General features: G+C 64.4%; 49 protein-coding genes and 1 pseudogene (1 of these 50 running past the window's edge). 24 read left to right on the forward strand and 26 right to left on the reverse strand.

Features of this window, described 5'->3' with window-relative positions:
• Positions 1–8 precede the first annotated feature (8 nt).
• The 5 genes from apbC to AC1ECK_RS17425 all read left to right on the forward strand — a co-directional run bounded on the left by apbC (position 9) and on the right by AC1ECK_RS17425 (position 5734).
• Entirely contained in the window at positions 9–1097 is a 1089-nt protein-coding gene (gene apbC / locus AC1ECK_RS17405) for an iron-sulfur cluster carrier protein ApbC (RefSeq protein WP_480321203.1), read from the forward strand.
• Between the two features lie 130 nt (positions 1098–1227).
• Entirely contained in the window at positions 1228–1761 is a 534-nt protein-coding gene (locus AC1ECK_RS17410; protein WP_480321204.1) for a superoxide dismutase family protein, read from the forward strand.
• A 312-nt stretch (positions 1762–2073) separates the two neighbouring features.
• Positions 2074–2643, forward strand: a complete 570-nt coding sequence (dcd, locus tag AC1ECK_RS17415; protein WP_480321205.1) for a dCTP deaminase — start codon at positions 2074–2076, stop codon at positions 2641–2643.
• Between the two features lie 86 nt (positions 2644–2729).
• Entirely contained in the window at positions 2730–5015 is a 2286-nt protein-coding gene (locus AC1ECK_RS17420) for an Orn/Lys/Arg family decarboxylase (protein WP_480321206.1), read from the forward strand.
• A 2-nt stretch (positions 5016–5017) separates the two neighbouring features.
• Positions 5018–5734, forward strand: a complete 717-nt coding sequence (locus AC1ECK_RS17425; protein WP_480321207.1) for a lysozyme inhibitor LprI family protein — start codon at positions 5018–5020, stop codon at positions 5732–5734.
• A 95-nt stretch (positions 5735–5829) separates the two neighbouring features.
• Here AC1ECK_RS17425 and AC1ECK_RS17430 read toward each other — a convergent pair whose 3' ends face one another.
• From AC1ECK_RS17430 to AC1ECK_RS17440, 3 genes are all read right to left on the reverse strand, one after another.
• On the reverse strand, positions 5830–6753 hold the full coding sequence (locus tag AC1ECK_RS17430; RefSeq protein WP_480321208.1) for a bestrophin family protein: 924 nt from the start codon (positions 6751–6753) through the stop codon (positions 5830–5832).
• A gap of 821 nt (positions 6754–7574) precedes the next feature.
• Positions 7575–8981: an argininosuccinate lyase gene (gene argH, locus AC1ECK_RS17435; protein WP_480321209.1), complete on the reverse strand. Its 1407-nt coding sequence runs from the start codon at positions 8979–8981 to the stop codon at positions 7575–7577.
• A gap of 323 nt (positions 8982–9304) precedes the next feature.
• Positions 9305–10120 (reverse strand): helix-turn-helix transcriptional regulator, encoded by an 816-nt coding sequence (locus AC1ECK_RS17440; protein WP_480321210.1) that lies wholly within the window; start codon positions 10118–10120, stop codon positions 9305–9307.
• A 158-nt stretch (positions 10121–10278) separates the two neighbouring features.
• On the opposite strand from AC1ECK_RS17440, the gene AC1ECK_RS17445 reads away from it, so the two are divergent.
• Complete coding sequence (locus AC1ECK_RS17445; protein WP_480321211.1) at positions 10279–11031, forward strand: class I SAM-dependent methyltransferase; 753 nt, start codon at positions 10279–10281, stop codon at positions 11029–11031.
• Positions 11032–11197: 166 nt separating this feature from the next.
• On the opposite strand, the gene ppc is transcribed toward AC1ECK_RS17445, so the two are convergent.
• Complete coding sequence (gene ppc / locus AC1ECK_RS17450; RefSeq protein ID WP_480321212.1) at positions 11198–14344, reverse strand: phosphoenolpyruvate carboxylase; 3147 nt, start codon at positions 14342–14344, stop codon at positions 11198–11200.
• Positions 14345–14739: 395 nt separating this feature from the next.
• Here ppc and hemC point away from each other — a divergent pair, with 395 nt between their 5' ends.
• The 3 genes from hemC to AC1ECK_RS17465 are packed head-to-tail and all read left to right on the forward strand — an operon-like array spanning position 14740 to position 18931.
• Positions 14740–15729 (forward strand): hydroxymethylbilane synthase, encoded by a 990-nt coding sequence (hemC, locus tag AC1ECK_RS17455; RefSeq protein ID WP_480321213.1) that lies wholly within the window; start codon positions 14740–14742, stop codon positions 15727–15729.
• The gene (hemDX, locus tag AC1ECK_RS17460) at positions 15729–17738 is read left to right on the forward strand and encodes a fused uroporphyrinogen-III synthase HemD/membrane protein HemX (protein ID WP_480321315.1); all 2010 of its coding nucleotides are present in this window, start codon (positions 15729–15731) and stop codon (positions 17736–17738) included. Before hemC ends, hemDX begins: the two co-directional genes overlap by 1 nt.
• 2 nt (positions 17739–17740) lie before the next feature.
• Positions 17741–18931 carry a heme biosynthesis HemY N-terminal domain-containing protein gene (locus AC1ECK_RS17465; RefSeq protein ID WP_480321214.1) on the forward strand — a complete coding sequence of 397 codons (1191 nt, stop codon included), beginning with the start codon at positions 17741–17743 and terminating at the stop codon, positions 18929–18931.
• 11 nt (positions 18932–18942) lie between these two features.
• Here the strand turns inward: AC1ECK_RS17465 and AC1ECK_RS17470 are convergent, their stop codons facing one another.
• From AC1ECK_RS17470 to AC1ECK_RS17480, 3 genes are all read right to left on the reverse strand, one after another.
• The gene (locus AC1ECK_RS17470; RefSeq protein WP_480321215.1) at positions 18943–20262 is read right to left on the reverse strand and encodes an MFS transporter; all 1320 of its coding nucleotides are present in this window, start codon (positions 20260–20262) and stop codon (positions 18943–18945) included.
• 68 nt (positions 20263–20330) lie between these two features.
• On the reverse strand, positions 20331–21089 hold the full coding sequence (locus AC1ECK_RS17475) for an SDR family oxidoreductase (protein ID WP_480321216.1): 759 nt from the start codon (positions 21087–21089) through the stop codon (positions 20331–20333).
• Positions 21090–21118: 29 nt separating this feature from the next.
• Positions 21119–22558 (reverse strand): aldehyde dehydrogenase family protein, encoded by a 1440-nt coding sequence (locus AC1ECK_RS17480; protein WP_480321217.1) that lies wholly within the window; start codon positions 22556–22558, stop codon positions 21119–21121.
• A gap of 251 nt (positions 22559–22809) precedes the next feature.
• Between AC1ECK_RS17480 and ppa the strand changes: the two genes are divergently transcribed.
• Positions 22810–23337 carry an inorganic diphosphatase gene (gene ppa, locus AC1ECK_RS17485; protein ID WP_480321218.1) on the forward strand — a complete coding sequence of 176 codons (528 nt, stop codon included), beginning with the start codon at positions 22810–22812 and terminating at the stop codon, positions 23335–23337.
• Positions 23338–23596: 259 nt separating this feature from the next.
• Here the strand turns inward: ppa and AC1ECK_RS17490 are convergent, their stop codons facing one another.
• The 3 genes from AC1ECK_RS17490 to AC1ECK_RS17500 all read right to left on the reverse strand — a co-directional run bounded on the left by AC1ECK_RS17490 (position 23597) and on the right by AC1ECK_RS17500 (position 25806).
• The gene (locus AC1ECK_RS17490; RefSeq protein ID WP_480321219.1) at positions 23597–23926 is read right to left on the reverse strand and encodes an H-NS family nucleoid-associated regulatory protein; all 330 of its coding nucleotides are present in this window, start codon (positions 23924–23926) and stop codon (positions 23597–23599) included.
• Positions 23927–24115: 189 nt separating this feature from the next.
• A complete protein-coding gene (locus AC1ECK_RS17495) occupies positions 24116–24460 on the reverse strand; it encodes a GIY-YIG nuclease family protein (RefSeq protein WP_480321220.1) in 345 nt (114 codons plus the stop codon).
• A 176-nt stretch (positions 24461–24636) separates the two neighbouring features.
• Complete coding sequence (locus tag AC1ECK_RS17500; RefSeq protein ID WP_480321221.1) at positions 24637–25806, reverse strand: GNAT family N-acetyltransferase; 1170 nt, start codon at positions 25804–25806, stop codon at positions 24637–24639.
• A 165-nt stretch (positions 25807–25971) separates the two neighbouring features.
• Between AC1ECK_RS17500 and AC1ECK_RS17505 the strand changes: the two genes are divergently transcribed.
• A complete protein-coding gene (locus AC1ECK_RS17505; protein ID WP_480321222.1) occupies positions 25972–27660 on the forward strand; it encodes an NAD+ synthase in 1689 nt (562 codons plus the stop codon).
• Positions 27661–27804: 144 nt separating this feature from the next.
• Positions 27805–28143: a P-II family nitrogen regulator gene (glnK, locus tag AC1ECK_RS17510; protein WP_007587958.1), complete on the forward strand. Its 339-nt coding sequence runs from the start codon at positions 27805–27807 to the stop codon at positions 28141–28143.
• Between the two features lie 226 nt (positions 28144–28369).
• Here glnK and AC1ECK_RS17515 read toward each other — a convergent pair whose 3' ends face one another.
• The 4 genes from AC1ECK_RS17515 to AC1ECK_RS17530 form a co-directional block, all read right to left on the reverse strand.
• Positions 28370–29515: a porin gene (locus tag AC1ECK_RS17515; protein WP_480321223.1), complete on the reverse strand. Its 1146-nt coding sequence runs from the start codon at positions 29513–29515 to the stop codon at positions 28370–28372.
• A 578-nt stretch (positions 29516–30093) separates the two neighbouring features.
• Positions 30094–30873 carry an ABC transporter ATP-binding protein gene (locus AC1ECK_RS17520; protein WP_480321224.1) on the reverse strand — a complete coding sequence of 260 codons (780 nt, stop codon included), beginning with the start codon at positions 30871–30873 and terminating at the stop codon, positions 30094–30096.
• 20 nt (positions 30874–30893) lie between these two features.
• Complete coding sequence (locus AC1ECK_RS17525) at positions 30894–31607, reverse strand: ABC transporter permease (protein ID WP_480321225.1); 714 nt, start codon at positions 31605–31607, stop codon at positions 30894–30896.
• Entirely contained in the window at positions 31604–32293 is a 690-nt protein-coding gene (locus AC1ECK_RS17530; RefSeq protein ID WP_480321226.1) for an ABC transporter permease, read from the reverse strand. Before AC1ECK_RS17530 ends, AC1ECK_RS17525 begins: the two co-directional genes overlap by 4 nt.
• A gap of 402 nt (positions 32294–32695) precedes the next feature.
• On the opposite strand from AC1ECK_RS17530, the gene AC1ECK_RS17535 reads away from it, so the two are divergent.
• A complete protein-coding gene (locus AC1ECK_RS17535; protein WP_480321227.1) occupies positions 32696–33406 on the forward strand; it encodes a pirin family protein in 711 nt (236 codons plus the stop codon).
• Positions 33407–33612: 206 nt separating this feature from the next.
• Here the strand turns inward: AC1ECK_RS17535 and AC1ECK_RS17540 are convergent, their stop codons facing one another.
• Positions 33613–34131: a Spy/CpxP family protein refolding chaperone gene (locus tag AC1ECK_RS17540; protein ID WP_480321228.1), complete on the reverse strand. Its 519-nt coding sequence runs from the start codon at positions 34129–34131 to the stop codon at positions 33613–33615.
• Positions 34132–34353: 222 nt separating this feature from the next.
• Between AC1ECK_RS17540 and AC1ECK_RS17545 the strand changes: the two genes are divergently transcribed.
• Both AC1ECK_RS17545 and AC1ECK_RS17550 read left to right on the forward strand, forming a co-directional pair.
• Positions 34354–35079 (forward strand): response regulator, encoded by a 726-nt coding sequence (locus tag AC1ECK_RS17545; protein ID WP_090686826.1) that lies wholly within the window; start codon positions 34354–34356, stop codon positions 35077–35079.
• A complete protein-coding gene (locus AC1ECK_RS17550) occupies positions 35063–36379 on the forward strand; it encodes an ATP-binding protein (RefSeq protein WP_480321229.1) in 1317 nt (438 codons plus the stop codon). Before AC1ECK_RS17545 ends, AC1ECK_RS17550 begins: the two co-directional genes overlap by 17 nt.
• A 117-nt stretch (positions 36380–36496) precedes the next feature.
• Here the strand turns inward: AC1ECK_RS17550 and AC1ECK_RS17555 are convergent, their stop codons facing one another.
• Together AC1ECK_RS17555 and AC1ECK_RS17560 are read right to left on the reverse strand one after the other, a co-directional pair.
• Positions 36497–36763, reverse strand: a complete 267-nt coding sequence (locus AC1ECK_RS17555; RefSeq protein WP_480321230.1) for a double-stranded DNA-specific endonuclease — start codon at positions 36761–36763, stop codon at positions 36497–36499.
• Between the two features lie 95 nt (positions 36764–36858).
• Entirely contained in the window at positions 36859–38535 is a 1677-nt protein-coding gene (locus AC1ECK_RS17560; protein ID WP_480321231.1) for a sensor domain-containing diguanylate cyclase, read from the reverse strand.
• Between the two features lie 645 nt (positions 38536–39180).
• Between AC1ECK_RS17560 and AC1ECK_RS17565 the strand changes: the two genes are divergently transcribed.
• The gene (locus AC1ECK_RS17565; RefSeq protein WP_480321232.1) at positions 39181–40932 is read left to right on the forward strand and encodes an ABC transporter permease; all 1752 of its coding nucleotides are present in this window, start codon (positions 39181–39183) and stop codon (positions 40930–40932) included.
• A gap of 23 nt (positions 40933–40955) precedes the next feature.
• Positions 40956–42302: an ABC transporter ATP-binding protein gene (locus AC1ECK_RS17570; RefSeq protein WP_480321233.1), complete on the forward strand. Its 1347-nt coding sequence runs from the start codon at positions 40956–40958 to the stop codon at positions 42300–42302.
• Between the two features lie 59 nt (positions 42303–42361).
• On the opposite strand, the gene AC1ECK_RS17575 is transcribed toward AC1ECK_RS17570, so the two are convergent.
• From AC1ECK_RS17575 to AC1ECK_RS17585, 3 genes are all read right to left on the reverse strand, one after another.
• The gene (locus AC1ECK_RS17575; RefSeq protein ID WP_480321234.1) at positions 42362–42895 is read right to left on the reverse strand and encodes a hypothetical protein; all 534 of its coding nucleotides are present in this window, start codon (positions 42893–42895) and stop codon (positions 42362–42364) included.
• Positions 42892–43473 (reverse strand): hypothetical protein, encoded by a 582-nt coding sequence (locus tag AC1ECK_RS17580; protein WP_480321235.1) that lies wholly within the window; start codon positions 43471–43473, stop codon positions 42892–42894. Before AC1ECK_RS17580 ends, AC1ECK_RS17575 begins: the two co-directional genes overlap by 4 nt.
• A 194-nt stretch (positions 43474–43667) precedes the next feature.
• The gene (locus AC1ECK_RS17585; RefSeq protein WP_480321236.1) at positions 43668–44723 is read right to left on the reverse strand and encodes a sigma-54 interaction domain-containing protein; all 1056 of its coding nucleotides are present in this window, start codon (positions 44721–44723) and stop codon (positions 43668–43670) included.
• A gap of 318 nt (positions 44724–45041) precedes the next feature.
• Here AC1ECK_RS17585 and AC1ECK_RS17590 point away from each other — a divergent pair, with 318 nt between their 5' ends.
• The 5 genes from AC1ECK_RS17590 to otsA all read left to right on the forward strand — a co-directional run bounded on the left by AC1ECK_RS17590 (position 45042) and on the right by otsA (position 49478).
• Positions 45042–45311 carry a hypothetical protein gene (locus tag AC1ECK_RS17590; protein ID WP_480321237.1) on the forward strand — a complete coding sequence of 90 codons (270 nt, stop codon included), beginning with the start codon at positions 45042–45044 and terminating at the stop codon, positions 45309–45311.
• 349 nt (positions 45312–45660) lie between these two features.
• On the forward strand, positions 45661–47067 hold the full coding sequence (locus AC1ECK_RS17595) for a sigma-54-dependent transcriptional regulator (RefSeq protein WP_480321238.1): 1407 nt from the start codon (positions 45661–45663) through the stop codon (positions 47065–47067).
• Between the two features lie 71 nt (positions 47068–47138).
• Positions 47139–47342, forward strand: coding sequence for a hypothetical protein (locus tag AC1ECK_RS17600; protein WP_480321239.1), 204 nt, complete (start codon positions 47139–47141; stop codon positions 47340–47342).
• 308 nt (positions 47343–47650) lie between these two features.
• Complete coding sequence (locus AC1ECK_RS17605) at positions 47651–47878, forward strand: hypothetical protein (protein WP_480321240.1); 228 nt, start codon at positions 47651–47653, stop codon at positions 47876–47878.
• 175 nt (positions 47879–48053) lie between these two features.
• On the forward strand, positions 48054–49478 hold the full coding sequence (gene otsA / locus AC1ECK_RS17610; RefSeq protein ID WP_480321241.1) for an alpha,alpha-trehalose-phosphate synthase (UDP-forming): 1425 nt from the start codon (positions 48054–48056) through the stop codon (positions 49476–49478).
• A gap of 228 nt (positions 49479–49706) precedes the next feature.
• Here otsA and AC1ECK_RS17615 read toward each other — a convergent pair whose 3' ends face one another.
• The 6 genes and pseudogenes from AC1ECK_RS17615 to AC1ECK_RS17640 all read right to left on the reverse strand — a co-directional run bounded on the left by AC1ECK_RS17615 (position 49707) and on the right by AC1ECK_RS17640 (position 55431).
• The gene (locus AC1ECK_RS17615; RefSeq protein ID WP_480321242.1) at positions 49707–50285 is read right to left on the reverse strand and encodes a hypothetical protein; all 579 of its coding nucleotides are present in this window, start codon (positions 50283–50285) and stop codon (positions 49707–49709) included.
• 165 nt (positions 50286–50450) lie between these two features.
• Positions 50451–51890 (reverse strand): MFS transporter, encoded by a 1440-nt coding sequence (locus AC1ECK_RS17620; RefSeq protein WP_480321316.1) that lies wholly within the window; start codon positions 51888–51890, stop codon positions 50451–50453.
• Positions 51891–52027: 137 nt separating this feature from the next.
• Entirely contained in the window at positions 52028–52531 is a 504-nt protein-coding gene (locus AC1ECK_RS17625; RefSeq protein ID WP_480321243.1) for a YbhB/YbcL family Raf kinase inhibitor-like protein, read from the reverse strand.
• A 141-nt stretch (positions 52532–52672) separates the two neighbouring features.
• A complete protein-coding gene (locus AC1ECK_RS17630) occupies positions 52673–53119 on the reverse strand; it encodes a very short patch repair endonuclease (protein WP_480321244.1) in 447 nt (148 codons plus the stop codon).
• Between the two features lie 239 nt (positions 53120–53358).
• Positions 53359–54612, reverse strand: a pseudogene (gene dcm / locus AC1ECK_RS17635) (DNA (cytosine-5-)-methyltransferase); the annotation flags it as partial.
• Positions 54613–55113: 501 nt separating this feature from the next.
• A complete protein-coding gene (locus AC1ECK_RS17640) occupies positions 55114–55431 on the reverse strand; it encodes a hypothetical protein (RefSeq protein WP_480321245.1) in 318 nt (105 codons plus the stop codon).
• A 192-nt stretch (positions 55432–55623) separates the two neighbouring features.
• Here AC1ECK_RS17640 and AC1ECK_RS17645 point away from each other — a divergent pair, with 192 nt between their 5' ends.
• Both AC1ECK_RS17645 and AC1ECK_RS17650 read left to right on the forward strand, forming a co-directional pair.
• On the forward strand, positions 55624–55845 hold the full coding sequence (locus tag AC1ECK_RS17645; protein ID WP_480321246.1) for a hypothetical protein: 222 nt from the start codon (positions 55624–55626) through the stop codon (positions 55843–55845).
• Positions 55846–56054: 209 nt separating this feature from the next.
• A protein-coding gene (locus AC1ECK_RS17650; protein WP_480321247.1) for a glutathione binding-like protein crosses the window boundary here: on the forward strand, positions 56055–56514 show its 5' portion. Its footprint extends 245 nt past the window's final position; the window shows 460 of its 705 coding nt (coding positions 1–460); the start codon lies at positions 56055–56057; its stop codon lies off the right edge, out of view.

The raw sequence follows: 56514 nt of genomic DNA on the forward strand, positions 1-56514 counted from the left end.
GAGTTTCAATGAGCATTGATCGGGCTTTGGTCGACGCCGCCCTTGCGTCCGTCGCTGACCCTAACACGGGGCGCCCGTTCGCGGCGGCCAAGAACTTCCGGAACGTCGTTGTCGATGGTGCCACGGTTAGCGTCGAGGTGGTACTCGGCTATCCGGCCAAACGCCAGTTTGAAGCGATCCGCACGCTGGTCGGCGACGCGCTGCGCGCGGTGCCGGGCGTGGCCGAGGCGCACGTGCAGGTGTCGCAGCAGGTGGCGGCGCATACCGTGCAGCGCGGCGTCAAGCTGCTGCCGAACGTGAAGAACATCATCGCAGTGGCTTCGGGCAAAGGCGGGGTCGGCAAGAGCACCACCGCCGTGAACCTGGCGCTGGCGCTGGCCAGCGAAGGCGCCTCGGTCGGGATTCTGGACGCCGATATCTACGGTCCGTCATTGCCGATGATGCTGGGCATCGTCGGGCGTCCCGAGTCGGTGGACGGCCAGTCGATGAATCCGATGCGCGGCCACGGCATGCAGGCCAATTCGATCGGCTTTCTGATCGAGCAGGACAACCCGATGGTCTGGCGCGGCCCGATGGCGACTTCCGCGCTCGAACAACTGCTGCGCCAGACCAACTGGGAAGACCTCGATTACCTGATCGTCGACATGCCGCCGGGCACCGGCGACATCCAGCTCACGTTGTCGCAACGTGTGCCGGTGACGGGCGCGGTGATCGTGACGACGCCGCAGGACATCGCGTTGCTCGACGCGAAGAAGGGTCTCAAGATGTTCGAGAAGGTCGGTATTCCGATCCTCGGGATCGTCGAGAACATGGGCATCCATATCTGCTCGAACTGCGGCCACGAAGAGCATATTTTCGGCGCCGGCGGCGGCGAGCGGATGGCTAGCGAATACGGCGTCGAAGTGCTCGGCAGCCTGCCGCTCGACATCGCCATTCGCGAGCAGGCCGACTCCGGCCGGCCTACCGTGGTGGCCGATCCGGATAGCCGGATTGCAGAGATTTATCGCTCGATCGCACGCAAGGTGGCGATCCATATCGCCGAGCGGGCCCGCGACATGACCTCGAAGTTTCCCAATATCGTCGTGCAGAACACCTGAGCCTTCCTGCACAAGGCTGCTGACGGGCGGCGGAAGGCGTCGGAGGGGCCTCCGCTCGCGGTATCATGTCGACTTCATCAGGTTCGGCTCGGCGACCGCAGGGGCGGCCGGCGGTCGACAAGAGGATCGCATGGGAAAACGAATTGACGGACAGGCGGTGCATGCGTTCATCGTCCTGGCTGCCAGCAGCGTGCTGTTATGCGGCTGCACTGCATTCCTGAGACCACAGGAAAAACGCGCCGATGCACAACTACTGCCCACAGTAGGGAATCAGGCGCGGGGTCTGGTCACGTTCATCGAGCGCTCGGACGGCGTGCAGGTGAGCTACAACCTGACCGGCTTGCCGCCCGATAGCGACCATGCACTGCAAGTGCACGAGCGCGGCGACTGCAATGCGGCGGACGGCTCCAGCGCCGGTCCGGTGTTCGCGCCGGCGGCTGAGCGGTTGAAGATGGGCACGCGGGTCGAGGGCGACCTCGGCAATATTCATGCGGATTCGACCGGCGTTGCCACCGGTTTCATCGTGGCCCCGGACGTCTCGCTCGACGGCATCCGCTCGGTGCTGCAGCGCGCAGTCGTGCTGCATCGCGACGCCTCCGATCCTTACGCCTGGCCGCAGCACGGCGCAGGCGCGCCGCTCGCATGCGGTGTGATTCGCCAGTAATGCCGCTTGCTGCTTTGATGTCGGTCCACGCGGCCGCGGCGGCCGCCGTCGTGACGATTCGCAGCGCATGCGGCGCAAGCCGCGCCGCAGTAAGGTGCGGTGACTTCCCGCCGAACCTCCGTTCCAGACTGGTTGCACGGTTTCCGGCAACATGCCGGACGCATCGCAACCGCACCCTGTCAGCCCTTATTTGCCGCAGTTGCGGCAGCGGCGCGCTGATCGCGTAAAATAAGCGCCTTTCTTCCGGCAGCACGGCCCCACGGGCCCTGGCTGGTCTTCACTCCGACTTGACGCGGCGAGCAACGTACACATATGACCATCAAATCCGACAAGTGGATCCGGCGCATGGCCGAATCGCATCAGATGATCGAGCCGTTCGTGCCCGATCAGGTGCGTCTTTCCGAGGACGGCCGGAAGATCGTCAGCTATGGCACGTCGAGCTACGGCTACGACATCCGCTGCGCCGACGAATTCAAGATCTTCACGAACATCAATTCGACGATTGTCGATCCCAAGAACTTTGACGAGAAGTCGTTTGTCGATTTCAAGGGCGATGTCTGCATCATCCCGCCGAACTCGTTCGCTTTGGCCCGTACGGTGGAGTATTTCCGCATCCCGCGCAGCGTCCTGACGGTGTGCCTCGGCAAGTCCACCTATGCCCGTTGCGGGATTATCGTCAACGTCACCCCGTTCGAACCGGAATGGGAAGGGCACGTGACGCTCGAATTCTCAAATACGACACCTTTGCCTGCGAAAATCTACGCGAACGAAGGCGTCGCCCAGGTGCTGTTTTTCGAAAGCGACGAAATTTGTGAAACGTCGTACGCGGATCGCGGCGGCAAATATCAAGGTCAGCATGGCGTGACGTTGCCCAAAACGTAACGCCGGCAGCGCACCGACCCACCAGCTATACGGGTGACCGCTGCTCTTTACAGAAGACAGCGGTCGTTCTTTTTGGAGAATCGCCCATGAAGTTTCGTTTCCCCGTCGTCATCATCGACGAAGATTTCCGTTCCGAGAATATCTCGGGTTCCGGCATCCGGGCGCTCGCCGAAGCAATCGAGAAAGAAGGCGCGGAAGTGCTCGGGCTGACGAGCTATGGCGACCTGACCTCCTTCGCGCAGCAGTCGAGCCGTGCGTCGTGCTTCATCCTGTCGATCGACGACGATGAACTGCTGCCGTACGTCGACAATGTCGTGGTCGAGGGCGACACGCCCGAGCTGGCCGCCGCGATCGTCGCACTGCGCGCGTTCGTCACCGAAGTGCGCCGCCGCAACGCCGACATTCCGATCTTCCTGTACGGCGAGACGCGCACCTCGCGTCACCTGCCCAACGACATCCTGCGCGAACTGCACGGCTTCATCCACATGTTCGAGGACACGCCGGAGTTCGTCGCGCGCCATATCATCCGCGAGACCAAGGTTTACCTCGATTCGCTCGCGCCGCCGTTCTTCAAGGAGCTGGTGCAGTACGCGGACGAAGGCTCCTATTCATGGCACTGCCCGGGGCACTCGGGCGGCGTGGCGTTCCTGAAGAGCCCGCTTGGCCAGATGTTCCATCAGTTCTTCGGCGAGAACATGTTGCGTGCCGACGTCTGTAACGCCGTCGACGAACTCGGCCAACTGCTCGACCACACCGGTCCGGTGGCCGCCTCCGAGCGCAACGCCGCGCGCATTTTCAGTGCCGACCATGTGTTCTTCGTGACCAACGGCACCTCGACCTCGAACAAGATCGTCTGGCACGGCACCGTCGCGCCGGGCGACATCGTGCTGGTGGACCGCAATTGCCACAAGTCGATCCTGCACGCCATCACGATGACCGGCGCGATCCCGGTGTTCCTCACGCCGACGCGCAACAACTTCGGCATCATCGGCCCGATTCCGCGCAGCGAGTTCGAGCCGGAGAACATCCGCAAGAAGATCGAGGCGAATCCGTTTGCCCGTGAAGCCTTGGCGAAGAACCCGAACCTCAAGCCGCGCATCCTGACCATCACGCAGAGCACCTACGACGGCGTGATCTACAACGTCGAGATGATCAAGGATATGCTCGGCGACTGGCTCGATACGCTGCACTTCGACGAAGCCTGGCTGCCGCACGCCGAGTTCCACGAGTTCTATCAGGACATGCACGCGATCGGCGCGGGCCGTCCGCGCATCGGCGCGCTGGTGTTCGCCACGCATTCGACGCACAAGCTGCTGGCCGGCATCTCGCAGGCTTCGCAGATCGTCGTGCAGGATTCGAAAAACAGCCGCTTCGACAAGCACCGCTTCAATGAAGCGTATCTGATGCACACCTCGACGAGCCCGCAGTACGCGATCATCGCCTCGTGCGACGTGGCTGCGGCGATGATGGAAGCGCCGGGCGGCACCGCGCTGGTGGAGGAGTCGATCGCCGAGGCGCTCGATTTCCGCCGCGCGATGCGCAAGGTCGACGACGAATACGGCGACGACTGGTTCTTCAAGGTGTGGGGTCCGGAGGAGTTCGCGGAAGAGGGCATCGGCTCGCGCGAAGACTGGATGCTGCGTCCGAACGACGCGTGGCACGGCTTCGGCCCGCTTGCCGACGGTTTCAACATGCTGGACCCGATCAAGGCGACCATCGTCACGCCGGGTCTCGACATGGACGGCGGCTTCGGCGAGTCCGGCATTCCGGCGGCGATCGTCACGAAGTACCTGGCCGAGCACGGCATCATCGTCGAGAAGACCGGTCTGTATTCGTTCTTCATCATGTTCACGATCGGCATCACCAAGGGTCGCTGGAACTCGATGGTGACCGAGCTGCAGCAGTTCAAGGACGACTACGACAACAACCAGCCGCTGTGGCGCGTGCTGCCGGAGTTTGTTTCGCATCATCCGATGTACGAGCGCGTCGGCCTGCGCGACCTGTGCGAGCAGATCCACAGCGTCTACCGTGCCAACGATATTGCACGGCTGACCACCGAGATGTACCTGTCGAGCATGGAGCCGGCGATGAAGCCGTCCGACGCGTTTGCCAAGCTGGCGCACCGCGAGATCGACCGGGTGCCGATCGACGAACTCGAAGGCCGCGTCACGTCGATTCTGCTCACACCGTATCCGCCGGGCATTCCGCTGCTGATCCCGGGCGAGCGCTTCAACAAGACGATCGTCAACTACCTGCGCTTTGCGCGCGAGTTCAACGAGCGCTTCCCGGGCTTTTACACCGACATCCACGGTCTGGTGGGCGAGACGATCAACGGCCGCATCGAGTACTTCGTCGATTGCGTGCGCGGCTGAAGATGGGGCGATTGCAAGGGCTTCCCGGCGCAGTCAGGACGCTGAGCGCGGCGGCGCTGCTGGCGCTGGCGTTGACGTTGACGAGCGGCGCCCACGCCGAAGTGGCCGCGGCGGATCCGATCGACGCGGCGATGCGCGCGTGTCTTGCGCGCAGCGACATGTCGTCGACGGCGGGCCAGTTGCAGTGCATGGAGACGGCCCGCTTCGGCTGGCAGGCCGCCGTGAACACCGCGTGGCAGCAGCTTCTGGCGAAGCTGCCGCCCTCGCGGCGCAAGGCGTGGGAAGAGAGCCAGACACGCTGGCAGGCGTCGCGCGATGCGCAGGCGCCGCTGCTCGACGCGGTCTTCGCGACGACGCACGGCGCCATGTACCAGATGGCCGAAGCGGACATGCAACTGCAGCCGGTGCGTGATCGCGCGCTGGCTTTGCGCAGCGCGGCCGCCGCGGCATCCACGGGCGCAGCCGGACTGGTTCGCCCGCGTGCGTGTTCGGCAGATGCGCTGTGCGAGCACGCGACCTTCGACATGAACCGTTATTACCACCGGCTGCAGACGAAGATGCCGGCGCGGGCCCGCCCGACGCTGGTGCAGGCGCAGCGGGCGTGGAACGCCTATCTGGCGGCGGCGATGCCGGTCACCGACGAGCGCGGCAGGGTGGACATCATCGGCGCGCGGGTGGCGACGCTCAAGCGCTTGTCGGAGACGGTCGGCAACGATTGAACGGAGCCGCGCGCAACGGCGCTTGCAAGCGCCGCCGTGCGGTTTAACCCGGATTTGCTTAGGGCTCCTTTTGGGTTCACCGCGCGGCGCGGGTATCAGTTGACCATGAACTGCTCTTGTTCCGGGCCGGGGATAGCGAGGGCGGGTTCGCCGAGCAGGTCGCGCACGGCGTCCTCGATATAGACGGACATCATGGTGAGGGCGAGGTCGTTGTCGTCGGTGCCGAACGGATCTTCGAGCTGCGAGGCGATGGCCTCGTGGGCCATGAAGGCGTACGCGACGAAGACGGCGAAGACGGGCGTAAAGATGCCGATACTCTCGACGAGCCCGAACGGCAGCGCCGCGCAGAAGAAATAGACGGTGCGGTGAATCATCACCGAGTAGGCAAACGGCAGCGGCGTGGAACCGATACGCTCGCATCCGCCGATCACATCCGACAATGAATCCAGGTTGCGATCGAAGGCCAGCACGGCCATCGGGTCGAGTGCGCCTGCGCGCGCCTGGCGCTGCACCCATTCGCCGAGCGCGAGCATGAGGGTGGTGGGGCGATAGCGCGACGCCATGACACGCTCGAACAGCGGCGCAGGCAGACGGGCGGCCAGGTCTTCGCGGGGATCGGTTTTGCGGAGTTGATGGCGCAGCGCATGGGGGAGGGCGCTGAGCAACTGCACGAATTCTTTGACTTCGCCGGTGCTCAGGGACTCGCGGGGCAGGGTGAGGGCCTGACGGGTCATGGAGCGAGCGTCGTTGAGGAGTTGCCCCCAGAGTTTGCGGGCTTCCCACCAGCGATCGTAGCTGGCGTTGTTGCGAAAGCCTAGGAAGACGGCGAGCGCGATACCGACCAGGGAGAAGGGGGTGGTGCTCAGGCTGATGGTGATCTTGAGGACGTGCTCGTGGATGGCCACGGCGACAATCGAGATGCAGAAGATCAGGAACAGGCGCGGCAGCAGCCGCGGAAGGACCGAGCCGCGCCAGGCTAGCAGCATGCGGAACCAGTGGAGGTGGGGGCGGATGATCATTGCTAGGGGGTTTGTTTTGACCTTCGGTCGGTGGCGGTATTATCGCTCCTGGTGTTGGGGTTTTGCCTGTGGTGCTTTGTGGGCTTGTTTGCCTACGGCGTTGGCCTTTCCTTGTTTTCTTATCGGTCTATTTGCGTCGCCCCTGTGCGGGGCGGCACTTACTTTCTTTGCCGCCGCAAAGAAAGTAAGCAAAGAAAGCGGGCTGACAACCGCTAGCCTGTAGGTGTCCACCACTCAGACCACCGCGAAGTGGTCCGCACGAGGAGCTGCTCTCGCGCCGCCCGCGTTAGTGACAAAGCGCTCATCCGTTCCAGCGTCGCGCTGCGCGCCCCGCCGTCGGGCATAACGCCTTCTGCAAATTCTGTAGATATTCTAACTATTTTGGCTTGCCAGCTTTCTATAATCTGATGCCGCCTGCCATTCAAGCACCCTCGGTGTTGCACATGACCGAACTCATTGTTGCGAACCTAGGAAAACCGGCTTTCCCAAGCATACGTATCTGCGACGACGTTTGGAGAAGGAGTTCCGCCCCTCGGCGGTGCGCGCAGCGCGACGCTGGAACGGATGACGGCCTTGTCACTAACGGGGGAGATGCGAGGGCAGGTCCTCGTGCGGACCATTCCGTGGTGGCCTGAGTGGTGGACACCTATAGGCTAGCGGTTGTCAGCCCGCTTTCTTTTGCCTACTTTTCTTTGCGGCGGCAAAGAAAAGTAGGTGCCGCCCCGCACAGGGGCAACGCCAATAGACCGATAACAAAGCAAGGAAAGGCCAACGCCATAAGAACACCACCAAACAACAAGCCGCCGCAGGCAAAAAAACCGTTACTCCAAAGCCAGCCGCGCAGCGGCCACAGCATCCCGTACTTGCTCCGGCGCAGTCCCCCCCGGATGATTCCGGCTAGCCACAGACCCTTCGAGCGTCAAATACTCAAACACATCGTCCCCAATCAGATGCGCCACATTAGGCAACTCCCCACGCATCTCATCGAGAGAAAGATCAGCCAGATCGCAATTGCGATCAACACAAACCCGCACAGCATGTGCCACCGCCTCATGCGCATCGCGGAACGGCAAACCGCGCTTGACCAGATAATCCGCTAGGTCCGTCGCAGTCGAAAACCCCTGCAACGCCGCAGCCCGCATAGCCTGCGGCTTAACCGTAATCCCCGCCACCATCTCGGCAAAAATCCGCAGCGTATCCGCCACCGTATCCACGGTGTCGAACAGCGGTTCCTTGTCTTCCTGGTTGTCCTTGTTATACGCCAGCGGCTGACCCTTCATCAACGTCAACAATGCCATCAAGTGGCCATTCACGCGCCCTGTCTTGCCGCGCGCCAGTTCCGGCACGTCCGGGTTCTTCTTCTGCGGCATGATCGACGAGCCCGTGCAGAAGCGGTCCGCCAGATCGATAAAGCCCACTCGCGGGCTCATCCACAGCACCAGCTCTTCCGAGAAACGCGACACGTGCGTCATCACCAATGCCGACGCCGCCGTAAACTCAATCGCGAAGTCGCGATCCGACACGGCGTCCAGCGAGTTCGCGCAAATCCCGTCGAAGCCCAGCGTCTTCGCCACCGCATGACGGTCGATCGGGTAGCTCGTGCCGGCCAACGCCGCCGCGCCCAGCGGCAGGCGGTTCACGCGCGTGCGGCAGTCGCGCATGCGCTCGGTGTCGCGTGTGAACATCTCCACGTAGGCAAGCAGGTGGTGGCCGAATGTCACCGGCTGCGCGACCTGCAAATGCGTGAAGCCAGGCATGATCGTTTCAGCGTTCTGCTCCGCCAGGTCGATGAGCGCAGTGCGCAAATCCTTCAGCAAACCGCCGATCCGGTCGATTTCGCCGCGCAGCCACAAGCGGATATCCGTCGCGACCTGATCGTTGCGCGAGCGGCCGGTGTGCAGGCGCTTGCCCGCGTCGCCGATCAGCGCCGTCAGGCGTGCTTCGATGTTCAGGTGCACGTCTTCCAGATCGAGCTGCCATTCGAACTCGCCTTGCTCGATCTCGCCCTTGATCTGCGCCATGCCGCGCTGGATGGCCGCCAGGTCGTCGGCGCCGATGATCTTCTGCGCGGCCAGCATGGCGGCGTGCGCCAGCGAACCCTCGATATCGACGAGCGCCAGTCGCTTGTCGAAGAAAACCGACGACGTGTAGCGTTTGACGAGCTCCGACATCGGCTCCGAGAAGCGAGCCGACCAGGCTTCGCCTTTTTTGTGCAGTTGGGACGTCATGGTGTTGGGCAGTTGAGCAGTGAGGAGGCTGAATGCATTCGCCAGCGGTGCCGCGGGCGCCGCCGAAGCGTGCAAAGAACAAGATTTTAACACCGGCTGGAGGCGTTAAAGACGCGGCTAGCCAAGCGCTGGACATGCGCAGGCACTTCGGAAGATGGGTTGGGCTAGCAGCCATCACTCGCGTTGCTGCCGGCGGCTCCCGATTCTCGCGTGCTGCGTCTGCCTGAAGCGCCATGGATGCTTCGGGGCGCCTCAATTGCCCGCGAAGGCTTATTGGCAGAAGGGGCCGAAGGAGCCGCATGCGCGCGTTCTGCCAGCGGCGCTCACTCCCGCACCAGCACCACCAGTTTCAGATCTTCGCGATGCGCCGGTTTGAACGTGATCTGGTCGTAAACCACCCGGCCATCGCGCGGATGGTTGAATTCACGGCGGCCGCCTTCGCGTTCGCCCACGTCCTGCGACGCCCAGAAGCGTGCAAAGGCGTCGCTCGTGCTCGTCAGCGTATCGATCAGGCCGCGCGTCGGTGCGTCGCTCAGGTGCCGGATCGAGTCCGCGCGAAACTCGGCGGCGAGCCGTCGCGCCCGGGTCTCCCAGTCCACGATCAGTTCGCGCGCCGATGGCTCGGTGAACGTGAAGCGCAGCAGATTGCGGTCGTGCGTGCCGTCCAGCCAGCCCACAAACAGGTCGGCCGCGCGCGCGTTCCAGGCCAGCGCGTTCCACTGCCGGTCCAGCACGTAGGCCGGTGCGTTGACCAGTTGCACCGTCTCGAGCAGCGTCGCGGGGGCGTCGGCGGCGGCCGGGTCCGGCTCGGCCGGGTCGCGCTGGGCCGCCAGTTCGAACAGATATGCGCGTTCGGCGCGCGACAGTTGCAGCGCGACGGCGATCCGCGCGAGCGCATCGGCGGACGCCGAGACGGGCCGTCCTTGCTCGATCCACGTGTACCAGGTGGGGCTGACCCCGCACAGTTGCGCGACTTCCTCGCGGCGCAGGCCCGGCGTGCGCCGGCGCGGGCCGGGCGGCAGGCCGACCGCCTGCGGTGAAAGCCGTTCGCGGTGGGCGCGGATGAAATCGCCCAGGGCGTGGGCGGGCGTCGCATCGAGCGGGGGCGCGGACGAATCGGCGGAGGGCGGCGTACTCATCGTGTCGGCAAGAGGGGTGTTGGAGATACCAGAATAATTGCTTAACTTGTACTGGTACAAACAGGGCTCTATTGTAGCGGCTGGAACGGCGCATGCGCGCCGCGATGTGGTCCCGATGCACCGTTCCATCCTCATCACCGCGAGTAAGGGAGCCTTCCATGAAGCATCACGATCAGGTCGCCGACGCCTTCGGCTCGACTGCTGCGTCTTATCTGACTAGTCATGTGCACGCCACCGGCGCCGATCTGCAAACGCTGGCGGCGTCCATTGCGGCGACGACCGGAGCCACGGTGCTCGACATGGGATGCGGCGCCGGGCACGCGAGCTTTGCCGCCGCCCGGCACGCGCACGCCGTGGTGGCTTACGACATCGCCCCGCAGATGCTGGCCACCGTCGCCGCAGCCGCCAAAGAGCGGGGTCTCGACAACATCCGCACCCAGCAGGGAGCAGCGGAAGTTCTGCCGTTCGACGACGCGTCGTTCGACTGGGTGATCAGCCGGATGAGCGCGCATCACTGGCACGACGTGCCGCAGGCGCTTGCCGAAGTGCGTCGCGTGCTGAAGCCGGGCGGCCGGGTGCTGTTCATCGACATTGCGGGCATCGATCATCCGCTGCTCGACACGCATATCCAGGCCGTGGAAGTGCTGCGCGATGCGTCGCATATCCGCGACTACCGCGCGGACGAATGGCTGGACTATTTCGCGGCGGCGGGGTTCGAGGCGACGATTCGCGAGCGTTGGCGCCTGCCGATCGAGTTCGCCTCGTGGGTGGCGCGCATGCGTACGCCGGAGCCGCGCGTGGTGGCGATCCGCTCGCTGTGGACGAGCGCGCCGGACGAGGTGCGTCAGTATTTCGATGTGCAGGAGGACGGCTCGTTCAAGCTCGATGCGCTGATGATCGAGGCGAGCTGAGGCGGCGCACACCGTCGCCGGATGGCGCCGGCAAAAGCGCTCACGCAAAAAACAAAGCGCCCCGTATTGCTGTGCAGTACGGGGCGCTTTAGTTATCTGCCTGGCCATCGGGCGACGCCGGCGAGCGTAGCATCCGCTACCGGCGTCGGACCCGGTTCAACCTGCCTCAACCGGTATTGCGCAGCCCCGCCGCAATCCCGTTGATGGTCAGGTGAATCCCGCGCCGCAAGCGTGCGTTGGTATCGCCGGCGCGGTGGCGTTTGAGCAACTCCACCTGCAGGTGATTGAGCGGATCGAGATACGGGAAGCGGTTCTTGATCGAGCGCGCCAGCAGCGGATTGTCCGCGAGCCGTTCGCTCTTGCCCGTGATCTCGGAGAGCACCTTGGAGGTGCGCTCCCATTCCGCAACGATGCGCTCGAACACGTGCTTGCGCAGCTTCTTGTCGGTCACGAGCGCCGCGTAGCGCGAGGCGACGGCAAGATCGGTCTTCGCCAGCACCATGTCCATGTTCGACAGCAGGTTGGAGAAAAACGGCCAGGTCTTGTGCATCTTCTTGAGCAGTGCAAGGCGTCGTGCCCGTTCGGCATCGGACGGAGCGCTGTCCAGATGCGCGGCCACTGCGCTGCCGAAGCCATACCAGCCGGTCAGCAACAGGCGGCACTGGCCCCACGAGAAGCCCCAGGGAATGGCCCGCAGGTCCTCGATCTTGCGCTGCTTCGGATCTTGCAGCTTGCGCGAGGCCGGACGGCTGCCGATGTTCAGCTCGGCGATCTCCGAAATCGGCGTCGACTCGAAGAAATACTCCTTGAAGCCCGGCGTTTCGTAGACCAGCGCGCGGTACGAGGCCATCGCTGTGTCGGACAATTGCTGCATCGTTTCCTCGAAGGCCGGCAACTGCGCGGGCATATGGCTTTGCGGCAGCAGCGAGGCTTCGAGCGTGGCGGCGACCACGGTCTCGAGGTTGCGCCGGCCGATTTCCGGATTACCGAACTTGCTGGCGATCACTTCGCCCTGTTCGGTCAGACGAATCTGTCCGTCCACGGTGCCCGGCGGTTGCGACAGGATGGCCTGATAGGTCGGGCCGCCGCCGCGTCCCACTGTGCCGCCGCGGCCGTGGAACAGGCGCAGCGTCACGCCGCGTTCGTTGAACAGCGACACCAGCGCGAGTTCGGCGCGATACAGTTCCCAGTTCGAGGTCAGGAAGCCGCCGTCCTTGTTGCTGTCCGAATAGCCGAGCATGACTTCCTGCTCGCCGCCTTGATGCTCGATCAGCGAATCGACGCCCGGCAGCGCGATCAGGTCGCGCATGATGTGCGGTGCGTTGCGCAAGTCGGGAATCGTCTCGAACAGCGGAATGACCATCAGGCCGGCCTTGGCTGGTTCGTGTGCGTCGCCGAGGCGGCCATGCAGCAGGCCGGTTTCCTTTTGCAGCAGCATTACTTCCACCAGATCGCTGACGGTTTCCGTGTGCGAGATGATGTAGTTGCGCACGGCGCGCGCGCCGAATTTCTCGCGCGTCACGCGAGCGGCTTCGAGCACGCCGAGTTCGCTTTTCACCAGATCCGAATACTCGAGATACGGCGAGCGCAGCAGGCGCGGCTGCGCGAGTTCGGCCAGCAGCACCTGAAGCTTGTCGGCTTCGGACAAGCCGGCGTAGTCCGCTTCGACGCCGGCGCGCTTGAGCAATTCGGCGATCACCGCTTCGTGGATGTCCGAGCTTTGCCGTAAGTCGATGCTGGCAAGATGGAAGCCGAACACTTCGGCGGCGCGCGCGAGCGGTGACAGACGCGGGCTCGCCAGCGAGGCGCCGTGGTGCTCGGCAAGCGAATCGATCAGCACGTGCAGGTCGCGCGCGAACGCATCGGCGTCCGTGTAGGGTTGCGCCCGGACCGGCGCCGCGCCGCGGCCGGCGCTGCGCAACGGCACCGCGCCTTCGCCCAGGCGCACCCGCGCACTCGCGGCGAGGCGCGTGTAGATGCCGATCAGCGCGCGGCGGTACGGCTCGTCGACGCGGTGCGGCGACTGGTCCGGCGAGGCGGCCGCCAGCTCCTTCAGCGCGTCGCTCGCGCCCGTCAGCAGGTTCGACACCGACAGCTCGGCGCCGAGCGTATGCACCTGCTCCAGGTAGTGTTCGAAGATCACCGCGGCCTGGCGCGTGATGGCCTCTTCGAGCGTGGCGGCCGTGACGTTCGGATTGCCGTCGCGGTCGCCGCCGATCCAGCTTCCCATCTGGAAGAACGCCGGCAGGCGCGCGCTGAGGCCGTGCTCGGCGAGCGCGGCTTCGATGTCGGCATACATGGCCGGGATTTCTTCGAGGAACGTGGCGCGGTAGTACGACAGCGCGTTTTCGATTTCATCGGCCACCGTCAGGCGGGCGTCGCGCAGCATCCGCGTTTGCCACAGCGAGGTGACGCGGGCGCGCAGCATCGCCTCGTTGTGGGCGCGCTCGCGCTCGGTGAGCGGCTGGTCGCGTTCGGCAAGCAGGCGCGCGATGTCGTGCTGCGCATCCAGAATGCTCTTGCGCTGCACTTCGGTGGGGTGGGCCGTCAGCACGGGGACGATCAGCGCGTCGTTGAAGAACTGCTGTAAGACCGGCGTGGCGGCTGCGTTGGCATCCATCAGCCGTTCGAGCGCATGGGCGATCGTGCCGGCCTGCGAGGTCGAACCGGCCAGCGCGTGAATCCGGTGGCGGCGGTTGCGATGGCGGTCCTCGGCAATGTTCGCCAGGTGCGAAAAATAGCTGAACGCCCGCACGACGCTCACGGTCTGCTCGGGGCTCAACGAGCGCAGCTTCTTGTCGAGCGTCTGCGCGGCGCTGCTGTCGTCTTCACGGCGAAAGCGCACGGCCGTTTGCCGGATCGTCTCGACCACGTCGAACACGGCGTCGCCTTCCTGCTCGCGCACCACGTCGCCGAGCAGGCGTCCCAGATAGCGGATGTCCTGGAAGAGCGGCTGGTCCTTGTCCTCACGCGTGCGGCTGCCGGCTTTCGGCGCTGCCGCGTCTTTCGGCACTTCGTGCAGGATCGTGGCGGCCGTGCCGTTGCTGGCCGGCTTGCCGGCGCCGGCTTTGCTTTTCGAGGACTTGCCGGTTTTCACCCCGCCTGCCGCGCCGGCGGCTTTATCGGCCTTCTCAGGCTTGGCGGCCTTGACCGTTTTGACGGCTTGCGCGGCCTTGGCGGGGCGCTCGGCGTTGCGTTTGGAGAGGGCGCTGGACGTGGCCGGTGCGGTAGGAGCGACTACGGGCGCACCCGCAGAACCGTTGAGCGATGCAGTGTTGCGGCGGGCAGGGCGCGCCGATCCGGAAGACGTCACGATGGGTTTCCTCAGGGAAGCCAGGGTCTATTGAGAGATGGACTGCTATTACACGAACTACGCATGAACTGCGGGAACTGCAGAAACTTCGGCTACTGCGAGAGCGGCAACAAACAAGAGCGGCAACAAACGCTGCAGGAAGCACGCGGGAGAGGAGTGGGCCTTGGTGCTATCCACGGGGCACCGCATCGCATCATCCCGCATGATGCCGTGCGGCGCGCGAACGATCGTACGCGAACGGCGGCATAGCGAGTGCCCGAGGCTTGCGATGTACCCGCAGCGGGCCCGTCTCCTCCAACAGTGGCGCGCCGCCACGGCCATCGGGCCGCTAAAGCGAGGCAGGGGCGCGTGCTAACATTGTTCGTTATTACCTCCCGTCATCCAGTGACCTTGCAATGAATTCCGAGACGCTTTCGGCGCCACCGCCCTCTACCCTGGTCATCGCTTCGCGGGAAAGCCGTCTCGCGATGTGGCAGGCCGAGCACGTGCGGTGTGCGCTGCACAAATTATATCCATCTTGCGACGTAAAAATCCTCGGGATAACGACACGTGGCGATCAAATTCTCGATCGCACCTTGTCGAAGGTCGGCGGCAAGGGCCTGTTCGTGAAGGAACTGGAGAACGCGCTGGCCGACGGCCGTGCCGACCTGGCCGTTCATTCGCTCAAAGACGTGCCGATGGAGCTGCCGCCGGGCTTCGAGCTGTCCACCATCATGGAGCGCGAGGACCCGCGCGACGCCTTCGTCTCGAACGCCTACGATTCCCTCGCGGCGTTGCCTGCGGGCAGCGTGGTCGGCACCTCCAGCCTGCGCCGCGAGGCGATGCTGCGCACGCGCTATCCGCAACTCGTGGTGCAGCCGTTGCGCGGCAACCTCGATACGCGTCTCGCCAAGCTCGACCGCGGCGACTATGCGGCGATCATTCTGGCCGCTGCGGGTCTGAAGCGCCTCGGTCTAGGCGAGCGCATCCGTGCCTTGCTCGACCCTGAAGACAGCTTACCGGCCGCCGGGCAGGGCGCGCTTGGCATCGAGATTCGCGCGGGGCGGCCTGAACTCGCGGCATGGCTCGCGCCGCTGCATCACGAGCACACCGCTGCGGCGGTCGAGGCCGAGCGGATGGTCTCGCGCGCGCTCGGCGGCAGTTGCGAAGTGCCGCTTGCGGCGTATGCCACGTGGCACGACGGCGCACTGCATCTGCGCGGCATGGTCGCGACACCCGACGGCCAGAAGGTGCTGAGCGCCCAGGCGTCGGCGCCGGCGCCCACTGTCGAGCGCGCACTGCAGTTGGGCCGCGAGGTAGCGCACGCGCTCGAAAGCCAGGGCGCGCTTGATATCGTCCGCGCGCTCAGCGCCGCGAGCGGTAGCGGTCCGGCGACCGGCGCGTGATGGTCCAGCAGCCCGGCGTCAACTCATCCCCCAGCTCGCCCGGCAAGGCGCGGTATACGGTTGTGATCACGCGTCCCGCGGGGCAGTCGGCCCCGCTCGCGGCGCAACTGGCGGCCGCAGGCATTGCCGCGCTTGAGTTTCCGCTGATCGATATCGCGCCCGCCGAGGACGCGGGACCGTTGCACGCGGCGCTTGGCGCGCTCGAACGTTACGCGCTGGTGGTGTTCGTCTCGCCCAACGCAATCGATTACGCGTTCGGCCAGTTCGGCGCGATCTGGCCGCATGCGCTGCCGGTCGGCGTGGTCGGGCCGGGCAGCGTCGCCGCGCTGGCGCGTCACGGCGTCGAAGCGCCGGCGTATCGCGTGATCAGCCCGTCGGCCGCGGCGGACGACGAGGCGGCGCGTTTCGACTCCGAAGGCCTTTTCGCGGCGATCGACAGCGCGCTCGAGGTCGCCTCGCTCGACGGCAAGCGCGTGCTGATCGTGCGCGGCGACGGCGGCCGCGAGTGGCTGGCCGAGCGTCTGCGCGAAGCGGGCGTCGAAGTGGAAACCGTGGCGGCCTACCGACGCCTCGTGCCGGAGCCGTCGATCGGCGCCTGGACCCGCGTGCACGAACTGCTGGCGGGCGAGCCGCACGCGTGGCTGGTCACCAGCTCCGAGGGCATGCGCAATCTCGACGAACTCGCGCGCGAGCATCTGAACGCCGGCGAAATCGCGCAACTGAAGCGCGCCACCCTCGTCACGCCGCACCCACGCATCGCGCAGACCGCGCGGGGACTGGGTTTTGATAGCATTACGGTGTCCGGTGCGGGCGATGAGCGCATTGCCCATACCTTGCTTCAAGCCGTACCTCCCGTTGTTCAACCGGTACCGACCAACCCGGCTCACTCACGCATGACAGAATCGAACGCTTCCACGAACGCTTCACCCCAGCCGGCTGTAACCGCCGCGTTGCCGCCCAATCCCCCCTTCACGCCCTACGAAGCGCAACAGCGCCGCAGCGCGAGCGGACCGCTGCTGTGGTTGGTCGTCGTGATCGTCGCCTGTGCCGCCACGGCCGGCGGCATTGCGCTCAATCGCAAGGTGATCCGGCTCGACCAGCAGTTGACGCAACGTCAGCAGGCCAACGATGCGCAAACCGCCGAACTGCGCGTGAAGACCGATCAGGCGGTGGCGACCGTGCATGACATCGATTCGCAGATGTCGCAACTCGAAGGCAAGCTGACCGATGCGCAGCAGGCCGAGCAGGCACTGCAGCAACAGTATGCGGACCTCGCGCGCAATCGCGACGACTGGACCCTTGCCGAAGTGGGGCAGATGCTTTCGAGCGCGAGCCAGCAGTTGCAACTGACCGGCAACACGCAACTCGCGCTGTTCGCGCTGCAAAGCGCCGACACGCGCCTCGCGGCGTCCGACGGCGCGCAGGTGCTGGCGGTGCGCAAGGCGATTGCGCAGGACATCGACAAGCTGAAGTCCGCGCCGTCGACCGATCTCACGGGACTCGCGATCAAGCTCGACAATGCGATCGATCAGGTCGACTCGTTGCCGCTCGACGGCGAAGCGCTGATTGCTCACACCGTGCCGCACGCCACGCCGCCCGCCGATACCGCGAAGGTCGCGGCGGCCACCGGCGAGCCGCGCTGGAAGGTCTGGTGGCAGGAGTTCTCGGCCGGCATCGGCCAGCAATTGACGAGTCTCGTGCAAGTGCGCCGCATCGACAACGCCGATGCGATGCTGGTGACGCCGGATCAGGGCTACTTCGTGCGCGAGAATCTCAAGCTGCGCCTGCTGTCGGCGCGTCTTGCGCTGCTTTCGCGTAACCAGACCACGCTGAAGTCCGACCTGCACGCCGCCGACGCGGCGCTCGCGCGCTACTTTGACAACGCGTCCAAACGCACGCAAACCGTGCGCGAACTCGTCAAGGAAGTGGATACCGGTTCGGCGGCGGTGGAAGTGCCGAACCTGAATACGAGCCTGCAGGCCGTCAATCAATACCGGAGCCGGGGTTAATCATGGCGATCCGGGGACTCCTGTGGCTGGCGTTGCTGTTTGTCATTGCGGTGGCATTGGCGACGGTGGGGCGCTTCGATACGGGGCAGGTGCTGCTGGTCTATCCGCCGTACCGGGTGGACGTGTCGTTGAACCTGTTCGTGGTTGGGCTGGTGGTGCTGTTCATCGTCGTGTACGCGTTGTTGCGCATCGTGCGCAACATCTGGCGCATGCCGCAGCGGGTGGCCGCTTACCGGGCCCGCTCGCGGGTCGCGAAGGCGCATGCGGCGCTGCGCGATGCGATCGGCAATCTGTATGCCGGACGTTTCTCGCGCGCTGAAAAAGCGGCGCGCGACGCGCTCGCCAACGGCGACAACAAGGGCGCGGCAGGCCTCGTCGCGGCCACGGCGGCGCACCGCATGCATGAGTACGCGCGGCGCGACGAGTGGCTCGCGCAGATCGACGAGCCGGACTGGCAGGACGCGCGCCTGATGGCGACCGCCGACATGCGTGCGGACGGCCGCGATGCCGACGGTGCGCTGGCCGCGCTGACCGAGATGCAGTCGCAAGGCGGGCGGCGGATTCATGCGCAGCAGATCATGTTGCGCGCGCAGCAGCAGTTGAAGAACTGGAGCGAAGTGCTCAAGCTCGTCAAGACGCTCGAAAAGCGCGAGGCGCTGCACCCGGCCGTGGCCGTGCGTCTGCGCCAGCTTGCGGCTGAGAACCTGCTGCGCGACCGGCGTCACAACGCCGATGCACTGCTGGAATTGTGGCATTCGCTCACCCCCACCGAGCGGCATTCGCCGCGCCTCGCCGACCTCGCCGCTGAATTGCTGGTGGCGCTCGGCCGTCCGCAGGACGCGCGCAAGATCGTCGAGGAAGCGCTGGCGCAGAACTGGGACGCGCGCCTGTTGCGCCGCTACCCGGACACCGCCGGCGGCGATGCGTTGCCGCTGATCCAGAAGGCCGAAGCGTGGCAGAAGGAGCGTCCGGACGACGCCGATCTGATGTTCACGCTGGGCCGTCTGTGCCTGCATCAGCAACTGTGGGGCAAGGCGCAGTCGTTCCTCGAGACCGCGCTCAAGCTGGCCGACAACGAGACGCTGAAGATCCGCTCGCACCGCGCGCTCGCGCGCCTGCACGAGCAGCTTGGCGACACCGAGAAGGCGAGCCAGCACTATCGGGAAAGCGCGCTGGCGATGAATATCGTCTGAGCGGCGGGCGTCTACTTGTTGACGAGTTTTGCCGGCACGGTGAGCGCAAGCAGTCCACCCAGCAGCATGAACGCCGCCAGCATATACATGCCGGAATCGTTCGCCGCGGTGGCCTGCTTGAGCCAGCCCACCGCATAGGGGCTCAGAAAGCCGGCCAGATTGCCGATCGAATTGATCATCGCAATCCCTGCCGCCGCGCCGGTGCCGGCGAGAAACGCGGTGGGCAGGCTCCAGAACAGCGGCAGCGTGGTCAGGATGCCCATGGTGGCGAGCGTGAGGGACGCCATCGCCAGCAGCGTGTTATGCGCCCACACCACTGAGAGCACGAGGCCGATCGCCCCCGCCAGCGCGGGCAGCGCGATATGCCAGCGCCGTTCGCGCTTGCGGTCCGCGCTGCGCGACATCAGCACCATTCCCACCACCGCCGCGGCAAACGGAATCGCCGACAGCAGCCCGATCATGAATGCATCGGTCACGCCGGTTGCCTTGATGATGGTCGGCAGCCAGAAGCTCACGCCATACAGTCCCATCACGAACGAGAAATAGATCAGGCTCATCAGCCAGACGCGCGGGCTCGCGAACACCTCGCGGATCGGCAGGTCGTGCTTGGCGGCGTCTTCGGTGGAGATATTGCGTTCCAGCAGTTGCCGTTCTTCCGGCGTGAGCCAGGTGGCCTTGGCGATGCGGTCGTCGAGCACGATGAACACCAGAATGCCCACCACGACGGACGGAATGCCTTCGAGCAGGAAGAGCCACTGCCAGCCGTGCCAGCCGTTGACGCCGTTGAAGGTCTTCAGGATGTAGCCTGAGACCGGTCCGCCGATCACGCCGGACAGCGCAATGGCGGTCATGAACCAGGTGGTCATGCGGCCGCGCCGGTGGGCCGGATACCAGTAGGTCAGATACAGGATGATGCCCGGAAAGAAGCCCGCTTCGGCGAGCCCCAGCAGAAAGCGCATCACGTAGAACATGGTGGGCGTGGTGACGAACATCGTCAGCATCGAGATCACGCCCCACGACACCATGATCCGCGCGATCCACACCCGCGCGCCGACCTTGTGCAGGATCACATTGCTGGGGATTTCGAAGATGAAGTAGCCAAGAAAGAAGATGCCTGCCCCGAAGCCGTAGACCGCATCGCTGAGGTTCAGATCCGTGGTCATCTGCAGCTTGGCGAAGCCGACGTTCACGCGGTCGAGGTAAGCCACCACGTAGCACAGCATCAGCAGCGGCGTGAGCCGCCACGCGACCTTGCGGTAGGTCGCCTCCTCGAAGGTGGAAGGCGGCGCGCCCGCGCCGGGATGGTGAAGCGGATTCGCAGGACTGGCCATGATGGTGTCTCCTCGTTTTGTTGTGAAATCAGATGCCGCCGGGTGAAGCCAATGCGCATTCCAGTCGCCTACACGCAGCGCCCGCCGTCTACTTCCAGGCACACGCCGGTGATGAATTCCGCTTCGTCCGAGGCCAGATAGAGGCAGGCGTTGGCGATGTCCTGCGGAGTCGAGAGGCGGCCGAGCGGAATCCCGGCGAGAAAGCGCTGGCGGTTTTCCGGCGTGTCTTCAACGCCCATGAACTCGGATAGCAAGCCGGTTTCGCCCATCACGGGGTTCACGCAGTTGACGCGAATGCGCTCCGGTCCCAGCTCGGCCGCGAGCGCCTTGCTGGCGATGATCACCGCGCCCTTGCTGCCGTTGTACCAGACGAGGCCGGGCCTGGGGCGCACGCCCGCCGTCGAGGCGATGTTGATGAACACGCCGCCGCCTTGCTCGCGGAAGTACGGCACGAAGGCCTGCACGCTCCAGTAGAGGCTTTTCACGTTGACTGCATAGACGCGGTCGAACTCGGCCTCCGTTACGTCGAGCACGGGCTTGTTGCGATGCGTGGTGCCGGCGTTGTTGACGACCACCTGGACGCTGCCGAAGTCTTCGAGTGCGGCCTCGCGCAAGCGGGTCCAGTCGTCGCTGCGGGTGACGTCGCCGGCCACCGCGATGGCCTTGCCGCCCGCCAGCGCGATTTCGCTGGCGACGCGCTCGGCCGCCGGCCCGTTCAGATCGTTCACCACGACGTTGGCGCCTTCGCGCGCGTAGGTCTTGGCAATGCCCTCGCCGAAGCCCGAGCCGCCACCCGTGACGATGGCCGTTTTACCTGTCAAGCGCATGATGTCTCCGTTGTTTATCTTGCCCCGCGTTAGCCGTGCCGGATCGCGACCGTCTTCAGCACCGTAAATCCGTACAACGCCTCGAAGCCCTTTTCGCGCCCGTGGCCCGAATGCTTGACGCCGCCGAACGGCAATTCCACGCCGCCGCCCGCACCGTAATTGTTGATGAACACCTGGCCCGAGCGCACCCGGCGCGCGAGACGCAACTGGCGCGCGCCGTCGCGTGTCCAGATGCCGGCGACCAGCCCGTATGGCGTGCCGTTCGCGAGGGCAACGGCTTCGTCCTCGTCGGCAAAGGCCATCGCCGCGAGCACGGGGCCGAACACTTCTTCATGCGCGAGGCGGTGGCCTGGCGGCACGTCGCGCAGCAGCGCCGGAGCCTGATAGAAGCCGGTTTCGGGCGCTTCGTGGATCACTTCGCCGTGCGCCGCCATGGGGATGCCGTCGTGATGCGCGTCGGAGAGAAAGTCCCAGACGCGCTGCTGCTGTTTGGCGCTGATGAGCGGCCCGCAGTCGAGATCGGCATGCGACGGCCCGGCGCGCAGCGCATTGAAGGCCGTGGCGAGGCGTTCGAGCAAAGGCTCGTAGACGGCGCGCTCGATCAGCACGCGGCTGCCCGCCGAGCAGGTTTGCCCGGCGTTCTGCACGATTGCCGAGACGAGTACCGGCAACGCCGCATCGAGATCCGCATCGGCGAACACGATCTGTGGCGACTTGCCGCCCAGTTCGAGCGTGACGGGCACGTGATTTTCCGCCGCCATCTGCACGACCAGCTTGCCGGTTTCCGGCGAGCCGGTGAACGAGATGTGGTCGATGCCGGCATGGCGCGCGAGGGCTGCGCCCGCCTCGTGACCGTAGCCGGTGACGACGTTCAGCGCACCGGCCGGCAAGCCGGCCTCGGCGGCGAGTTCGGCCACCCGCAGCACGGACAGGCAGGCGTCCTCGGCCGGCTTGACGACGCACGCGTTGCCCGCCGCGAGCGCCGCACCGACGCTGCGGCCGAAGATCTGCATCGGGTAGTTCCACGGCACGATGTGGCCGGTTACGCCGTGCGGCTCGCGCACGGTGAAGACTGTGTAGCCGGTCTGATAGGGGAGGGTCTCGCCGTGCAGCTTGTCGGCGGCGCCCGCGTAAAATTCGAAATAACGGGCCAGCGCCGCCGCGTCTGCGCGGGCCTGGCGCAGCGGCTTGCCTGTATCGCGTGCTTCGAGTTGCGCGAGCTCTTCATGACGTGCGGCGACCAGCATGGACAGCCGGTACAGGACGCGCCCGCGTTCGGCTGCGCTGGCGGCGCCCCAGGCGCCTTCGAAGGCGTGCCGCGCGGCCTGTACCGCAGCCTCGATATCCGCGGCGGTGCCGCGCGCCAACTGCGTGAACGGCTGTCCGTCGGACGGATCGAGCACGGGAATCGTCTCGCCCCCCGCAGGGGTGGTCCATTCGCTGCCGATGAAGTGTTTCGCTTCTTCCATGCATGCTCCTGGCTGAAAAGGCTTTTGCCGCACCTTCAGGCGCGCCCGCAATCTCGCTTCCGGCCGCGTACTGATACGCGGTTTCGACGACGCGGTTGCAACGATTATCGCGCCGATCGTCACGGCGGTGCCATCGGCCGATTGGCTATAATGGCGTATTCCACACTTCCGGCCGCGGTGCCTTGTCTGATCTGGGTCAGACTCTGCAGCGCGCGCTGTGTTCCGACTTCCATCCTGATCAGAGAGCGCTCATGAGCTTCAATCACGTCCCCGCAGGTAAAGACCTCCCGCACGATTTCAACGTCATCATCGAAATCCCGGCGCAAAGCGATCCGGTGAAGTACGAGGCAGACAAGGAGTTGGGCCTGCTCGTCGTCGACCGTTTCATCGGCACCGGCATGCGCTATCCGGCCAACTACGGCTTCATTCCGCAAACGCTGTCGGGCGACGGCGACCCGGTCGACGTGCTGGTGCTCACGCCGTTCCCGCTGCTGGCCGGCTCGGTCGTGCGTGCGCGTGCGCTCGGCATGCTGCAAATGACGGACGAATCGGGCGTGGATGCCAAGCTGATCGCCGTGCCGCACGACAAGGTCTGCCCGATGACGGCAACGCTGAAGTCGATCGACGACGTGCCCGCGTACCTGAAAGACCAGATCAAGCATTTCTTCGAGCAATATAAGGCGCTCGAAAAGGGCAAGTGGGTGAAGGTCGAAGGCTGGGCAGATATCGACGCCGCCCACAAGGAAATCAGCGAAGGCGTGGCGAACTACAAGAAGTAAAGCAGTAAAGCGGCGCATTCGCGAAGTGAAAGCGTGACTTCACTAAGCCGAATGCCTTGCAGAGGTCGGGAGGCAAGCTGTTCCGGTTTGCCTTCCCATTGCGCCGGCTCTAATCAGGCGCAATTCACGGTGCATACCGCACGTTCAAATCAGGCAATTGTTATTAAGCTGTTCGAGATGCCGGCCATCGCGCGGCGGTGCCTGCACGTAGAATAACCTTAAGTCCTGGCGGCGAGCATACTCGCCTTTCGCTTGTACCTTACGGGTTTTCGCGCCGTGCAAGCGGACTGCCCGCAAACGGGTCGTCACGCCAGTTGACCTTATTGCTCGTCGATTGGGCGGTTGCAGGTTGCTTTGGCGACAATTGGAAATGCTCGATCGATTGTCCCGCGCTCGTCGCCGCTTTCAGCCATTGCGGCATTTCTCCTTCGCCGTTCCAGATATCTCCGGTTGCACTGCGATAGCGTGCCTGCGCCTGTTTTGCCTGATCGGCCGCGAGAGCTGAAGCCAGATCGTCTGCGGTAATACCAAACTCTGCCATGCGGTGGCGGAGGTAGGCGATGATACTGTCTCGCTTCCTTTCGTCCATGGAATATGCGTCCTTCAAATGGTGTTGCCGGCTCCAATGGGAGCACGGTGTGCGGGAAATGCCGCGAATAGGGTGAATAAGCGCGCCTGGCGTTGCCGCCATTTGCTGTTCGTTTGCCGCCCGGTTGTTGTCCGCTTGTAGCCCGATTATTGCTGGATTGTTTCCGTGCGACGTCGTTAAACCCGCGCGCTATACGCTGCGCGACTCTTGCTCTTCTGCTTCTGCGTTTGCCCCCGGTTCAGCCTCTGCCTGCGCAGGCGCCACTTCCGGCATCACCGATGCGAGTGTGCGCGTGCCGGCCGCCAACGCGCGTTTCTCCGGCGCCGACAAGCGCTTCACCCGATACTCGGCGCGCAACGCGCTCGAGCGGTCCGCCAGTTCGAACGACGCCAGTACCTGCAACGGTTTGCGCGAACGCGTGTAACGCGCGCCGGTGCCGTTCAGATGTTTATCGAAGCGCGCCTCTACGTCGACGGCAATGCCGGTATAGACGCTGCCGTCAGCGCATTCGATCAAATAGAGAAACCACGGCATGGGTGCGGCCAATCGATGGGTACATCAGAAAAAAGGGCGGGTTGTGTGCCCATAGCGCGGGGAAACAGGCGCTTCAAATGCAGAGTGTCCCACAGAAAGCGTTCGTCGTGGTTACGGCGTTGCGGCGAAGGGGATGGCGGGTTGCCGCTTCCCCCAACCCCTTCGAGCCATGCCGTTCAGCTCCTGAACGGATTATGGTCGCGCAACTCGTCGACATACGCGTGAATGCTGTTCGTCTCGCTGTCGAGAAAGCGCGCCACCGCATCCGAGAATGCCGGGTGGGCAAGCCAGTGGGTCGAGCGCGTGACGGTGGGCAGGAAGCCGCGTGCCATCTTGTGTTCGCCTTGCGCGCCGCCCTCGAATACCGCGAGCTTCTCTTCGATGCAGAATTCGAGCGGCTGATAGTAAGCGGTCTCGAAGTGCAGGCACGGCACATGTTCGAGCGCGCCCCAATAGCGGCCATATAGCGTGCCGCCCGTCTTTTCGTCGCGCTGATACACCACCAGAGAACTCGCAATCGGCTTGCCGTCGTATTCCGCGATCACGAGCAGCAGGTTCTCCGGCATCGTCGCGCCAAGGGTGCGGAAAAACTCGAGATTCAGATACGGACTCGAAAAGTGCTCGCGGTAGGTCTGCCTGTAGCACTTGGCGAAGAAGCGCCACTCGGCATCGCTCACGTCTTCGCCACGCACACGGCGCATCGTCACGCCCGCTTCACGCACCTTGCGGCGCTCGGCACGGATGTTCTTGCGTTTCTTCTGCTCGAGCGTCGAGAGGAAGTCGTCGAAGTCGCGATAGCCGTCGTTGAGCCAGTGAAACTGCACCCCTTCGCGCTGCATCATGCCGATTTCGGTGAGCGCCTCGGCCTCGTCGGCAGTCGGAAACAGCACGTGCAGCGACGACACGTCCGCCTGTTCCGCAAACGCCATCAGCGTGGCCGCCAGATGGCGCAGCGCATGCGGGTCGGAAGCCAGCAGCCGGTTGCCCTGCACCGGCGTGAACGGCACGGCGCACAGCAGCTTCGGATAATAGGCGAGGCCGTTGCGCTTGTAGGCGTCGGCCCATGCCCAGTCGAACACGTACTCGCCGTACGAGTGCCCCTTCAGATACACGGGCGCGGCGGCCGCGAGCCGTCCCGTGCGCGGGTCGGTCAGCGTGACGAACTGCGGCGCCCAGCCGGTATCGGCCACCGCGGATTGGCTCGCATGCAGCGCGCTCAGGAACTCATGCCGTAGAAACGGCGTGGGTTGGGCCTGCTGGGCGAGCAGGGCGTTCCACTCGGCGGCGTCCACCTCGAAGGGCGAGGCCAGAATGCCCGTGCGATAATCAAAGCGTTGCTGGTTCAATCTGTTTGACTGTTCCTGATCTGAGCGGTGCTCCGCGTCTAGCGGGGCATCGTTCGTTTGTCCGTGTTGGTACGCGTGGCTGCGACTTTGCCTGGATTGGCCGGCCAGGTCGTGCCACCTGGCCGGCATAACCGGCAAGCCGCGCAGCTTGCCCCCGATCCTGCCATGAAGACCCGAATCGCTCTTGCTCAACTGAATGTCACTGTCGGCGACTTCGCCGGCAACGTCGCGAAGATCGTCGCCGCGGCGCGCGCTGCGCACAACGATGGTGCGAAGCTGCTCGTCGCGCCGGAACTCGCGCTCTCCGGCTATCCGCCCGAAGACCTGCTGCTGCGCCCGGCCTTCTATGCCGCCAGCGCCGCTGCGCTCGCCGACCTCGCCGAACAACTGAAGCCGTTTACCGGTCTGCACGTGGTGGTCGGTCATCCGCACCGCGACGCCGCGCACGGCCATGGTAAAGCAAACGCGCCAATCGAGCGCGGCGTGTCGCCAGTCGACACCTTCAACGCCGCTTCCCTGATCGTCGACGGCAAAGTGGTGGGCAATTATCTGAAGCAGGATCTGCCCAACAGCGAGGTGTTCGACGAGAAGCGCTACTTCGCCTCGGACCCGAAACCGTTCGTCTTCGAGCTCGAGGGGGTGAAGTACGGCGTGGTGATCTGCGAAGACGTCTGGCACGCGCCGGCGGCCCAGCAGGCCAAGGCGGCCGGCGCCCAGGTGCTGCTGATTCCGAACGGCTCGCCCTATCATCTGAACAAGGAAGCGGTGCGGGTCGACATCCTGCGGGCGCGGATTCGCGAGACCGGCCTGCCGATGGTCTATGTGAACATGGTCGGCGCGCAGGACGAACTGGTGTTCGACGGCGGCTCATTCGTGCTCGACAGCCACGGCGAACTGGTCGCGAAGATGGCGCAGTTCGAGGAAGGGCATGCGATCGTCGAATTCGACGGTGCGCGCCCTGTGCCCACCACGGTGGCGCCGGAGCAACTACTGGAGGCGCAGGTCTACGCGGCGCTGGTCATGGGCGTGCGCGATTACATCAACAAGAACGGTTTCCCGGGGGCGCTCATCGGCCTGTCGGGCGGCGTGGATTCGGCGCTGGTGCTGGCGGTGGCCTGCGACGCGCTCGGCGCCGAGCGCGTGCGCGCCGTGATGATGCCGTCACGCTACACCGCGGATATCTCCACGACCGACGCCGCCGAGATGGCGCGCCGGGTCGGCGTGCGCTACGACGAGATCGCGATTGCGCCGATGTTCGACGCGTTCCGCGCCTCGCTCGCCGATGAATTCGCCGGCCGCGCGGAAGATGCCACGGAAGAAAACATCCAGGCGCGGATCCGCGGCACGCTGCTGATGGCGCTGTCCAACAAGTTCGGCTCGATCGTGCTGACCACCGGCAACAAGAGCGAGATGGCGGTCGGCTATTGCACGCTGTATGGCGACATGGCGGGCGGCTTCGCCGTGATCAAGGACATCGCCAAGACGCTGGTCTACCGTCTGTGCCATTACCGCAACGCGGCCACCACGTTCCCTAAGCAGGACATCATCCCCGAGCGGATTCTGACCCGCGCGCCTTCGGCCGAGTTGCGCGAGAACCAGACCGACCAGGACAGCCTGCCGCCGTACGACGTGCTCGACGCCATCATGCGCATGTACATGGAAGAGGACCGCTCGCTCGCCGAAATCATCGCCGCAGGCTACGCGGTGGACGACGTCAAGCGCGTGACGCGGCTCATCAAGATCAACGAGTACAAGCGCCGCCAGGCGCCGATCGGCATTCGCGTGACGCACCGCGCTTTTGGCCGCGACTGGCGTTATCCGATTACGTCGCGCTATACCGAGCCGGTCGAGTGAATGCCGGCGGCGGCACAGTAATAAGCGCAGTCCGGTTCAGGCGCGCGCCGGACTATCCGCAAGGCATCCGGCGCGGCGTAGAATCGAAGCTATCTATTTCCTTTCGATTTTTCCGAACTATCCGATCACGAGACGAGGTCCGCCATGAAGCGCATCACTGCAGTCATTAAACCGTTCAAGCTCGACGAAGTCCGCGAAGCGCTGGCAGAGGTCGGCCTGACAGGCCTGACAGTTACCGAAGTCAAAGGCTTCGGGCGCCAGAAGGGGCACACGGAGCTGTATCGTGGCGCCGAATACGTGGTCGACTTCCTGCCGAAAGTGAAGATCGAAGTGGTGGTGGCGAACGATCAGTGCGACCAGGTGATCGATGCGATCATCGGCGCGGCGCGCACCGGCAAGATCGGCGACGGCAAGATCTTCGTGGCGGACGTCGAGCGGGTCATCCGCATTCGCACCGGCGAGGAAAACGAAGCAGCGGTTTGAGGCAGGACAGCCGCCGGGGCGGCCCGGCACGCCTCGCGGCAATTCGCAGCGCGGCACCGGCGTGGCAGCATGCCGATGCCATGTCTCAGGACTGAAGCGTACGGCGGACGCAGATCCGCTTCCGCCAATAAAAAACGGTGCGATACCCTTGCGGACATCGCACCGATACGCGCCTCTCGCAGCAGCGTGAAAATGATTCTTGAGTTCTCTTGCCTACACCGTTCGCTTAGAACGAGTGTTGGATACCTGCATAAACGCCGGTCTGGCTGTGGCCAGCAATCGGGTTCTCGTTGTACGTAACCGAGCTGCCCGAACCGCTGTTGCCGCCATTGCCTGCCGCGTTGGCATCGAGACCGAAGTTAGCCGTCTTGCTGTTACGCACGGTAGCGATCTGGATGTCGAGCAACGTACGCTTGGACAGGTTGTACGAACCGCCGATCGTGTAGATGTTGGCGTTGCCTGCACCGTTGTTCGCGTTGACGTGATACACGGCTGCGATCAGCGCTGCGGCCGGCGTTGCCTGCCACGTCACGCCACCCCATTCCTGGTCGGTCGTGGTCGGCGTGCCGATAGGCACGTTGCGCTCACCCGAAGTACGCGCGCCCTGGTACACAGCCTGAATCTTGAACTGGCCGAGGAACACGTTGACACCGGCGAAGTACTCGCGGCCGTAGCTGAACGGACCGTTCGGGCTACCCGAAGCGACGTCGCCGAGGCTACCCGTGGTCGGGTTGCGGATTTCGTCGTACAGGCCACGCACCTGGAACAGCGAGTTCGTGTAGGTCAACTGCAGACCGTCTTCACGACCCTGTGCCGTCGTGCCGTTGCCGTTCCAGTTCGTTGCATTCGACAGGGCGTACTGGCCGTAGACGTCAAAGCCGTAGAACTTCGGCGACTGGTACGAAACGTTGTTGCTCGATTGCGGCCAGTTGCGGCCACGAACCAGCGATGCCGACGACCAGTTCGACTGACCGAACGGGTCGAAGTCCCACACGCCGTTCGCGATGAACAGTTCACGACCGAGGAGCAGAGTACCGAACTGGTCGTTCGACATACCGACCGTCGCCCAGCGATTGAAGAGGCCGCCGTTGCCCGGGCCCGTGCCGTTCACCGTGCTGAACGAGCCTTCCAACTGGAACAGCACCTTGTTGCCGCCACCGATGTCTTCAACGCCCTTCATACCCCACAGGCTCGTGCCCCAGTCGCCGCTCTCAACGCGGAAGCGCGAGGTGGAGCCCGTGTAATTGGCATTCGGAAGGCCGCTGATGTATTCGATACCCGCATCCAGACGACCGTACAGCGTCACGCTGCTTTGTGCGTGCGCAACTACACCGGCCGACATCAGCGCCGCGGCGAGTAATGCTTTCTTCATCTTCTCCTCCATACCCTGTCAAAAGAAAAACCCAGTACTGCGAATGGTGTCCGGACGCCAGCGGCGCCGAACAGAAATCCGTACCAGGGAGACGGTTGGGGTCGATCGGGTGTGTTGTCATGACGGCGCAGCCTGGGGCTATCTTTGCGTCATGCCGATCCCTCGTCGACCGGATCTCCTCTGCGTTTTGAAGTGAAACTACTTTTAATCAACTTTGTTTTGGTACTTTGGTTACTAATTTATCAAAAATAGCCTGGGCTGGGAGAAGAAATTGGTGTTGGGTCGCGCAGGTGTCTCCAAATTGCAATAGTGATGTGCTCAACATTGTGGTGCGGGGAGCCAAAAACACCATGAAACCCTTATATGACAAGGGAATCACGGATCGGCGGGTACAACGTTAAGGATTGCCACTATTGACGCTGCAAAACAGTGGGAGTAGGGCAAAAAGCGGGACGTTGGCGCGATATTTGGGACGTTTGACGCCGCCAAATGCGATGAGGAAATAGAAAAGGCGCTTTCTGTAAGCGCCTTGTAATATTACATCAACTACAGCCGTTCTCCTAAACGTTATCGAAACGTCATTTGAGGCTGCCGGAGAGGAATTGCTTGAGCCGTTCGCTCTTCGTGTTCCTGAATACTTCGTCCGGATGGCCTTCTTCCTCGACGCGACCCTGGTGCAGGAACATCACATGATTCGACACGTTGCGGGCGAACGCCATCTCGTGGGTGACGACGATCATCGTGCGGCCTTCCTCGGCGAGCGTCTGCATCACTTTCAGCACTTCGCCCACCAGTTCCGGGTCGAGCGCGGAGGTCGGCTCGTCGAACAGCATGACGTCGGGATGCATCGCCAGCGCCCGCGCAATCGCCACGCGCTGCTGCTGGCCGCCCGAGAGGTGCGAGGGATACTGCTTTTCCACCCGCGGCGCGAGGCCAACCTTCTCCAGATACTGGCGGGCGCGCTCTTCCGCCTCGCGGCGCGGCAGGCCGAGCACGTGCACGGGCGCCTCGATGATGTTCTCGAGCACGTTCATGTGCGCCCACAGGTTGAAGTGCTGGAACACCATCGACAGCTTGGTGCGCACGCGCTGCAACTGCTTCGGATCGGAGACCTTCAGCGCGCCGATCTTGTTTTTCTGCGTGCGCACCTCTTCGCCGTCGACGAAGATGCGCCCGGAGTTCGGTTGTTCGAGAAAGTTAATGCAGCGCAGCATCGTGCTCTTGCCCGAACCGGACGAGCCGATCACGCTGATCACGTCGCCGGCGTTCGCGCGCAGCGAGACGCCCTTGAGAACTTCGTTGTCGCCGTATTGTTTGTGCAGTTCGTCGACGAAGAGCTTTTGCTTCCTGGTGTTCATGAATGGAGATCCTTGACGGCTTATTTGCCTTGCGGCCGCAAATAAGCGAGCCAGCGGCGCTCGGCGCGGCGGAACAGCCACACGAGCGTGAAAGATATCGCCAGGTAGAGCAGGGCGGCGAGGCCAAATGCGTTGAACGACTGATAGGTCGCCGAGTTCACGTCACGGGCGATCTTGAGGATGTCCGGCACGGTGGCGGTGAAGGCGACCGTCGTGGCGTGCAGCATCAGGATCACTTCGTTGCTGTAGTACGGCAGCGCACGGCGCAGTGCCGACGGCAGGATGACCCGGCGGTACAGCGTGAACGGCGACATGCCATAGGCGCGCGCGGCTTCGATCTCGCCGTAGGGCGTGGCCTTGATGGCGCCGGCGAAGATCTCCGTGGTGTACGCACAGGTGTTCAGCGTGAAGGCGAGCAGCGTGCAATGCATGCCGTCGCGAAAGAAGGCATTGGTCAGCTCGTGATTGCGGATTACTTCGAGGCTGTAGAGGCCCGTGTAGCAGAGCAGCAACTGCACGTAGAGCGGCGTGCCGCGAAAGATATACGTATACAGCCAGACGAGGCCGGCGAGCCATTTCTTCTTCGAGACCCGCGCGACCGCCAGCGGGATCGACAGGCAGAAGCCCAGGCCGATCGAGACCACCAGCAGCCACAGCGTGATCACGACGCCGGTGAGGCGATAGCCGTCGCTGTAGAGGTAGTTGCGCCAGTATTCCTGAATGATCTCGATCATAGGTCCGCCTTTCGTACGCCGGTCGAGTAGCGTTTTTCGAGGTACATCAGCACGAAGTTCGAAACCGTGGTGATGACGAGGTAGATGGCCCCGGCAAGCAGGGTGAAGAAGAAGAACCGCAGCGTGCCCTTGCCGGCGTCCTGCGAGGCCTTCACGACGTCGGCGAGGCCGATGATCGATACCAGCGCGGTGGCCTTCACCATCACCTGCCAGTTATTGCCGATGCCCGGCAGCGCGAAGCGCATCATCTGCGGGAACATGATGCGGGAAAACACTTGCCAGCCGGTCATGCCGTAGGCTGCACCCGCCTCGAGCTGGCCGCGCGGCACGGCGAGGAAGGCGCCACGGAAGGTCTCGGTGAAGTACGCGCCGTAGATGAAGCCGAGCACGGCGACGCCGGCCACGAACGGGTCGATGTCGATCTGATCCCAGCCGAGCAGGTCGGTCAGGTTGTTCAGAAAGATCTGCAGGCTATAGAACAGCAGCAGCATCAGCACGAGGTCGGGCACGCCGCGCACGAGGGTCGTGTAGAGCGTGCCGACACCGTACGAGACGCGGTTCTTCGACAGTTTGGCCGCCGCGCCGAGCAGGCCCAGCACGAAAGCGAATGCAAGCGACAGCACCGCCAGTTTGACGGTCTGCCAGGTGCCGTTAAGAAGCAACGGGCCGTAGCCTTGAAGGAACATATGAGGTCCTTGAGGATGCGTGAGATGCGCACCGCAAAAGACGCGGCTTGTCTGCACCGCGTGAGGTCTGGATTCCGACTGTCGTACGAAGTGGGCGGCCTTCCGTGGGACGGCCCTCCATCGGGCGGCGGCCCGTCGCGCGGCAGACCCATGCGGATACTGGCCGTCGCTATTCTAGGCGGTCAAAATTCTCGTGCCGGATCCGTTTGGGCGGCCCATACGGCCGAGCCCGTCCGAAAAGCGCGGTATTTTACCCGAACGGGCGAGCCGTGCGAGTCTTGCGGCCAGGTGCGCGGCGATTGCCTGCATTTGTAGAACGATCCGGTGCGCCCGTGCGGGTTGTGCCGGATGCCATGCGCCCATACATTCTGTGCTTCGCAACGCATTGACCGGAAGAACCCTATGATCGAGATCCGCCGCTCCACCGAACGAGGCCATGCCAACCACGGCTGGCTCGACTCTTGGCACAGCTTCTCGTTCGCCGATTACTACGACCCGGAGCACGTCCACTTCGGACCGCTGCGCGTGATCAACGAAGACCGCATCGCGGGCGGCCAGGGCTTCGGCACGCATGGACATCGCGATATGGAGATCGTCACCTACGTGCTGGACGGGGCGCTCGCTCACCGCGACAGCATGGGCAACGGCTCGACCATCCGGCCCGGCGACGTGCAGCGCATGAGCGCCGGCACGGGCGTGATGCACAGCGAGTTCAACGCGTCGCCCGACGAACCGGTGCATCTGCTGCAGATCTGGGTCTTGCCGCAACGCGCGGGCGATCCGCCCGGCTACGAGGAAAAGCGCTTCGACGACGCCGACAAGCGCGGCCGTCTGCGCATCGTCGCGTCGCCGGACGGGCGCGACGGTTCGGTGACGATTCACGCGGACGCGTCGATCTACGCCGCTCTGCTCGACGGCGCGGAACAGGCCGCCTTGCCGCTGGCGGCGGGGCGGAGCGCCTATGTGCACGTGGCGCGCGGTGCGCTGACGGTGAACGGCGAAGCGCTGCAGGCGGGCGATGCCGCGATGATCGCCGATGCCGCCGCCGTGACGCTGGAGAAGGGGCGCGACGCCGAGGTGCTGCTGTTTGATCTTGGCGCATTGAACGGCTGATTGGTTTAGCCGCGTAGGGCACGGCTATGCGCCGTAGCGGGCAGGGCCCGCCGCCAGGCCGTTGCTCCGGCGGCGCAAAATGCGCGGCAACGCAAAAACGCGCAGAAACGAAAAACGCCACGCAAACACATTGCGTGGCGTTTGTGTTTGCGCCCGGTGCATACCTGCCCGGCGGCGTCCGCCGGGCATTCACGAAGCGCTGCCGCTTACTGGTTTGCCGCCGGGGCCGATGCCTCGCCCTTGCCATGTTCCCAGTGCTGGCGCATCTTCTCATGGCGCGCTTCCATCTTCGCCCAATGCTGCTTGAGGGCGGTGCTGACGATGGTCTTCTGCTTGTCGTTCAGGCCGTTGTAGAAGTTGAGCCAGGCCGTCGCGGTCTGCTCGCGCAGTTGGTGGTTCTGGTCTTCCGCCTTCTGATGCATGTCGTGCAGGGCGTTCAGATCGAGGATCGGCTGCTGCTGCATCGCCTTCATCTGGTTGTGCATCTGCTCGTGGGCGGCGCGCATGGCTTCACGATTCTGCTTCATCGTGTCGAGTGCGGCCTGCCATTGCTTTTCCTGGTCCGGGCTCAGGTTCAGTTGGCCGTGCAGCTTGGCCATTTCTTCCTTGAAGTGGTCGTGGTGCCAGCCGCCGGGACCATCGGGTTGAGCGGCGTAGGCTGCACCCAGGCCGATTGCGAGCGATGCAGCGGCGACGGCGACGAAGCGTGACATTTTTGTGGACATGATTGGCTCCTTGTAATGGAATAGCCGACGATGCAAACACGGCAACACAGGACGGGATGCATTCGGTAAGACACAGCGTAACGACCCGCGAGCGGCGCTGTGTTACCTGAGCGCCTGCCGCTATTACGCGACATTACGCGCGCCTTTCGTCGTAACACCCGGTAACCCTTTACGGGGTGGCCGGCCCGGAAACCCCATCTGCTGCGCGTTAAACTTCATCCCATGGCTACTCAAATACTTGTCGTCGACGACGACGTCGAACTCCGCGATCTGCTGCGCGACTATCTGGCCCGTCAGGGCATCGAGGTTTCGGTGCTGCACGACGCCGGCTCGCTCGAGCGGCGGCTCGAGCGCGAGCGCCCGGATCTGATCGTGCTCGACCTGATGATGCCGGGCGTAGACGGCCTGACGGCGCTGCGCAAACTGCGTGCGGCGGGCGACGACATCCCCGTCATCATGCTGACGGCGCGTGCCGACGACGTGGACCGCATCGTCGGTCTCGAACTGGGTGCGGACGACTACCTCGGCAAGCCGTTCAATCCGCGCGAACTGCTGGCGCGCGTGCAGGCGGTGCTGCGCCGCCGCCGCACGCTGCCGTCGGCGGCCGCGCCGGAGCAGCGCGAACCGTTCACGTTCGGCCGCTTCACGCTGGATTTCCAGTCGCGCACGCTGAATCTGGAAGACAAACCGCTGACCTTGTCGGGCAGCGAGTTCGCGCTACTGAAGATCTTTGTCAATCACCCCATGCGTACGCTGACGCGCGAGCGCCTGCTCGAACTGCTGCACGGCCCGGAATACGACGGCACCGACCGCGGTATCGACGTGCAAGTGTGGCGTCTGCGCCGTATCCTCGAAACCGATCCGTCCACTCCGCGCTTCATTCAGACTGTGCGTGGTCGCGGCTACGTGTTCGTGCCGGATGGCGAACAGCATGCGCCGGCCCATTGATTCGCTGTTCGGACGACTGGCGTTGCTGGTCGTCGGGGTCCTGATGCTGTCGCATTTCGCGGGCTATGCGCTGTTTCGCCTCGAACGCAGCCAGTCCCAGAGCCGCTATGCCGTAGAAGAGGCCACCTTCCTCGTCGACGCGGTGCGTCAGCACGTTGCTCATACGCCGGACCAGCCCTTGCCGTCGCGCGTGCGTCTGGTCGATCCGGCTTCGAAAGACGTGCCGCTGGAACGGGCCGACACGAATACGCCAATGAACCGCTTCCTCGACGACGTGCGCGACCGCATGCCGCCAGGCACTCAGGTGCGCGGCGGTGAACCGGGCAAGCCGCCGATGTTGTGGGTGCGCCAGCCGACCGACAGCAACTGGATCGTCGTGCCGGTGCAGCCGCTGCGGCCGCCGCGTTCGGTCGACCGGATGGTGTTGTGGCTCACCATCATCTTCACGTTTGCGGTGATGGCGGCGCTCTTTGCCGCCTGGCAATTGCAGCAGCCGTTGCGCTCGCTGGCCGGCGCGGTGGCGCGCTTCGGCCGTGGCTTGCCGGTGCCGCCGGTGCCCGAGCGCGGGCCGCGCGAATTACGCCAGTTGACCCATGGCTTCAACCAGATGGTCCAGGAAGTGGCGCGCACGGAGAACGATCGCGCGGTGATGCTCGCGGGTGTCGCGCACGACCTGAAGACGCCGCTTGCGCGGTTGCGGCTGCGCGCGGAGATGATGGACGAGGCCAAGGTGCGCGACGGCGTGGTGCGCGACGTGGACTCGATGACGCATATAGTCGAACAGTTTCTGGTGTTCGCGCATGACGGCGCCGACCGCAGCGAACCGGTCGAAGTAGACGCCCAATGCGAGCGCGTGGTGCGCAGCTACCGGGCCGTCGCGGCCGACTCGTCGAACGTGCTGACCGACCTGAAGGCAGGGCAGGGTTTCCTGCTGCCGGCCGCCACGCTCGACAGGATTCTCTCGAACCTGCTCGATAACGCACACGCCTACGGCGCTCCGCCGATCGTCGTGTCGACGGCGCGCACGTCGGCGGGTTACACGCTGTCCGTGCAGGACAACGGTGGCGGCATTGCAGCCCAGGATCTGATCAATGCGAGCCGGCCGTTCGTGCGGCTCGACCCGGCGCGCGGCGGCAACGGCCATAGCGGCCTGGGACTGGCGATTGTCGAACGGCTGGTGAGGCGCGCCGGTGGCGAGTGGGAAATCGGCAATCACGGCGGGCGCGGTCTGCGGGTGCTGATGACGTTCCCTTTCGAGGCCGTGCCGCGGATGACCTCCATCTCGGAAAGCGCCTGGTAATCAAGAGCCTGGTGGCTAAAGCGAGGGCGTTGCCTGGCAGGCGGCACCGTGACGCCGCCGCCCGGCGACGCTCAACAACGCCCGATGACACCCTTAAGGCACCGCGCCGATTGCGTCTTACTCCGCGAACAACGTATTCAAGGCACTGGCCGCTTCGCTATCCACCGTGTTCCAGGTCACGGTTTCGGCCTCGAAAATATAGTGCGTCGTGTACTTCCCCAGGCGCGCGAGGATCTCTTCCTGAATCAGCTCCGGCGCCACTTCCAGCTTCAGATACCACGCCGTCGACGATAAGCGCGTCTGAAAGGCGCCGTATTCGGCAAGCAGATGGTCGAACGCGTCAGCATCCTGATCGCGGCAAACGATGACCAGATTTCCCTTCATGCAAATCTCCCGATAGAGCAGTGGCGACAAGCTTCGTATGAAGGTTGATGATACCTGCTTGGCTGCGCGGCAGTAGGCGCGTCTTCACCACGTCCCTACCAGGTCGTCGCGGCGGTGCGTGCCGGCGGCGCGGTGTCGTCCGGCGGCAGCGCCTCGGTGCGGTCGCGCCCGCCCGACTTGGCGACGTACAGCGCGAGGTCGGCCCGGCTCATGATCCGCTCGGGCAGGTCCTGTGCCGAGAGTTCGGTGATCCCGATCGATACGCTCAGGCTGGCCGACGCGGGCAGCTTGGTCGACGGCCTGGCCTTGAGCCGGGTGCGCAGCCGTTCCACCACGTCGCGTCCCGTCTCGAGTGAGGTGGCCGGCAACAGGATGCCGAACTCCTCGCCGCCCAGCCTGCCGATCGCGTCGCTACTGCGCAGTTCGGTCCGGCAGGTATCGACAAAATGTTCGAGCGCGCGGTCGCCGGCGGCATGGCCGAAGCAGTCGTTGATCTGCTTGAAATGGTCAAGGTCGGCAATCGCCATGCAGAGCGGCTCGCTGCTCGCGTGGGCATGTTCGATCTCGTGGCGCAGCAGGTCAAGGAAGTAGCGGCGCGACAACGCACCCGTCAGCGAATCGTGACGCGCCTCGGCGGACAGCAGCGTATTGGCCGACTGCAACTGCTCGGCAAGGTCGCGGGTGGCGCGATGATGACGCCGTTCGCGCACATAGGAGACGGTGATTACCCACGCGAGCGCCGCGGTGCCGGCAAGCGTCAGAAACACCAGCAGACGGTCGCGCTTATGGTTGCGCAGCAGCTCCGGCCAGGCGGCGAGCGGATCCACCAGATGCGCGGACAGCCCCGAGTTGAGGCCGCTGCGCGATTCGTAGAGAACCGGTTCGGGCTTGTCTGCCACGCCGAACAGTTGCGCGGCGATCTCGGCAGGCACCCACGGCGCTTTCTCGCGCACCCGCTGCATGTCCGCTTCGATCTGCACGTTCGGAAAATCGAGCCGGCGGTAGGTGTTCTTGCGTTCATCGGCGCTCATCTGCCGGACGTGCCCGTTGGCGAGCGCGTGTCCTTCGAGCGCGCTGTTGTGCGCCATGATGATGACGCCGTTCTCGTCGGCGACGAAGGTGCCCGCGTGGGCGACCCAGTGGCGCAAGCGTCCGATGCCGACCTTGGCGATCACCGCCCCGACCAGCACACCGTCGTCGTAGACCGGCGCGGCAATGAAGATGCCCGGTTCGCCGCTGGCCCGGCCTACGCCGTAGGCCTCGCCGAAGGCGCCCAGCAGGGCGTTGGACAAATAGTTGCGCGCGCGCATGTCGACGCCGACGAAATTGCGCGACTGCGTGTTGCTGGACGCAACGCACAGGCCGTTGGCGTTGACGAGCCAGATCGAGTCGAGTCCGGAGAAGCCTTGGGCGTCATGCAGGAAGCCGCTGACGGCGGCCAGTTGCGGTGCCTGGAGCAAGATCGCGCGCAGCATGGGCAGCGGCATGGCGCCGTTCGCCGCATAGTTTTGCGATTGGGCGAGGGCGTGCTCGACGACGTCCATTTCCGCCATCGTGGCGGGAATGGCGCGAGCCATGGAGAGGTCGCTGGCGATCACCTCCGCCATATTGTCGACGATCGAGACGGACATTTGCCGCTGCGTGCGCAGCGCGGCATCGAGCTCTTGCTGAACCATCCGGTCCGCAATGATGCCGGACGCGAGCCAGCACAGGAGCACGACCAGCACTAAGCTGAGCGGTCCGAAGGCCTGGCGCAAGGATTTCCTGTTCATCGACTCTCGGATCCGTCTGACTTTTATATGCAACTGGGTCAATCGTTGCAGCGCGCCGGCGCTGGGTCGTTACCTGGAGGGGCGAGTCATCTACGGCGTTGGCAGACGGGCTGGATCCAGCCCGCTCATACCCGGCCGGCCGCAGCCGGCCGCCTTGTCTCGATTTTAACCGCCAGGTGGCGCAGCGCCATCCGTTATTGAGGAATGCTGGCGTACCACCAGGTAATTAACGGCTACTGGGGGGGCTTTCTGAATGGGATTGCGGGTTTTCCAGCCCGTATCCGACTGATTTGGTCCGAAAGGTTGTGCCTGAAACACAGGTTGTAGTAGTGTCGTGCCGTCAAAAACAAGGAAAGCTGGCCAACCGCCCATGACGGCGTCCGCCATGACAAGGTGGCCGGAGCGGTGCCGCTGGTCCGGGGCGGTTCGCCCGGGGCCCGGTTGTCACCGCTTCAATCTCTCCCCGACGCTCACGACCAACGCGCCTATGCTTGTTGCCATATCTGATTTCCGCTTTCCGGACCGATCTGCCGGCCTGTGCGCCGAGCTTGCCTTGCAACGGGCAGGCGGGATGAGTCCTGTATCTCCGGCGCCGCTCGAGGCGGCCTGTCTTAACGTAGCGCCTGCAACCAGGAAGAGTGCCTGATGGACTTCAGTTTCGATCTGAAACGCACCGCCAATGCTTCCGCCTGGCGGTTGCTGCCGAACGGCTGGGACTTCGTTGCCTTCCCGCTGATCATCTGCGCGCTCGCGTTCACGGCGATCGGCTTTCACCAGACGCTCGCGCCGCTGTCGACGCTGAAGACCCAGGTGATCTCGCTCGACCCGTCGAGCCTGCCTGAGTACGCGCTGCGCACCACGCTGCGCATGCTCGCGGCGATGGTGGCGTCGCTGGCGTTCACGCTGATCTACGGTACGCTCGCCGCCAAGAGCCGCCGCGCGGGCCTCGTGCTGGTGCCGATTCTCGACATCCTGCAGTCGGTGCCGGTGCTCGGCTACATTTCGTTTACGGTCACATTCTTCCTTGCGCTGTTTCCGGGCCGGGTGCTGGGCGCGGAGCTGGCGGCGATCTTCGCGATCTTCACCAGCCAGGCGTGGAACATGACGTTCAGCTTCTACCAGTCGCTGCGCACGGTGCCGCGCGACCTGGACGAAGTCTCGCGCGGTTTCCACCTGACCGGCTGGCAGCGCTTCTGGAAGCTCGAAGTGCCGTTCTCGATGCCGGGCCTGATCTGGAACATGATGATGTCGATGTCGGGCGGCTGGTTCTTCGTGGTGGCCTCGGAGGCGATCACGGTGGGCAACAACACGATCACGCTGCCGGGCATCGGCGCGTATCTGGCCCAGGCGATCTCGGACAAGAATATGCACGCGGTGGGCTGGGTGATCCTGACGATGACGGTCGTGATCCTGGCCTATGACCAGTTTCTGTTCCGTCCGCTGGTGGCGTGGGCCGACAAGTTCCGCATGGAGAACACCAGTTCGGGCGATGCGCCGGAGTCGTGGCTGCTCGACCTGGTGCGCCGCACCCGCCTGATTCACCGCCTGCTGGTGCCGATCGGCTGGATCTTCGCGCACGCCGCGCGGGTGCCGATGCGCTTGCCGTCGTTCGCCCGCATCGGCTTTGCGATGCCGCAGCGTCAGAAATCGTCGCGTGTGGGCGACATCGTCTGGGGTATCCTCGTGATTCTCCTTACGCTGTATGTCGTCTATCGCGTGGTGACCTATGTGCGCACCGGCGTGACGCTCGACGAAGTCGGCCACGTGTTCGTACTCGGCCTGATTACCTTGGTGCGCGTGCTTCTGCTGATCATCATCGCCTCAGTGATCTGGGTGCCGCTCGGCGTGCTGATCGGACTGCGCCCGGCGCTCGCCGAGAAGATCCAGCCGCTCGCGCAGTTCCTCGCCGCGTTCCCGGCCAACCTGCTGTTCCCGGTGTTCGTGATCGTCATCGTGCGCTTCCATCTGAACCCGGATATCTGGCTGTCGCCGCTGATCGTGCTCGGCACCCAGTGGTATATCCTGTTCAATGTTATTGCGGGCGCCAGTTCTTACCCGAATGACTATAAGGAAGCGGCCACCAACTTCGGCATCCGCGGCTGGCAGTGGTGGCGCAAGGCGATGCTGCCGGGCATTTTCCCGTATTACGTGACGGGCGCGATTACCGCCTCGGGCGGCGCGTGGAATGCGAGCATCGTGGCCGAGTTCGTGCAGTGGGGCGATACCAAGGTCCAGGCTCACGGGCTGGGTGCGTATATCGCGCAGACTACCGCCGCGGGCGACTTCCCGAAGATCATTCTCGGCATTGCCGTGATGTCCCTGTTTGTGACTATGTTCAACCGCCTGCTGTGGCGTCCGATGTACGCCTACGCCGAATCCAAGCTTCGGCTCGATTGACAGGAATTTAAAGGCAAACCGCGATGCAAAATCCTAAAGCTGCCGTAACCGCCGCGCCGGTTCAGACACCGCCTGCCCCCCCGCGTCTGGGTGACGAAATTCTGGCCGTCAAGGAAGTGTCCCGAGGCTTCAACAAGACGCAGGGCGAGCTGCTGGTGCTCGACGGTGTGAACCTGTCGCTGCGCGAAGGGGAGATTGTCGGGATGCTGGGCCGCTCGGGCTCGGGCAAGTCGACCTTGTTGCGGATCATCGCCGGGCTGATCAAACCCACCGACGGCCAGGTCTCGTACCTCGGCAAGCCGCTCGACGGTCCGGCCAAAGGTGTGGCGATGGTGTTCCAGACCTTCGCGCTGTTCCCGTGGCTGACCGTGCTGCAGAACGTGGAAGCCGGTCTCGAAGCTCAGGGCGTGGGCGCGCGCGAGCGCCGCGAACGCGCGCTGGCCGCGATCGACCTGATCGGCCTGGACGGCTTCGAAAACGCCTATCCGCGCGAGCTCTCGGGCGGCATGCGCCAGCGCGTGGGCTTTGCCCGTGCACTGGTGGTCGACCCAACGCTGCTCCTGATGGACGAACCGTTCTCCGCGCTCGATGTGCTGACCGCCGAAACGCTGCGTACCGACCTGCTCGATCTGTGGACCCAGGGCCGCATGCCGATCAAGTCGGTGCTGATCGTCACGCACAACATCGAGGAAGCGGTGTTCATGTGCGACCGGATCCTGGTGCTGTCGTCGAACCCGGGCCGCGTGCTCGCCGAGATCAAGGTGCCGTTCAAACATCCGCGCAACCGGCTGGACCCGGAGTTCCGCCGCCTGGTGGACGATATCTACGCGAAGATGACGGCGCGTCAGACCGACGAGGCGGCGAAGAAGGGCCTCGAGCTGGGTAGCTGGCTGCCGCATGTGTCGACCAACCTGATGGCCGGTCTGATCGAGATGCTGGCCGCGGCGCCGTATCACGGCCGTGCCGACATGCCGGAAATCGCCCGCTCGCTGCATCTCGAGGTGGACGATCTGTTCCCGGTGGCCGAAGTGCTGCAGCATCTGGGCTTTGCCGACGTGCGTGAAGGCGACATTTTCCTGACGCCGCCGGCGCGCGTGTTTGCCGAGTTCGGCACGCAGGAACGCAAGATGATGTTCGCCGAGCATCTGCTGCGTCACGTGCCGCTCGCCGCGCGGGTCAAGAAGGTGCTCAACGAGCGCCCGGGACATCGCGCGCCGCGCGTGCGTTTCGAACAGGAACTGGAAGACTTCTTGTCGGACAGCGCCGCGGAAGAGACGCTCGACGCCGTGATCAACTGGGGCCGCTACGGCGAGATCTTCTCGTACAACGACCAGACGGAAATTTTCAGCCTCGAGGACGTCGAGTCCTGAGCGTCACGGTTAGCGGTTGAAGAAGGGGCGGCAAGGTCAAACCTGCCGCCCCTTCTGTTTTATTGCAGGTTGCCCCAGCGTTCGACGGCCGGTTCGGCCGACGCCCACTTCCAGCCTTTGTCCTGCAGGCAGGCGCTGGCGGTGTACCAGTCTGCGTGCGCGTCCGGCTTGTCGCTGTCCGCAACCGAGAACACAAAGTCCTTGCAGATGGCGAGCGCCGATGTGAACGCACGCGTCACCCGCACTTCGCCGTGGCCGTTCTCGATCGGCATGGTGTGCTTGACGCTCCATGGCTTGGACGCGCCTACCGGCATGCTGCCGGCAAGCGCCGCGATCTCGTTCTGCTGGTCGCTGTGCATGCTGCGCATGTAGCGTTTCACGGCCTCGTCGGTGGCCGATTGCACCGCAATGCCGACGCCGATGCCGACCGCCGGATTGGCGGTCACGAGGCCCGAGGCGACCCCGGCCGCGGCGCCGCTCGCCGCGCCGACCGACGAGCAGCCGCTCGTCAGCAGGCTGGCGCCGACGCACAGCGCGCCGGCCAGCACGAGGCGCAGGCTCGAAGGGGAAGCGGGTGTCAGGCGCGGCGTCATTGCAGCGCGCCCCAGCGTTCGGTGGCGGGTTCGGCGGACGCCCATTTCCACGCCGTGCCGTCGCGGCAGATGGAGGCGACATAGAACGCGCTGCTGGCCGGCTTGTCCTTGGTCGCGTCCGCATCTACCGAGAAGACGATCTCCTTGCAGTCGAGCGCGCCTGCGCTGATGGTGCGGCTCACCGTAACCCGGCCGTGCTCGTCGTCTTCGATCGGCACGCTGTGGGTGACGCTCCACGGCGCGACCGCGCCGACGTCGAGCGGCCCGGCCACCTTGGCGATACCGTCCTGGGTGTCGCGGTGGACTATGCGTTGTGAGTACTGCACGCCGGCCTGCGCGGCGGCGACGGCGCCGAGGCCGATGCCGGTTGCGACGGCGGCGTTGCGGGTGACCTTGGCGGCGATCGCGGCGCCCGCGATACCGGCGCCGGCGGTGGCGCTTTCGGAGTAAATCGAGCTGCAGCCGCTCAAGCTGGTTGTGGCCAGAACGGCCACAGCGACGAATGGCGCAACCAGCGCCGCGACGCCCGCACGCGGGGCCCGCTCAGCCCAGCGTGCACTACGGTTTGATTTTTGCATTTCCCTGTCCGTGCTCCTGCCTCTGCCGTGCGCGCCGAGTGGTTGCGGCGCACCGGGCTGATGACGCGCCGCGCGCGGCGCCGCAACATTCTGCAGGATGCGTTTTGCAATTGGGATAGGGAAAATGCAAGCAATTGCAAAAGATGATGCGACCCTCGGCCTTTTCTGGCTTGGCTCGCTATGCCCGGCGGGTGTCAGGGCTCGCTTTCCTCCGCCGCATCGTCGGTGCCGTAGGTGCTGAGCCGGTTGTAGAGCGTCTTCAGGCTCACACCGAGCGCTTTGGCCGCGCGCCGCTTGTCGCCGCCGCAGTACTTGAGCGTGCCGAGGATGATCTGCTTCTGCGCATCGGCAAGCGGCGTGCCGATCCAGACGCTCATCGCATCGCCTTGGGTGACGGCCTTCTTCACGCGCGAGGCGAGATGCGGATGCGGCAGCTCGACGGTCTTTTCGGCGAGAATGAAAGCCCGGTAGATGGCGTTTTTCAGCTCGCGCACATTGCCGGGCCACGACCACGTGCGCAGCGTCTCGATGGATCGTTTGCTGAAGCTCTTGCTGGTGTTTTCCTGCGCGTTCAACGCAGCGAGGAAATGCTGCGCAAGCAGTTCGCGATCGCCGTCGCGCTCGCGCAGCGGCGGCGCACGCAGCGGAAATACCGCAAGCCGGTACATCAGGTCTTCGCGCAGACCGTTTTCCTTCACAGCGACGGCCGGGTCGCGGTTGGTGGCCGCAATCACGCGTACGTCGCCGCTGATCAGTTCGTTGCCGCCAACCCGATAAAACGTGCCGGTCTCCAGCGCGCGCAGCAGCTTGACCTGGCGCACCGGCGCCATTTCAGTGATTTCGTCGAGAAACAGCGTGCCGCCGTTGGCGTGCTCGAAGTAGCCGATGCGCCCCTGCACGGCGCCGGTGAAGCTGCCTTTTTCGTGGCCGAACAGTTCTGCTTCGATCAGTTCGTCGGGAATCGCGCCGCAGTTGACGGCGATAAAGGGCGCCTCCTTGCGCGCGCTCCGATCGTGAATCGTGCGGGCGATCAGCTCCTTGCCCGTGCCGGATTCGCCGATGATGAGAGCGGTCGCATCGGTCGACGCAACCCGTTCGATTTGATCGTATAAATCAAGCATCACGGGGGATGAGCCATACAGCAGGCCGTATGACTTGAGTCCCGCAACGCCGTCCGTCACGCGGGACTTGCCCGCTGCCGCTGCGTTGCCGGAAGCAAGCGCGGGCGAGTCCAGATCGGTCGACGCCATAACCAGGTTGTCCTGTGCAAATGTGTTCGATAGTGCCGCGCAGGCCCGCCAAGAGCGTGGGCCCGCGCATCGATGCAATGGGTCACTATCTCACAAAAATCGATTTAAGCACCTGTCACGCGGCACGGCAATCCGCATCTCGATCACGCGTGCAGCTCCACATACCGCGCTAACGATTGCGTAGCCGCGCTGTCCAAACAGCATGTGTCGCTGCGCTCTTCTCGGGTATGCCGTTTGCGACACCCGGACTTTTGCGAAATGCCGCGCCTATGCGCTATCCGGTGGCGGCTCGCGGGATACGTTACGGAGGATCGACTTATGGCACGGCCCAAGATTGGCATTTTCGGCGCGCTTGTCGCCGTCGGCGGTTTGCTGGCATGGAACTGGGCGCAAAAGCATCGCGCCTCGCAAGCGAATTTGAATCGCGAACTGAGTCGCTGGGAAGGCGAGGGCGGGGCGGTCGTTGCGACCCCCCAGGCGGCGCCGAGCGCAACTGTGGTTCCGTCCGGCGGAGTGTCCGCTACCGCCGCAAATGGAGCGCGCGCCTCGAATGGCCGCGGCGAGGCGTGGCCTTTCCCCCATGGCTGAGAAGCGCTGCGCGGGACAGAAACGTTAAACGGTACGAAGGGGATACGAAGGGCGGAGTTAGCGGAGACGGACCTTACAGGTTGTCTTAATAAAGTTTTATAATAAATATTCACACAACAATACGGGCGTTTCGCCATGTGGGACACGTTAATTGTTGCGGATTTGTGCCAAGTGCGTGCGCCAAGTCCGGATTTTGCTGAAGCATAGAGGGCGGTCGTAAAGTCAGCGTGTCCTCACACCGTTGCACTATCTGCGCGGCGCAACGGTGGCGGCGCGCAAGCGCCCGGCGGTTTCTCCATGCCTTCGCGCATGCCATCCCCACCCAGAACTTTCGCGCTTTCGAGACACGATGCCACACGTATTGATTGTCGATGACGACGCCGGTACCCGCGAGGCGCTTGCTGCCATCATCGCGGAAGATGGCCTTACTACCGCTTCTGCAGGCGATCTGCGCGAAGCGCGCATCCAGTTGGTCCGGCAGATGCCGGACGTCGTCTTTACCGATCTGAAGCTGCCGGACGGCAGCGGCGTCGACCTGTTCGAAGATCTCGATCCGCGCTCGGGCGTCGAAGTCATCGTGATTACCGGCCACGCCACGGTGGAATCGGCCGTGAACGCGCTGAAAATGGGCGCGACCGATTACCTCGTGAAGCCGATCAACATGCAGCGCGTGAAGTCGATTTTGTCGCGCCTGCCGCGCCCCGGCGACCTCAAGGCCGAAATCGGTACGTTGCGCGGCGAACTGCGCCGCATGGGCCGCTTCGGCCTGATGCTCGGCAATTCGCCGGCCATGCAGGAGGTCTACGATCAGATCAGCCGGGTTGCCCCGACGGCCGCCTCGGTGATGCTGGTGGGCGAGTCCGGCACCGGCAAGGAAGTGGCCGCGCAGACCGTGCACCAGTTGAGCCTGCGCCGCAAGCACGCGTTCCTCGCGGTCAACTGCGGCGCTATTTCGCCGAACCTGATCGAGTCGGAGATGTTCGGCCACGAACGCGGCTCGTTCACGGGCGCGGACCGGCAGCACAAGGGTTATTTCGAGCGGGCCAACGGCGGCACGCTGTTCCTCGACGAAATCACCGAAATGCCGGTCGAGTTGCAGGTCAAGCTGCTGCGCGTGCTCGAAACCGGCATGTTCATGCGGGTCGGCACGACGAGAGAAATCGAAACCGACGTGCGCCTGATTGCGGCCACCAATCGCGATCCGGAGCAGGCGGTGCTCGAAGGCAAGCTGCGCCTCGACCTGTATCACCGCCTGAACGTGTTTCCGATCAGCCTGCCGCCGCTGCGCGAGCGCGGCAAGGACGTCGAATTGCTCGCGCAGGCCTTTCTCGACGAACTCAACGAGCGTCACAGCACGCGCAAGCACTTCCCGGCTGCGGTCAAGGAGATGCTGCTGTCGTACCCGTGGCCCGGCAACGTGCGCGAGCTGAAGAACTATGTGCAGCGTGCGCACATCATGTCCGGCTCGGATTCGGACAGCACGGCGACGGTGCCGCTGCAGATCACGCTGTCCAAACCGGCTGCGGGTACGGCGATCACGATTCCGTTCGGCACCTCGCTTGCCGAAGCGGATCGCCAGTTGATCCTCGCCACGCTGGAGCAGTGCGGCGGGGTGAAAACGCGTGCGGCGGAAATCCTCGGCATCAGTCTGAAGACGCTGTACAACCGCCTTGTCGAGTACGGCAACGATGCGAGCCGTGGCGAGGACGGCGACGCTTCCGACGAATCGCGGGCATTGGGCGGCGCCGACGTCTGACGCGCTGCCGGGTGTGTACGCCACGGCACAGGCCTTGCTGCGATCCATACGAACGCATGAAAGGAACGTTTATGCCGCTACATACCCCCGCTCCCGTGCTCGAGGCGCATCGCCCCGAGCCGACCGACCCGCCCAATCCCGGCGAACCCGAGACCGTGCCGGATCCGAGCCGCGAACCGGACGAACCCAGCGCGCCGCCGATCGGCGATCCGCCTGCGCAGCCCGGTGAGGCGCCGCACACGTCGTGTAGCGCGGTTCGCCATATGACCTTTTGAGCGCCCCCAGACCTGTCGCTTACGCGCCAGGCCCCCGAGGATGCAATCCCCCAATCCCCCAAGGGGACTTCCTTCGGGGCGGGGGCCTTCCCGCCGAGGCGGGAAACTTGGGGCGGCCCGGCGCTTCCTTGAGAAACGACTCTACGAAGCGGCGCCGCCGCCATGACGACTCCCGCCCGCCCGATACGCGGCATCGCTGTACTTGTTACAAAGGCGGTGACGCTTTTACCGGCAAATTGACGCTGCGGGCCCTAGACTATGTTGAGACCGCCAACGAGGACGGCTGGCTTCCCCAGGAGGCATCGATCATGAGACACCCGGCATTGCGGCGCTCCGCGCGTCATTCGAAGCGCGACTCGCGCCCCGGCAGCGGAGCGGGGGGCTCGCCATCGGGCGGCCCGCCCGTCGGCCCGGACCCGGCAGGGCAGAACCGCGTCGCCCCCGACGCCCCGCCGGACGGCGAGCACAACCAGGGCGGCGTGCGCCAGGAAGGACTCGAATACCAGCGCGATCTCGGCTCTGAGCAGGACGCCTGAGCGATTTCGCCGACGCCGGACGAAACAGAAAATTCTTGTTCTGCGATGCCTGCGAACGGCAGGTTTATACCTGTCTGTCACATTTGCATACATTTTTCTTCCACCAGATTTGAGATGCGGCACGCGACTTGCATACACCAGGACGGCACGAACAACTGAGTGAGGTGAAGCACCAATGAGCAGATTGATCGTGGTATCGAATCGTGTCGCGCCGACGCAGGAAGGCCGCCCCGCAGCAGGCGGTCTTGCAATCGGCGTACTGGATGCCCTCAAGGAAACCGGCGGCGTATGGTTCGGCTGGAGCGGCGAGACGGTGGCGGAGCCGGCGCAGCCGCTGATCGAAAAGCAGGGCAACGTGACCTACGCGACGGTGGGCCTGACCAAGCGCGACTACGACCAGTACTACCGCGGCTTTTCGAACGCGACGCTATGGCCGACTTTCCACTACCGCAACGATCTGTCGCGCTTCGATCGTCAGGAGTACGCCGGATATCTGCGGGTGAACCAGACGCTCGCGAAGCAATTGAAGGAGATGGTCAAGCCCGACGACATCATCTGGGTGCACGACTATCACCTGCTGCCGTTCGCCAAGTGCCTGCGTGAACTCGGCGTGAAGAATCCGATCGGCTTTTTCCTGCATATCCCGTTTCCGGTGCCGGAAGTGCTGCGCAGCGTGCCGCCGCACGAAGAGCTCGTGAAGGCCATGTGCAGCTACGACGTGGTCGGCTTTCAGACTGAAGCCGACCGGCAGTCGTTTGTCGACTATATCGAGCGCGGGCAACACGGCACGTCGAGCGAAGACGGCATGATGCATGCCTATAACCGCTTCCTGAAAGTCGCGGCCTATCCGATCGGGATCTATCCCGAAGCGATCGCGAGAGCCGCTGAGCAGTTCACCGACCGCAAGCCGGTGCGCAGCCTGCGTGACGGCATGCGGGGCCGCAAGCTGATCATGAGCGTGGACCGCCTCGATTATTCGAAGGGACTGGTCGAGCGCTTCCAGGCGTTCGAGCGTTTGCTGCTCAATGCGCCAGGTTGGCACGGCCGCGTCTCGCTGGTGCAGATCGCACCGCCGACGCGCTCCGACGTGCAGACGTACCAGCGCATTCGTCAGACGCTCGAGGGCGAAGCCGGGCGCATCAACGGCCGCTTTGCGCAGCTCGACTGGACGCCGATCCAGTACCTGAACCGCAAGTACGAGCGTAATCTGCTGATGGCGCTGTTCCGTCAATCGCAGGTGGGTTACGTGACGCCGCTGCGCGACGGCATGAACCTCGTTGCGAAGGAGTACGTTGCATCGCAGGACCCGGCCGATCCGGGCGTGCTGGTGCTGTCGCAGTTTGCCGGCGCGGCCGAGCAGTTGCCGGGCGCCCTGGTGGTGAATCCGTTCGATCTGTCGCAGATGGCCGAGGCGCTCGAGCGTGCGCTTTCGATGCCGCTCGCGGAACGCCAGGCGCGGCACGCGGACATGATGGCGCCGCTGCGCGAGAACAACCTCTCGGTGTGGCGCGATACTTTCCTTGCTGACTTGCGCAATGTGGCGACGGCGTCGTCGGTGGCGGCCAAAGCGGTAAAGCTCGCAGACGTGACAGCGACTTGAAGCGCTGAACGGCGCTTAGTGCGGTGATCGGGGGCTGAGAGAGACGCTGGATCAGGCGTCGAGCGAGGCTCCAGTTCCGGTGGTGCAAAGCCGGTTCTCACTCAGGCTGTCACGTCGAATCCATCAAGCGGCTTGCCGGGTTTGCTCCGGCGCCCAAGCTGACAAAACGCGCTTCACGGCGGCCCTCGGGCCGCCGTTTTCGTCTGCATTCGCCTCGCGCGAACCTTGCTACGCGTGTTGCTGATTCAACTCGCCAAGCGGCACAGGCGTGGCGGTCGGATCGAAGTCTGCCCAACGGCCGCGTTGCCAGCGTCCCGAGGCGTGCTCGAGGTCGGTGCCGCCTGCTTCGCGCAGTACGGTGGCGGCGTCGAGCTGGTTGTCTTCGCAGACATGCACGGCCACCAGTACGCCTGAATCGCGCATCTCGTGATGCACGAGCTCAAGATGCGCGACGCCGGCGCTGCGCGCTTGCACGAACGCGCCGACGCGCAAGCCGAGATACGCTCCGACCCCCGCCGCGATCACGACCACCGGCAGCGACGCGGCGAACGCCATGAAGATCGCCGCACCGACGATCGCGCCGGCGACCGCTCCGATACTTGCACCGTGACCTGCCAGGTGATGGGGCGGCGCTGCGGCGCTTGCCTCCGGACCGTGGTGATCCGGCGCGTAGCGCGCGTGCTGACCGCGTGGATTGACGAAGAACAGCGTGACGTCTTCCTCGACGAAGCCGCGCTCGAACAGCTTTTGCGCAGCGGTTTCGGCAGCAGGAAACGTGGTGAAGCGTGCAGCAACGATGAGTGACATGTGAACCCCCTCGGCATCGTTCAGAAACCATGCAGGGAAGTGCAGGGACACCCGCTGCCGCGCGATGCTTGAAGACGCGGCGCGGATAGTGCCTTGGACAGCGCGGAGTGCCGCAGGTGCGGGCTACCGCCTTATAAGGTTAGCACTGCGTGAGCGCGTTTTCACTTACGCGGCGGCCGGGCTCGCGCGCTGCGTCACCCGCATCGTGCTGACGACCGCGGCCATTGCGGCAAAACACGCTGCGACATACAGGACGATGGTGGGCCCATGCTGCGGCGCAATGCCGAAGATCAGCGCCACCAGCGCCGCGCCGAGCGTCTGCCCGGTCAGGCGCGCGGTGCCCAGCATGCCGCTGGCGCCGCCGCTGCGCTCGCGCGGCGCGGCGGCCAGCATGGTGCGATTGTTGGGCGACTGGAAGATGCCGAAGCCCGCGCCGCACAACGCCATGCGCCAGACAATCTGTAGCGGATCGGGATGCGCGCCGAGTGTGGCGAGCAGCAGCAAACCGGCCGTCAGCGCGGCCAGTCCGATGCCGCCCAACCAACCCGCCGACAGCCGGTCCGACAGCACGCCCGACAACGGCGCGGCCACGACGATGACGAGCGGCCACGGCGTCATCAGCAGCCCGGTCTGAACCTGCGACAGACCGAGCGTGTCCTGCAGCATGAACGGCAGCGACACGAAGGCGAGCATCTGCGCGGCGAACGAGCAAACCGACGTGCCGACCGATAGCGCAAACACCGGAATGCGCAGCAGATCCACGGGCAATAGCGGCGCCGCTTGCGTCAACTGCCGGCGCACGAAGAAAAAGCCGATTACCGCAGCGCCGAGCGCTTCGAGCGCGATATAGGCCCAGGCTTCGCCGTGGCCGAGTCCGTCGATCGCGAAAATCAGCAGGCCGAACACCAGGGCGTTCATCACGGCGCTGAGGTAGTCGTATGGCGCCTGATGCCCCGCATTTCCGGGCAGTGCCTTGAGGCCCGTGACGACCGCCGCAATCCCGATCGGTACGTTGATGGCGAACAGCCACGGCCACGGGGCGATAGCGAGCACGCCCGAGGCGACCGTCGGTCCGATCGCGGAGGAAACCGCGACGACCATCGCATTGATGGCGACGCCGCGTCCCAACTGGACGCGCGGATAGATGGTCCGCACGAGGGCGGTATTGACGCTCATGATGCCTGCCGCGCCGAAGCCCTGGATCACGCGCGCAAGGGTGAGCGTCGTCAGCGAGGTGGACAGCGCGCAGCCGAGCGAGGCGACCGTGAACAGCATCAGGCCACCCAGATAGACGCGCCGGTAGCCGATCCGGTCGCCTAGCGACGCCAGCGGCAGCAGCGAAATGGTGATCGCCAGTTGATAGGCGTTGACCACCCAGATCGATGCGGCGGCGCTCGCATGCAGATCGCGGGCGATGGTCGGCAGCGCCACGTTGGCGATCGCGCTGTCGAGCACGGCAAGCGTAATGCCGAGCGCGACCACGACGATGGCCCAATAGCGCTGCGGCAGGGGCAGTCCCAGTTCGGTATCGGGTGTGAGGGAATGGACGCCGCTCGGCGCGCCTGAAGGAGTGGAACAGTCGTTACCGGAGGCTGGGGCGTGCATCGTATAGGAGGTGAAGGCGGGGGATATCTGCGGGTTCGGGTGCGAGACATATGCGCGGACCTGTGGCGTCCGGCCGGGTTGCCGCCATGGCGCCGGAGCGAGCAGGATGCCCATCCCGGCGCCACTTTGCGCGTCGTTTATTTCAGTTCGTACAGACCGGTATGCGTCGTCGAATCGATTTCGTTCAGGTGCGTCATGAAGCGCGCGATCGCGTTGGTCGTTTCCGCATTGATCGGCAACTGCGCCACCTTCAGCGCGTGCAGGCGGAAAATGTAGCGGTGCGTCCTGTCGCCGCGCGGCGGGGCGGCGCCGCCGAAGCCCGCTGTGCCGTAATCGTTGCGCACCTGCAGCGCGCCTTGCGGCAGCAGGCTGCCGTCGGCTTTGCCGGCGTTGCGGGGCAGCGAGCGCAGATCGGCCGGAATGTTGACCACGACCCAGTGCCAGAAGCCGCTGCCGGTCGGCGCGTCGGGATCGTGAACGGTGAGAGCGAAGCTTTGCGTATCTTCCGGCGGCGCCTCCCACTGCAAAGCCGGGGAGATGTTTTCGCCGTCCACGCCGAATGCCTTGTCGTCGTATTCCTGGGCTTTCGGCATGAAGCCGTTGGTGGGGAAGTCGTCGGACCAGAGACGGAAGTCAGCCATCGTATGCCTCCTTAAGGTGGTTCTCAGATGGGTCGAGCTGCCGGAAAAGCGCATTGCGGACAGACCCGGGTGAGCCCAATCGAGTGTATCACCGGCGGCTGGTTCGATCGCTCGAGGCGGGCAGGCGCTCGGCGCAGGGCCTCAACTGCGCGCTTCGAGTTCGGTGGCGTCGCTGTGCAGCCAGTCGGTTAGTTGCTGCAACACGCCGTCGAGATCCCGGTTGGCGCCCCGCAGGGCACATTCCCACACCACCGCGACGCGCCAGCCGGCGGCAAGCAGGGCGGCGCGCGACTTCTCGTCGTTGCTGCGGTTGCGGCCGATCTTTTCGCGCCAGAATTCCGGGCGCGTCTGTGGCCATTTGAAGAGCGGGCAATCGTGGCCGTGCCAGAAGCAGCCGTGCACGAACACGACCGCGCGGTAACGCGGCAGGACGATGTCGGGGCGTCCCGGCAGATCGCGCGCGTCCAGACGGAAGCGGAAGCCCTGCCGATGCAGCAGGCTGCGGATCAGCAGCTCCGGTTTGGTGTTGCGCCCGCGGATGCCGGACATCATCCGGCTGCGTGTGGCGGGATCGACGATATCGACCATCAGCCCACGCGCACGCGCGCCTGTGGAGCGGTTCTACGGGCCGCGACGGGGCGCGCGCCCGTGGCGCGTGGCGACGCGTCTTTCGGCTTGGGTTGCCGCGCTTTTTGCGGCCGGGCCGGCAAGCCGGCTCCCGGTGTCGCCTGTAACCCGGTTTGCAAGCGGTCTTCCACGCCGTTGTGCCATCTGCCCTGGGCCGTGCTCTGCAGGCCGTCACCGGCCGCGCCTTGTGCAACGCCGTTCGCCTGAGCCTGCGCGCCTGGCGCGCCAAGCAGCGCCTGCACGTGGGGCAGCATGATGCGCGCCACTTCCTGCATCACCGGCATCACTACGCTGTTGCCGAACTGACGGTATGCCTGGGTGTCGCTGACGGGAATCCGGAACGTGTCGGGAAAGCCCATCAGCCGCGCGCATTCACGCGGCGTGAGGCGACGCGGGCGCAGCCGCTTGCCCTGGGAAACGAGGATTTCAGAGCCGTCCTTGTGATAGCGGGCCGACAGGGTGCGTGTCACGCTGTCGGGGTAGGCCATGCCGAAGCCGAAGCCGTTGCCCGCCGCGCGATGCTTTTCCGCGTAGTTCTGCAGATAGGTCCACAGATTCGGTGTGAGCGTGTACTTCGGCTGCACACGCTTCTTCGCGTGATCGAAGAAGCGGTCGTGGTCCCACGGCAGCACCGGCTCGCTGCCGTCGGTGCGGTGCAGGATAGAGCCGAGCCGCGGGCCTTGTTCCGGCAGCCGCAGATCGTCCCATGAGAACGCCGTCTTGCCGCGAAAACCGACGATGATGATCCGCTCGCGGTGTTGCGGCGTGAAATGCTGGCCGTCGACGATGCGGTAGTGCACTTCGTAGCCGAGTTCGTCGCGCAGCGTCTGCAGGATGACCTCGAAGGTGCGGCCCTTGTCGTGCGACAGCAGGTTCTTCACGTTCTCCAGCAGGAACGCGGCGGGGCGCTTGGCGGCGATGATGCGGGCGACGTCGAAGAACAGCGTCCCCTGAGTCGAGCATTCGAAGCCATGCGGCCGGCCCATGGCGTTTTTCTTGCTGACGCCGGCGATCGAGAACGGCTGGCAGGGAAAGCCGCCGAGCAGCACGTCGTGAGCGGGTACCTCGCTGGCCGGAAACGAGACGATGTCGCCGATGAACGAGTGATCCGCGCCGTAGTTCTCCAGATAGGTCTTCTTGGAGAAATCGTTCCATTCGCTAGTGAAGATGCACGCGCCGCCCTGCGCCTCGAAACCCATGCGGATGCCGCCGATGCCGGCGAACAGGTCGATAAAGCGGAAGCTGGCGTCACCGTTTGCCGCGCCGTGCCTGTTCGCTGCGCCGGTCTGCAGCAGATCGCGCAGGGCGGGCTCGAGCATCGCCGGACAGGGCGTCTCGCCCTTTTCCCAGCGGCGCACCGTCTTGATGTCCTTGCCGACGTGAGCGGCGATTTCTCGTTGGGTGAAGCGGGTGCGCACCTGTTTTAGCAGCTCGAGCGGTGGGGCCTGGGTCACTAGCAGTCCTTGCTGGGGATTTTTGCGGACATTATGGCCTGGAGTTGTCCCTTTTTTCCAGGATTCCCCGCTCGAATGGGCAAAATTGGCGCGGTAGTTGTGTCTTTGGCGAGACGGTTTAACGAAGACGCGACTGGGCGCGACGCGGCGCCTTATCTACTTCGGGGTGGGTTTGCGCGTTCGTCGGAGCGCGGATAGCGCGGCGTGTCCCGTGGCGCAGGTCGGACAAGAAAGCGCTTTGTACGCATGGCGGATGTTCTGATTTGATCCGCCGCCTTGCGCGGCGAGCCGACTGTCGGCTAACAGTTAATTTTCATCAACTGCATATCTGGCAGATTGCGAGCGTCATTTGGCGTTGTTAGGGTATGGGCGGCGACGCTGAATCTCCGCGTTACGGTGTGTTAAAGCCGCGGCATGATCTGCGGCTTTTTTTTACCGCGCGTGTTTTGCAGGTAGAAATATCAAGCGGAGGGCCGGACCGTGGACAAGTCGGCCGTGCGGTCAGCTCAGTCGCTGCGAAGGGCCAGGACGGCTTTCGTGGGCGCCGAGCGGCAGGGTCTTCCACGCGGGTGTGCAGTCCGCCGGGTCGTATTGGTCGAGTTGCAGCAACAGGCTGTCGACGGCGCACAGTTGCGCGTGAGACAGGTGTTCGGCGTCCAGCAATTGATGCAGACGCTTGCGCCAGTAAGCGGGCGGCAGGATCGGCCCACCCAGATCGCCGAGTAGCGACGGTTGCATCACGCGGCGGATATGCGCGATGTCCTGATCGATGAGCGTTGTCGACAAGATGGGGCTCGGCGTGGCGAACATAGGGTCCATGGCTCGTTAACGGCAGGCCGAATATCGACTTTAGGGGCGCGGAAAAATCTTTTCGAATGCGCCGGCGGGCAGAGTGGTTGCTGCACAGGAATCGCTGGCGCAACGGCCGCGCGCCGATCACCGGATGCCCGCTAACCTTCCCGCGTCCCGACTCGCTCGCCTACACTGGATGCATCGACAGGGAGGTGTGCGATGACGCCCGAAAAAGTGATTTCGATGTTCGAGTTGCAATACCTGGAGGGGAAAGCGCCGGTCAATGTCGAATACGTCTGCGCCAGCTTCGCTGACTGGCTGGCGTCGGCGTGGGAATACCTCGACGGCGAGGAAAAGGCCCTGTTGATGTCGGTTGGGGTGGCATTGTGGCGCGAGGGTTATAACCGGCGCGCCGGGACCGCGACGAACGATCCGTGGTGAGGCGGGCGATGTTTCAGCGAGCGTGGTCGGCGCCAATTGATTAGCATGCCTTCTTATCGGATTGCGCGGCCGGATCATCGGTAAGCCGGTCTTGCCCCCGTGCCGGAAAAATTTTGCAGGAGCGTTTATATTGAACGGCTTGTTCGCCGGACCGGCTTGCCCCGCATGGGCAACGTCGCCTTCCGCCCATCCCGTTCAATAAGGCTCCTATGACCGACCTTTCCGCTTTTCCGATCACGGCCAAATGGCCGGCCCAGCATCCCGAGCGTCTGCAGCTTTATTCGCTGCCCACGCCGAACGGCGTCAAGGTTTCGATCATGCTCGAAGAAACCGGCCTCGCCTACGAACCGCATCTGGTGCGCTTCGATACGAACGACCAGATGTCGGCGGAATTCCTCTCGCTCAATCCGAACAACAAGATCCCGGCCATCCTCGATCCGAACGGACCCGGCGGCAAGCCGCTCGCACTGTTCGAATCCGGCGCCATTCTGATCTACCTCGCGGACAAGACCGGGCAGCTTATTCCGCAGGATGCCGCCGGCCGCTACGAAACGATTCAATGGGTGATGTTCCAGATGGGCGGCATCGGCCCGATGTTCGGGCAAGTGGGCTTCTTCCACAAGTTTGCCGGCAGGGAGTATGAGGACAAGCGTCCGCGCGAGCGCTACG

Source organism: Paraburkholderia sp. SSBN10T (genome assembly GCF_056619545.1).

What these genes read in the sequence shown, in the direction of transcription:
- AC1ECK_RS17480 (WP_480321217.1), bottom strand. Translation starts at nt 22,558, where the DNA reads ATGGAAGAAGCGAAACACTTCATCGGCAGCGAATGGACCACCCCTGCG.
- glnK (WP_007587958.1), top strand. Translation starts at nt 27,805, where the DNA reads ATGAAGCGCATCACTGCAGTCATTAAACCGTTCAAGCTCGACGAAGTC.
- AC1ECK_RS17440 (WP_480321210.1), bottom strand. Translation starts at nt 10,120, where the DNA reads ATGAGTACGCCGCCCTCCGCCGATTCGTCCGCGCCCCCGCTCGATGCG.
- AC1ECK_RS17530 (WP_480321226.1), bottom strand. Translation starts at nt 32,293, where the DNA reads ATGTTCCTTCAAGGCTACGGCCCGTTGCTTCTTAACGGCACCTGGCAG.
- AC1ECK_RS17430 (WP_480321208.1), bottom strand. Translation starts at nt 6,753, where the DNA reads ATGATCATCCGCCCCCACCTCCACTGGTTCCGCATGCTGCTAGCCTGG.
- AC1ECK_RS17545 (WP_090686826.1), top strand. Translation starts at nt 34,354, where the DNA reads ATGGCTACTCAAATACTTGTCGTCGACGACGACGTCGAACTCCGCGAT.
- argH (WP_480321209.1), bottom strand. Translation starts at nt 8,981, where the DNA reads ATGACGTCCCAACTGCACAAAAAAGGCGAAGCCTGGTCGGCTCGCTTC.
- AC1ECK_RS17505 (WP_480321222.1), top strand. Translation starts at nt 25,972, where the DNA reads ATGAAGACCCGAATCGCTCTTGCTCAACTGAATGTCACTGTCGGCGAC.
- AC1ECK_RS17575 (WP_480321234.1), bottom strand. Translation starts at nt 42,895, where the DNA reads ATGACGCCGCGCCTGACACCCGCTTCCCCTTCGAGCCTGCGCCTCGTG.
- ppa (WP_480321218.1), top strand. Translation starts at nt 22,810, where the DNA reads ATGAGCTTCAATCACGTCCCCGCAGGTAAAGACCTCCCGCACGATTTC.
- AC1ECK_RS17585 (WP_480321236.1), bottom strand. Translation starts at nt 44,723, where the DNA reads ATGGCGTCGACCGATCTGGACTCGCCCGCGCTTGCTTCCGGCAACGCA.
- hemDX (WP_480321315.1), top strand. Translation starts at nt 15,729, where the DNA reads ATGGTCCAGCAGCCCGGCGTCAACTCATCCCCCAGCTCGCCCGGCAAG.
- AC1ECK_RS17475 (WP_480321216.1), bottom strand. Translation starts at nt 21,089, where the DNA reads ATGCGCTTGACAGGTAAAACGGCCATCGTCACGGGTGGCGGCTCGGGC.
- AC1ECK_RS17630 (WP_480321244.1), bottom strand. Translation starts at nt 53,119, where the DNA reads ATGGTCGATATCGTCGATCCCGCCACACGCAGCCGGATGATGTCCGGC.
- AC1ECK_RS17615 (WP_480321242.1), bottom strand. Translation starts at nt 50,285, where the DNA reads ATGTCACTCATCGTTGCTGCACGCTTCACCACGTTTCCTGCTGCCGAA.
- AC1ECK_RS17560 (WP_480321231.1), bottom strand. Translation starts at nt 38,535, where the DNA reads ATGAACAGGAAATCCTTGCGCCAGGCCTTCGGACCGCTCAGCTTAGTG.
- AC1ECK_RS17465 (WP_480321214.1), top strand. Translation starts at nt 17,741, where the DNA reads ATGGCGATCCGGGGACTCCTGTGGCTGGCGTTGCTGTTTGTCATTGCG.
- otsA (WP_480321241.1), top strand. Translation starts at nt 48,054, where the DNA reads ATGAGCAGATTGATCGTGGTATCGAATCGTGTCGCGCCGACGCAGGAA.
- AC1ECK_RS17565 (WP_480321232.1), top strand. Translation starts at nt 39,181, where the DNA reads ATGGACTTCAGTTTCGATCTGAAACGCACCGCCAATGCTTCCGCCTGG.
- AC1ECK_RS17625 (WP_480321243.1), bottom strand. Translation starts at nt 52,531, where the DNA reads ATGGCTGACTTCCGTCTCTGGTCCGACGACTTCCCCACCAACGGCTTC.
- AC1ECK_RS17550 (WP_480321229.1), top strand. Translation starts at nt 35,063, where the DNA reads ATGCGCCGGCCCATTGATTCGCTGTTCGGACGACTGGCGTTGCTGGTC.
- AC1ECK_RS17515 (WP_480321223.1), bottom strand. Translation starts at nt 29,515, where the DNA reads ATGAAGAAAGCATTACTCGCCGCGGCGCTGATGTCGGCCGGTGTAGTT.
- AC1ECK_RS17570 (WP_480321233.1), top strand. Translation starts at nt 40,956, where the DNA reads ATGCAAAATCCTAAAGCTGCCGTAACCGCCGCGCCGGTTCAGACACCG.
- AC1ECK_RS17640 (WP_480321245.1), bottom strand. Translation starts at nt 55,431, where the DNA reads ATGGACCCTATGTTCGCCACGCCGAGCCCCATCTTGTCGACAACGCTC.
- AC1ECK_RS17590 (WP_480321237.1), top strand. Translation starts at nt 45,042, where the DNA reads ATGGCACGGCCCAAGATTGGCATTTTCGGCGCGCTTGTCGCCGTCGGC.
- AC1ECK_RS17520 (WP_480321224.1), bottom strand. Translation starts at nt 30,873, where the DNA reads ATGAACACCAGGAAGCAAAAGCTCTTCGTCGACGAACTGCACAAACAA.
- AC1ECK_RS17555 (WP_480321230.1), bottom strand. Translation starts at nt 36,763, where the DNA reads ATGAAGGGAAATCTGGTCATCGTTTGCCGCGATCAGGATGCTGACGCG.
- AC1ECK_RS17645 (WP_480321246.1), top strand. Translation starts at nt 55,624, where the DNA reads ATGACGCCCGAAAAAGTGATTTCGATGTTCGAGTTGCAATACCTGGAG.
- AC1ECK_RS17490 (WP_480321219.1), bottom strand. Translation starts at nt 23,926, where the DNA reads ATGGACGAAAGGAAGCGAGACAGTATCATCGCCTACCTCCGCCACCGC.
- AC1ECK_RS17595 (WP_480321238.1), top strand. Translation starts at nt 45,661, where the DNA reads ATGCCACACGTATTGATTGTCGATGACGACGCCGGTACCCGCGAGGCG.
- AC1ECK_RS17495 (WP_480321220.1), bottom strand. Translation starts at nt 24,460, where the DNA reads ATGCCGTGGTTTCTCTATTTGATCGAATGCGCTGACGGCAGCGTCTAT.
- AC1ECK_RS17620 (WP_480321316.1), bottom strand. Translation starts at nt 51,890, where the DNA reads ATGCACGCCCCAGCCTCCGGTAACGACTGTTCCACTCCTTCAGGCGCG.
- AC1ECK_RS17540 (WP_480321228.1), bottom strand. Translation starts at nt 34,131, where the DNA reads ATGTCCACAAAAATGTCACGCTTCGTCGCCGTCGCCGCTGCATCGCTC.
- apbC (WP_480321203.1), top strand. Translation starts at nt 9, where the DNA reads ATGAGCATTGATCGGGCTTTGGTCGACGCCGCCCTTGCGTCCGTCGCT.
- AC1ECK_RS17445 (WP_480321211.1), top strand. Translation starts at nt 10,279, where the DNA reads ATGAAGCATCACGATCAGGTCGCCGACGCCTTCGGCTCGACTGCTGCG.
- AC1ECK_RS17420 (WP_480321206.1), top strand. Translation starts at nt 2,730, where the DNA reads ATGAAGTTTCGTTTCCCCGTCGTCATCATCGACGAAGATTTCCGTTCC.
- AC1ECK_RS17580 (WP_480321235.1), bottom strand. Translation starts at nt 43,473, where the DNA reads ATGCAAAAATCAAACCGTAGTGCACGCTGGGCTGAGCGGGCCCCGCGT.
- AC1ECK_RS17410 (WP_480321204.1), top strand. Translation starts at nt 1,228, where the DNA reads ATGGGAAAACGAATTGACGGACAGGCGGTGCATGCGTTCATCGTCCTG.
- AC1ECK_RS17605 (WP_480321240.1), top strand. Translation starts at nt 47,651, where the DNA reads ATGAGACACCCGGCATTGCGGCGCTCCGCGCGTCATTCGAAGCGCGAC.
- AC1ECK_RS17470 (WP_480321215.1), bottom strand. Translation starts at nt 20,262, where the DNA reads ATGGCCAGTCCTGCGAATCCGCTTCACCATCCCGGCGCGGGCGCGCCG.
- dcd (WP_480321205.1), top strand. Translation starts at nt 2,074, where the DNA reads ATGACCATCAAATCCGACAAGTGGATCCGGCGCATGGCCGAATCGCAT.
- AC1ECK_RS17535 (WP_480321227.1), top strand. Translation starts at nt 32,696, where the DNA reads ATGATCGAGATCCGCCGCTCCACCGAACGAGGCCATGCCAACCACGGC.
- AC1ECK_RS17525 (WP_480321225.1), bottom strand. Translation starts at nt 31,607, where the DNA reads ATGATCGAGATCATTCAGGAATACTGGCGCAACTACCTCTACAGCGAC.
- AC1ECK_RS17600 (WP_480321239.1), top strand. Translation starts at nt 47,139, where the DNA reads ATGCCGCTACATACCCCCGCTCCCGTGCTCGAGGCGCATCGCCCCGAG.
- AC1ECK_RS17425 (WP_480321207.1), top strand. Translation starts at nt 5,018, where the DNA reads ATGGGGCGATTGCAAGGGCTTCCCGGCGCAGTCAGGACGCTGAGCGCG.
- hemC (WP_480321213.1), top strand. Translation starts at nt 14,740, where the DNA reads ATGAATTCCGAGACGCTTTCGGCGCCACCGCCCTCTACCCTGGTCATC.